General features: G+C 61.2%; 52 protein-coding genes (2 of these 52 running past the window's edge). 34 read left to right on the forward strand and 18 right to left on the reverse strand.

The window, feature by feature from the left end; translation table 11 throughout:
• From B0G81_RS10290 to B0G81_RS10325, 8 genes are all read right to left on the reverse strand, one after another.
• Positions 1-949: the 5' portion of a fumarylacetoacetate hydrolase family protein gene (locus B0G81_RS10290; RefSeq protein ID WP_134134994.1), read on the reverse strand. Its footprint begins 224 nt before the window's first position; 949 of the gene's 1,173 nt are visible here — the first part of the coding sequence; the start codon lies at positions 947-949; its stop codon lies off the left edge, out of view.
• Positions 950-995: 46 nt separating this feature from the next.
• A complete protein-coding gene (locus tag B0G81_RS10295) occupies positions 996-2,219 on the reverse strand; it encodes a glycoside hydrolase family 88 protein (RefSeq protein ID WP_134134996.1) in 1,224 nt (407 codons plus the stop codon).
• A gap of 145 nt (positions 2,220-2,364) precedes the next feature.
• Entirely contained in the window at positions 2,365-3,258 is an 894-nt protein-coding gene (locus B0G81_RS10300) for a helix-turn-helix domain-containing protein (protein WP_116144779.1), read from the reverse strand.
• A 199-nt stretch (positions 3,259-3,457) separates the two neighbouring features.
• Complete coding sequence (locus tag B0G81_RS10305; RefSeq protein WP_134134998.1) at positions 3,458-3,901, reverse strand: MaoC family dehydratase; 444 nt, start codon at positions 3,899-3,901, stop codon at positions 3,458-3,460.
• Positions 3,898-5,091, reverse strand: a complete 1,194-nt coding sequence (locus B0G81_RS10310) for a CaiB/BaiF CoA-transferase family protein (protein ID WP_134135000.1) — start codon at positions 5,089-5,091, stop codon at positions 3,898-3,900. The genes B0G81_RS10305 and B0G81_RS10310 overlap by 4 nt, the downstream gene beginning before the upstream one ends.
• A gap of 44 nt (positions 5,092-5,135) precedes the next feature.
• On the reverse strand, positions 5,136-6,281 hold the full coding sequence (locus tag B0G81_RS10315) for an acyl-CoA dehydrogenase family protein (protein WP_134135002.1): 1,146 nt from the start codon (positions 6,279-6,281) through the stop codon (positions 5,136-5,138).
• 48 nt (positions 6,282-6,329) lie between these two features.
• Positions 6,330-6,830, reverse strand: coding sequence for a MaoC family dehydratase (locus tag B0G81_RS10320; RefSeq protein ID WP_243856408.1), 501 nt, complete (start codon positions 6,828-6,830; stop codon positions 6,330-6,332).
• Positions 6,831-6,856: 26 nt separating this feature from the next.
• Positions 6,857-7,186 carry a hypothetical protein gene (locus B0G81_RS10325; RefSeq protein WP_134135004.1) on the reverse strand — a complete coding sequence of 110 codons (330 nt, stop codon included), beginning with the start codon at positions 7,184-7,186 and terminating at the stop codon, positions 6,857-6,859.
• Here B0G81_RS10325 and B0G81_RS10330 point away from each other — a divergent pair.
• From B0G81_RS10330 to B0G81_RS10360, 7 genes are all read left to right on the forward strand, one after another.
• Positions 7,177-8,208 (forward strand): TRAP transporter substrate-binding protein, encoded by a 1,032-nt coding sequence (locus B0G81_RS10330; RefSeq protein ID WP_134135006.1) that lies wholly within the window; start codon positions 7,177-7,179, stop codon positions 8,206-8,208. The two genes, B0G81_RS10325 and B0G81_RS10330, sit on opposite strands and share 10 nt — an antisense overlap.
• A 12-nt stretch (positions 8,209-8,220) precedes the next feature.
• On the forward strand, positions 8,221-8,754 hold the full coding sequence (locus B0G81_RS10335; protein ID WP_087648004.1) for a TRAP transporter small permease: 534 nt from the start codon (positions 8,221-8,223) through the stop codon (positions 8,752-8,754).
• A gap of 11 nt (positions 8,755-8,765) precedes the next feature.
• Positions 8,766-10,037: a TRAP transporter large permease gene (locus B0G81_RS10340; protein ID WP_116121629.1), complete on the forward strand. Its 1,272-nt coding sequence runs from the start codon at positions 8,766-8,768 to the stop codon at positions 10,035-10,037.
• A 108-nt stretch (positions 10,038-10,145) separates the two neighbouring features.
• Entirely contained in the window at positions 10,146-10,979 is an 834-nt protein-coding gene (locus B0G81_RS10345; protein WP_134135008.1) for an enoyl-CoA hydratase-related protein, read from the forward strand.
• Positions 10,980-11,138: 159 nt separating this feature from the next.
• On the forward strand, positions 11,139-11,921 hold the full coding sequence (locus tag B0G81_RS10350; RefSeq protein ID WP_134135010.1) for an ABC transporter substrate-binding protein: 783 nt from the start codon (positions 11,139-11,141) through the stop codon (positions 11,919-11,921).
• 242 nt (positions 11,922-12,163) lie between these two features.
• Positions 12,164-12,823, forward strand: a complete 660-nt coding sequence (locus B0G81_RS10355; protein WP_134135012.1) for a cupin domain-containing protein — start codon at positions 12,164-12,166, stop codon at positions 12,821-12,823.
• 105 nt (positions 12,824-12,928) lie between these two features.
• Positions 12,929-14,695, forward strand: a complete 1,767-nt coding sequence (locus B0G81_RS10360; RefSeq protein ID WP_134135014.1) for an MOSC and FAD-binding oxidoreductase domain-containing protein — start codon at positions 12,929-12,931, stop codon at positions 14,693-14,695.
• Between the two features lie 88 nt (positions 14,696-14,783).
• Here B0G81_RS10360 and B0G81_RS10365 read toward each other — a convergent pair whose 3' ends face one another.
• The 4 genes from B0G81_RS10365 to B0G81_RS10380 form a co-directional block, all read right to left on the reverse strand.
• A complete protein-coding gene (locus B0G81_RS10365) occupies positions 14,784-14,969 on the reverse strand; it encodes a hypothetical protein (protein ID WP_134135016.1) in 186 nt (61 codons plus the stop codon).
• 414 nt (positions 14,970-15,383) lie between these two features.
• Positions 15,384-15,767, reverse strand: a complete 384-nt coding sequence (locus tag B0G81_RS10370; protein WP_134143052.1) for a hypothetical protein — start codon at positions 15,765-15,767, stop codon at positions 15,384-15,386.
• 143 nt (positions 15,768-15,910) lie between these two features.
• On the reverse strand, positions 15,911-16,381 hold the full coding sequence (locus B0G81_RS10375; RefSeq protein WP_243856409.1) for a BON domain-containing protein: 471 nt from the start codon (positions 16,379-16,381) through the stop codon (positions 15,911-15,913).
• Between the two features lie 30 nt (positions 16,382-16,411).
• Complete coding sequence (locus B0G81_RS10380) at positions 16,412-17,365, reverse strand: hemerythrin domain-containing protein (protein ID WP_134135018.1); 954 nt, start codon at positions 17,363-17,365, stop codon at positions 16,412-16,414.
• A 224-nt stretch (positions 17,366-17,589) separates the two neighbouring features.
• On the opposite strand from B0G81_RS10380, the gene B0G81_RS10385 reads away from it, so the two are divergent.
• Both B0G81_RS10385 and B0G81_RS10390 read left to right on the forward strand, forming a co-directional pair.
• Positions 17,590-20,289 (forward strand): LuxR C-terminal-related transcriptional regulator, encoded by a 2,700-nt coding sequence (locus tag B0G81_RS10385; protein ID WP_134135020.1) that lies wholly within the window; start codon positions 17,590-17,592, stop codon positions 20,287-20,289.
• Positions 20,290-20,491: 202 nt separating this feature from the next.
• Positions 20,492-21,616 carry a porin gene (locus B0G81_RS10390; protein WP_134135022.1) on the forward strand — a complete coding sequence of 375 codons (1,125 nt, stop codon included), beginning with the start codon at positions 20,492-20,494 and terminating at the stop codon, positions 21,614-21,616.
• 77 nt (positions 21,617-21,693) lie between these two features.
• Here the strand turns inward: B0G81_RS10390 and B0G81_RS10395 are convergent, their stop codons facing one another.
• Positions 21,694-22,695 carry an AraC family transcriptional regulator gene (locus tag B0G81_RS10395; RefSeq protein ID WP_106277903.1) on the reverse strand — a complete coding sequence of 334 codons (1,002 nt, stop codon included), beginning with the start codon at positions 22,693-22,695 and terminating at the stop codon, positions 21,694-21,696.
• A 206-nt stretch (positions 22,696-22,901) separates the two neighbouring features.
• Between B0G81_RS10395 and B0G81_RS10400 the strand changes: the two genes are divergently transcribed.
• The 7 genes from B0G81_RS10400 to B0G81_RS10430 all read left to right on the forward strand — a co-directional run bounded on the left by B0G81_RS10400 (position 22,902) and on the right by B0G81_RS10430 (position 30,073).
• Positions 22,902-23,957, forward strand: a complete 1,056-nt coding sequence (locus B0G81_RS10400) for a 3-keto-5-aminohexanoate cleavage protein (protein ID WP_116123771.1) — start codon at positions 22,902-22,904, stop codon at positions 23,955-23,957.
• 153 nt (positions 23,958-24,110) lie between these two features.
• A complete protein-coding gene (locus B0G81_RS10405) occupies positions 24,111-25,430 on the forward strand; it encodes an MFS transporter (protein WP_134135024.1) in 1,320 nt (439 codons plus the stop codon).
• Positions 25,431-25,610: 180 nt separating this feature from the next.
• On the forward strand, positions 25,611-26,591 hold the full coding sequence (locus B0G81_RS10410; protein ID WP_134135026.1) for a quinone oxidoreductase: 981 nt from the start codon (positions 25,611-25,613) through the stop codon (positions 26,589-26,591).
• Between the two features lie 10 nt (positions 26,592-26,601).
• Positions 26,602-27,450, forward strand: coding sequence for a TauD/TfdA family dioxygenase (locus tag B0G81_RS10415; protein WP_134135028.1), 849 nt, complete (start codon positions 26,602-26,604; stop codon positions 27,448-27,450).
• An 18-nt stretch (positions 27,451-27,468) separates the two neighbouring features.
• Positions 27,469-28,029 carry an alpha/beta hydrolase gene (locus B0G81_RS10420; RefSeq protein ID WP_134135033.1) on the forward strand — a complete coding sequence of 187 codons (561 nt, stop codon included), beginning with the start codon at positions 27,469-27,471 and terminating at the stop codon, positions 28,027-28,029.
• Positions 28,030-28,074: 45 nt separating this feature from the next.
• Positions 28,075-28,419 (forward strand): Rieske 2Fe-2S domain-containing protein, encoded by a 345-nt coding sequence (locus B0G81_RS10425; protein WP_134143054.1) that lies wholly within the window; start codon positions 28,075-28,077, stop codon positions 28,417-28,419.
• A 25-nt stretch (positions 28,420-28,444) separates the two neighbouring features.
• Positions 28,445-30,073 (forward strand): 3-(methylthio)propionyl-CoA ligase, encoded by a 1,629-nt coding sequence (locus B0G81_RS10430; RefSeq protein ID WP_134135038.1) that lies wholly within the window; start codon positions 28,445-28,447, stop codon positions 30,071-30,073.
• A gap of 84 nt (positions 30,074-30,157) precedes the next feature.
• Here the strand turns inward: B0G81_RS10430 and ppk2 are convergent, their stop codons facing one another.
• Entirely contained in the window at positions 30,158-30,973 is an 816-nt protein-coding gene (gene ppk2, locus B0G81_RS10435; protein ID WP_134143055.1) for a polyphosphate kinase 2, read from the reverse strand.
• Positions 30,974-31,357: 384 nt separating this feature from the next.
• Between ppk2 and B0G81_RS10440 the strand changes: the two genes are divergently transcribed.
• From B0G81_RS10440 to B0G81_RS10500, 13 genes are all read left to right on the forward strand, one after another.
• A complete protein-coding gene (locus tag B0G81_RS10440) occupies positions 31,358-32,038 on the forward strand; it encodes a hypothetical protein (protein ID WP_134143056.1) in 681 nt (226 codons plus the stop codon).
• Between the two features lie 404 nt (positions 32,039-32,442).
• On the forward strand, positions 32,443-33,030 hold the full coding sequence (locus tag B0G81_RS10445; protein WP_134135043.1) for a YSC84-related protein: 588 nt from the start codon (positions 32,443-32,445) through the stop codon (positions 33,028-33,030).
• A 692-nt stretch (positions 33,031-33,722) separates the two neighbouring features.
• On the forward strand, positions 33,723-35,180 hold the full coding sequence (locus B0G81_RS10450) for a PAS domain-containing sensor histidine kinase (protein WP_134135046.1): 1,458 nt from the start codon (positions 33,723-33,725) through the stop codon (positions 35,178-35,180).
• Between the two features lie 26 nt (positions 35,181-35,206).
• Positions 35,207-35,800 carry a response regulator gene (locus B0G81_RS10455; RefSeq protein ID WP_279590465.1) on the forward strand — a complete coding sequence of 198 codons (594 nt, stop codon included), beginning with the start codon at positions 35,207-35,209 and terminating at the stop codon, positions 35,798-35,800.
• 166 nt (positions 35,801-35,966) lie between these two features.
• The gene (locus B0G81_RS10460; protein WP_116121609.1) at positions 35,967-36,353 is read left to right on the forward strand and encodes a response regulator; all 387 of its coding nucleotides are present in this window, start codon (positions 35,967-35,969) and stop codon (positions 36,351-36,353) included.
• A 161-nt stretch (positions 36,354-36,514) separates the two neighbouring features.
• The gene (locus tag B0G81_RS10465) at positions 36,515-36,919 is read left to right on the forward strand and encodes a hypothetical protein (protein ID WP_243856410.1); all 405 of its coding nucleotides are present in this window, start codon (positions 36,515-36,517) and stop codon (positions 36,917-36,919) included.
• Between the two features lie 117 nt (positions 36,920-37,036).
• Entirely contained in the window at positions 37,037-38,254 is a 1,218-nt protein-coding gene (locus B0G81_RS10470; protein WP_243856754.1) for an efflux RND transporter periplasmic adaptor subunit, read from the forward strand.
• Between the two features lie 13 nt (positions 38,255-38,267).
• Positions 38,268-41,486 (forward strand): multidrug efflux RND transporter permease subunit, encoded by a 3,219-nt coding sequence (locus B0G81_RS10475; RefSeq protein ID WP_134135057.1) that lies wholly within the window; start codon positions 38,268-38,270, stop codon positions 41,484-41,486.
• Position 41,487: 1 nt separating this feature from the next.
• A complete protein-coding gene (locus B0G81_RS10480) occupies positions 41,488-43,023 on the forward strand; it encodes an efflux transporter outer membrane subunit (protein ID WP_134135063.1) in 1,536 nt (511 codons plus the stop codon).
• Positions 43,020-44,303: a paraquat-inducible protein A gene (locus B0G81_RS10485; RefSeq protein ID WP_134135068.1), complete on the forward strand. Its 1,284-nt coding sequence runs from the start codon at positions 43,020-43,022 to the stop codon at positions 44,301-44,303. The genes B0G81_RS10480 and B0G81_RS10485 overlap by 4 nt, the downstream gene beginning before the upstream one ends.
• A complete protein-coding gene (locus tag B0G81_RS10490; RefSeq protein ID WP_106277872.1) occupies positions 44,287-45,906 on the forward strand; it encodes an MlaD family protein in 1,620 nt (539 codons plus the stop codon). Before B0G81_RS10485 ends, B0G81_RS10490 begins: the two co-directional genes overlap by 17 nt.
• Positions 45,903-46,490 (forward strand): PqiC family protein, encoded by a 588-nt coding sequence (locus tag B0G81_RS10495; RefSeq protein ID WP_134135071.1) that lies wholly within the window; start codon positions 45,903-45,905, stop codon positions 46,488-46,490. The genes B0G81_RS10490 and B0G81_RS10495 overlap by 4 nt, the downstream gene beginning before the upstream one ends.
• A gap of 73 nt (positions 46,491-46,563) precedes the next feature.
• Positions 46,564-46,821 carry an RNA-binding protein gene (locus B0G81_RS10500; RefSeq protein ID WP_106277869.1) on the forward strand — a complete coding sequence of 86 codons (258 nt, stop codon included), beginning with the start codon at positions 46,564-46,566 and terminating at the stop codon, positions 46,819-46,821.
• Positions 46,822-47,096: 275 nt separating this feature from the next.
• On the opposite strand, the gene ydiK is transcribed toward B0G81_RS10500, so the two are convergent.
• The 3 genes from ydiK to B0G81_RS10515 form a co-directional block, all read right to left on the reverse strand.
• The gene (ydiK, locus tag B0G81_RS10505) at positions 47,097-48,245 is read right to left on the reverse strand and encodes an AI-2E family transporter YdiK (protein WP_134135073.1); all 1,149 of its coding nucleotides are present in this window, start codon (positions 48,243-48,245) and stop codon (positions 47,097-47,099) included.
• A 44-nt stretch (positions 48,246-48,289) separates the two neighbouring features.
• Positions 48,290-48,874 (reverse strand): hypothetical protein, encoded by a 585-nt coding sequence (locus tag B0G81_RS10510; protein ID WP_134135078.1) that lies wholly within the window; start codon positions 48,872-48,874, stop codon positions 48,290-48,292.
• A gap of 97 nt (positions 48,875-48,971) precedes the next feature.
• Positions 48,972-49,397: a glycine zipper family protein gene (locus tag B0G81_RS10515; RefSeq protein ID WP_106278373.1), complete on the reverse strand. Its 426-nt coding sequence runs from the start codon at positions 49,395-49,397 to the stop codon at positions 48,972-48,974.
• Positions 49,398-49,786: 389 nt separating this feature from the next.
• Here B0G81_RS10515 and B0G81_RS10520 point away from each other — a divergent pair, with 389 nt between their 5' ends.
• From B0G81_RS10520 to B0G81_RS10535, 4 genes are all read left to right on the forward strand, one after another.
• Positions 49,787-51,163, forward strand: a complete 1,377-nt coding sequence (locus B0G81_RS10520; RefSeq protein ID WP_243856411.1) for a DUF3300 domain-containing protein — start codon at positions 49,787-49,789, stop codon at positions 51,161-51,163.
• Positions 51,164-51,166: 3 nt separating this feature from the next.
• Positions 51,167-52,132, forward strand: a complete 966-nt coding sequence (locus tag B0G81_RS10525) for a DUF2950 domain-containing protein (RefSeq protein WP_243856412.1) — start codon at positions 51,167-51,169, stop codon at positions 52,130-52,132.
• Positions 52,133-52,408: 276 nt separating this feature from the next.
• Positions 52,409-54,133: a SulP family inorganic anion transporter gene (locus B0G81_RS10530; protein WP_134143058.1), complete on the forward strand. Its 1,725-nt coding sequence runs from the start codon at positions 52,409-52,411 to the stop codon at positions 54,131-54,133.
• 32 nt (positions 54,134-54,165) lie between these two features.
• Complete coding sequence (locus B0G81_RS10535) at positions 54,166-54,564, forward strand: RT0821/Lpp0805 family surface protein (RefSeq protein ID WP_116144712.1); 399 nt, start codon at positions 54,166-54,168, stop codon at positions 54,562-54,564.
• 236 nt (positions 54,565-54,800) lie between these two features.
• Here B0G81_RS10535 and B0G81_RS10540 read toward each other — a convergent pair whose 3' ends face one another.
• Positions 54,801-55,013: a DUF2964 family protein gene (locus tag B0G81_RS10540; protein WP_116121599.1), complete on the reverse strand. Its 213-nt coding sequence runs from the start codon at positions 55,011-55,013 to the stop codon at positions 54,801-54,803.
• 242 nt (positions 55,014-55,255) lie between these two features.
• On the opposite strand from B0G81_RS10540, the gene B0G81_RS10545 reads away from it, so the two are divergent.
• On the forward strand, positions 55,256-57,239 hold the 5' portion of the coding sequence (locus B0G81_RS10545; RefSeq protein WP_134143059.1) for a DUF3141 domain-containing protein. Its footprint extends 359 nt past the window's final position; 1,984 of the gene's 2,343 nt are visible here — the first part of the coding sequence; its start codon is at positions 55,256-55,258; its stop codon lies beyond the right edge, outside the window.

Genomic DNA, 57,239 nt, shown 5'->3' on the forward strand with positions numbered 1-57,239 from the left:
TGCCGAGGAACAGCATGAAGCCGTCTGGATACTGGTGATGCGGCCCGGCAGTCTGGGCGACAAGTTCCTCTGGGTCACGGCTGATCTCGCGCATGTGGCTCACGCCTTCGAGAATAAATCCGTCGTCCGCGCCTTCTATCCTGAGCGACACGCTGGCCGCCCGCACCGAGTCCATCGTGAAGCGTTCATCGAACAACCGAATGAAAGGACCGATCGCGCATGAGCCGTTGTTGTCTTTCGCCTTACCGAGCAGCAGCGCACTGCGGCCTTCGATGTCGCGGAGATTGACATCGTTGCCGAGGGTTGCACCGACGATCGTTCCGCGGCTGTTGACCGCCAGCACAATTTCGGGCTCGGGATTGTTCCAGTGGGAGGCCGGGTGTAGCCCAACGTCCGCGCCGTAACCGACCGCCGACATGGGTTGGGATTTGGTGAACACCTCTGCGTCAGGCCCAATGCCGACTTCCATATATTGCGACCATGCGCCGCGCCGTTCCAGTTCCCGCTTCAGACTGTCGGCGGCCGGCGTGCCGGGGCGAATCCTGGAGAGATCGGTGCCGATCAGTTGCGCGATCGTCGCGCGCACCGTGTCGGCTTGCGTCGCGTCGCCCGCAGCCTGTTCTTCAATGACCCGTTCGAGCAGGCTCACGGCAAAGGTCACGCCGCATGCCTTGATGGCCTGAAGATCGCATGGCGCGAGTAATGCCTGGCCGATGTTCTCGACGGGGCCGAGCGCCTCGCCCTCGACGTGACGCGCAAACTCCAACAGGTCCACGCGCTCGAACAGATCGGAGGTCGTCGGCGCCGACGCCGTGATGTCGAAGACCTGACCGGCACGAACAACGACGACCGACGGCCCGTCGATCGGCGCGTTTCGCCAGATGCGTCCGACCAGCAGGGCGTCGGCCAGGTCAGTAGGTACGAAATGCGGAAGATCGTTCGATATCATGGTGGCGTTGCCTGGCGAGAGTTGGGAACCGGAAGGGAGGCGCGCTTCAGGCGAGCGATACGCGTTGCGTATCGGCTGGCCGAAGCTTGCCGGGCAGCATCACGCGACTCAGTGCTTCAGCGAAGAAGAAATCGCCGAACATCGTCGCACCATCGACGCCTTCATTGTGCGGCTTCGAATAACAGGAATTCTTCAGGAGTCCGCGCTGTGCGGGTTCGTAGGCAAACTCGTCACGACATAGCGCTTCGAGCGTCGCGACTCCGTGTTCGCGCCAGCGAGCCGCATCAGCAGGGTCGGGATGCAGACGACCCATCTCGATCAGCGCTGACGCCATCACCGCTGCTGCGGCGGTGTCCCTGATTTGCGTGTCGGCGCCAGCGGCGTCGAAATCCCACGGCGGCACCGGACGGCCATCGAGCCGGCGCAGATAGTACGCCGCCAGACGCCCTGCAAGATCCAGCCAGTGACGCTTGCCGGTTTCACGCGCGGTGTTCACGTAGCCATAGACGGCCCACGCCTGGCCCCGGCTCCACGCCGATTCGTCGAATGCGCCTTGAAACGTGTAGCCGCGCTGGCGCACACCCGTTGTCACGTCGTATTCGACCGCGTGATAGGTCGAATCATCGGGGCGGATAAACGCCTTGGCGGTCATGAGGGAGTGTGCTTCGGCGGCGAGGCGATAACTGCCGTCGCCGGAATGGTTCGCCGCCCAATACAGCAACGACAGGTTAGCCATTGTGTCGATAGCCGAGGCGCTGCGTCCGCGTGGATCGTCGAGCGGACCCCAGGAAGCGAGATAGGCGCCACTGTGCGTGGTGACAAGACGGGCGCGTAGTTTGTCGGCGGCTTCCATTGCTATTTGCGCGTACCACGGGTCGCGGGTGATTTCATAACCGGGGACGGCACTGCTGTCGAAGATAAAGCCGATGTCGTGCGTGTTGGGGTCCTGCGCGCGCTGCGCGACGAGACGCATGCGCTCGCGGGCCCACGAGAGGTATTTGTCCTTGCCGGTGTGCAAATACGACGTCAGCAAAAGTCCGACCCAGAACCCGCAAAACCAGTTCCCGTGGCTCCACGCCGAACCGCTGTAGCCTGCGGACAGCGACGCCGGAAGCAGTACCCACTTTCCATCGGGCGCCGTGATCTGAGGGAATTCGACACCGAGCGTCGGCTCGTCCTCTGCAACTTTGGCCGCCATGCGATCGAGGATAGTGGTGAAGAGGGCGGACCGCTCAGAGGACAACTCTTGATCCTGGTACGAAGCATTCACGCGTTTGTCTCCTGATTACTTTCACGTTTCCCGAGTGACGGGGACACGCAAATTCTAGGAGCGAGGCGGTTCTGGCAGTTAGGACGAAGTGCGGCTTATATTGGACTTTCCTGCACGCACCCCGGACGCCTGTCGTGCCACTGCTTCAAATGCTCAGTTTCTCCAGGCTGCGGCGGAAATCGATTGGCGAGCGGCCCGTGTGCTTGCGAAAACATCGGCTGAAGTAGGCCGGGTCGTCGAAGGCGAGCTGTGTTGCGATCTCCGCCACATTGACCTCCGAATGCAGCAACAGACGCTTCGCCTCCAGCATCACGCGTTCGCGAATCAGCTTGGCCGCCGTACTGCCGAGCGCCTGACGCGTTGCATCGTTCAGCGCGCGTTCTGTGACGTTCAGCAGGCAGGCGTAGTGAGCGACGTCGTGGACCGTGGCGAAATTTTTTTCCAGCAGGCTTTTGAAGCGTCGCGACAACAGCACGCTACGCGACGAATTGACGTCGGCGACGGCGTCGCCGCCCAGGCGCGCGGACTTGATTAGCAGAACGCGCAGGTATGACCAGATCACGTCCTCGTAACCTGCCTCTTCGCCCTGATATTCCGCATTGATTCCATCCAGCACACGATGAAGGTCCTGAGCTTGTGTGTCGCTCATATACACCGTGTTCGGAATTCGCTCGAAATCGTAGACGGGAATCTCGGTCTGCGAATGGCGGTTCTGCACCTTGAACGCGAAAAATTCGGACGAGAAACTGATCGCGTGCCCGACGGCGTCGTCGGACAAGGCGAAATCATGGATCTGGCCGGGGGCCATGAAAAACAGCGTATTGGGCCGCACCTCGTAGCGAATCGAGTCGATGATGTGGTGACCGCTGCCCGCCACGACCCAGACGATGTGATAAAACTCGTGTCGATGCGGATACGGCAACGTCGATTTCATATCTTCGAGGGGCGCGAGATGAAAATCGATCGACTTGATTCGCGACCCGTACTCATAGTGCGCGATCTTGAAGACCGGCAACTGGCAACCACAACCGCTAAGCATTTGATTTGTCTCCTGCATCCAGCTCACTTATCTGGCTCGCCTAGCCAGTTCACTCCCTGGCTAAATCAAGCGTGCTGTTTCTCCTTCGCCGGTTCGGCATCGAACGTAGTGTACTTGTAATTGGCAAAGCGGCGCGACGGCTGTCGTCGAAAACCCGCACCGGTCGACCTCGCGCGCGGATTGTCAGCTCATCTGTCACTCATTCGAAACGCAATTCCTTTAGCGCCGACAGCCCGCTCAGCACGGGTTTGCCGTCCTGATTGCGGACCATTGTGTCCATCACGAGGATGCGCTTGGCGGGCTTCTTCTCGACTACCGTCACATGGATTCTGATCGTATCGTCGATGAAGACGGGTCCGAGAAAGCGCAACTCCTGCCCGACGTAGACGAAGCCGGGACCGGTCAAACCGGTATGTGTCGTCGACACCAATGCGGCGGTTAGCAGGCCATGCGCCACGCGCTGGCCGAATGGTGAGCGTGCCGCGAAGGCCTGATCCATATGCAAGGGATTCAGGTCCCCCGACAGATGGCCGAAAGCGTTCACGTCACTTTCCGCGATGGTGTGCACGAGTGTCTGACAGCGGCCAATCTGGATGTCGTCAAAGCGCAGCATCTCGTGGCGCTGAGTCGGGAGAATGTTCATACGGTTCTCCGCCCGGTTAGCGCCGCGCCGGCTTGGACCAGCGTATCGATTTCTTCCGGCGCGTAGCCCAGTTCGGCGAGCACCTCGCGGGTGTGTTCGCCTTGCCGGGGCGGCTGACGGATGAGCGGCGGTGCCGCGCCGTCGTACCGGACCGGATGCGCGAGCAAACGGATCGGCCCGGCCTGCGGATGGTCGACCTCCATGATGATGCGGTTGTGCGCCACTTGCGGGTCGGCCTCGACCTGATCGTAGTCGTTCACGGGCGCGTACCAGATGCCGTGCTCGTCGAAGGTCGTCATCCAGTCGGCCGTCGTACGCGTTGTCAGCGCGTCGTACACGATGCGGTTCAATTCGTCGCGGCGGCGCACATTGTCCTTCGGGTGTGAAAACCCGGCGAGCATGGGTTCAGACAAGGCCGCCGCGAGCTTCTCAGTGGGCGTCAGCGAAATCGCGATCCAGCCGTCGAGAGTCCGGTAAATCCCATAGGGTGCGGGATGGAACCGGCTGCCGGTCGGCGGGTTTGTGCGCGGCCAGAGTGGCCCCTTGTTCAGGTAGTAGGTGAACGGCTCGATCTGAAGATCGAGCGCCGCGTTGAGCAGATTGCTTTCGACCAGCGTGCCTTTGCCGGTGCGTTCCCGCGCCTGCAGGGCCGCGACCACGCCGAAGGCCGCCAACGCCGCCGCATGCTGGTCGACGATCGCGGATCCGACTGGCGTGGGCGGGGAATCGGCTTCGCCGGAGAGCATCGTCATGCCGCTTATGGCCTGCAACAGCAGGTCCTGCCCCGGCCGCTTGAGATATGGCCCCGATGGCCCGTAGCCGGTGCACGAACAGTACACGAGCCGCGGATTGATCTCGCGTACATCGTCGTAACCGAAGCCCATGCGCTGCAGGACGCCTGGGCGGTAGTTTTCGATCAGAACATCGGCTTCCTTGATCAGCCGCCAGACGATCTCTCTCGCGCGCTCGTCGCGCAGATCCAGCGAAATGCTGCGCTGATTGCGATTGCCGAGCAGGAAGAACATGCTCACCCCTTCGACATACGCATCGAAGCCGGTCCAACTGCGCTCGAACGCGCCGTCCGGCGGTTCGATCTTGATCACGTCCGCGCCGACGTCGGCCAACATCTGCACGGCAGCGGGGCCCTGCAAGAAGTGAGTAAAACTTAGCACCTTGATGCCTTCCAGCATGACTTGTCTCCTGAGCGCGTGTCCGTATCTGTTTGACTGAGGGCTCAGGCAAGCAGGTTTCGCGAAATGATCATTCTTTGAATCTCCGAGGTCCCCTCGACGATCTCCAATACCTTGGCGTCGCCGAATGCGCGCGACACCGGGTACTCGCTCATCACGCCGTACCCGCCATGTATCTGTAGCGCCTGATGAGCCGCCTCCATCGCGCGCTCGGTGGCGAAGAGCTTAGCCATCGACGCCTGCTGATCGAAGCGAACGCCCGCATCTTTCAGCGCGGCGGCATCGTAGAGCATCAGCCGCGCGGCGTGCGCGTGGGCCGCCATGTCAGCGATCTTGAACTGCAGCGCCTGGAACTCGGCGATCGGCTTGCCGAATGCGCGCCGCTCCTTCATGTACGCGATCGACCGATCCAATGAACCCTGCAGGATGCCTAGCGCGAGCGCGCCGATCAGAATTCGGCCCGTGCTGATCTGGGCCAGCGTCTGTCGCAAGCCCGCGCCGCGTTCGCCGAGCAGGTTGGCGGCCGGGATCGCACAGCGCTCGAAGTACAACTCGTAGGTGCTCGATGCACGCCAGCCGATCTTGCGCAGCTTGCGCCCGTAGCCGAAACCGGGGGTGCCGTTGGGCACGATGAAGTTGGAAATTTCCTTGCGGCCGTCAGGGCGCGTGCCCGTTACCGCGGCGATGACGACCGGTCCGGTCACTTCCGTGCCAGAGTTGCTGATGAAGGTCTTTGATCCATCGATGATCCATCGGTCGCCTTCCAGCGTCGCACGCGTCGCGATGTTGGCCGCGTCGGAGCCCGCGTTGGGCTCCGATAATCCGATCGCGCCGACCTTGCGGCCGTCGAGAATAGGGCGTAAATAGCGGTCCTTTTGCTCATCGGTGCCATAGTTGGATAGCAGGCTCGCGACCGTCGAATTGGCCATGAGCGAGTTGGCAATTGCGCAATCTACCCGTGCGAGTTCTTCCAGCACGATCACATAGGAAAGCCATTCGCCACCGCCGCCACCCCAACTCTCCGGATAGGGCAGGCCTGCGAAGCCGAGCTTGCCAGCACGCGTCCAGATTTCGTAGGGAAAGGCTTCCGCCTCCCAAAGCTCTTCCGAGACAGGAGCGATTTCGTTTTCCGCGAAACGGCGCACGGCGTCACGTATCGCGGTGTGTTGTTCGTTTAACCAATGCGGCATGTTCGACTCTTTGAAAAGCGGGGAGAGGAGTTAAAGGCAGGCGCTGTGTTACAGCACCTTTAGATAGGTATCGCCAGATGCGACCACCGTGCCGTCCTGGCGCGTGACCTCTGCGTTGAACATGCACAGGTTGCGATCGTCGTTCTTCTCGCGCAGCGTGAGCCGGGCAGTGACCGTGTCACCGATGAATACCGGCGCGTTGAACGTGATGTCGTAGCGGTAAGAAACCGCACCGGGGTTCGGCGCCTTTTGCGCCATATAGCCCATCACAGTCGATAGGAAGCCGACCGAGAGACATCCTTGCGCGATGCGCTTCTCGAAGCGCGTGGTTTTGGCGAATTCCTCGTTTAAATGCACGGCATAGAAATCGCCGACGATTCCGGCGAAGCCGTAGATGTCGAATTCAGTTACGGTCTTGGCGAAATCGGCAGTGTCGCCGACCGCGTAACAATCCATGTGCGGGCGTTTGGCCATGGTGGTTCTGAAAGTGAGAGTCAGTTGAGGAGCCGGCCTGTTCCGTGTCGATGGGCGCCGGCGGGCGTGACTCAAATTTAATCAGTGCGAGTTGCCGACCGTTAGGACGGTTTGGGCGAATGCTTGGACTTTTTCGACTGCACGTACGCAGTGATTTCAGTCTTCGCCGATCCGCAAGGAGCCCGCGGATAGCCGCCGGTCTGCCACGCATCAATATCGCCAAGGGTTTTCACCGTGTGCGCCGGATAAATCGCCAGACGGTGCGGGAGAGGCTTGTCATCGAACAGGCCGTAAAAAAGTACAAGAAATCGGGCGACCGGTCCTAACGCCCGTTGCGTGCACTCGCGAATACTTGAAGCGCCTGCAGACGGATCGACCGGATGCAGCGCGGAAATTACATTCCAGTATGGAAGGAGACGAAATGAAATCATTCTTTAGCGCGCGCCGCGCAGGACGCGCCGTGATGGTGGGTACGCTGCTCGCAGCAGGCGTCGTTGCCGCAAGCGTTGCCCGTGCCGGCGAGCCGATCGTCATGAAGCTGGGCCACACCCTCGCTCCGGACAACCACTATCAGCTGACTGCCCAGGTGTTCGCGAAGGAGGTCGCGCAGCGAACCCACGGCAAGGTCAAGATCGAGATCTTTCCGCAGTCACAGCTCGGCGGCGAAGTGCAGATGGCGCAGGCGCTGCGCACCGGCACCCAGGAGCTCATGATTTCCGCACAGGCGCCGATCGGAAACACGATCAAGCAGTGGCAGATTTTCGACACGCCTTACCTCTTTAGCAGCATCGACGACGCCAACCGCGTTCTGCAAGGACCGGTCGGCCGCAAGTTCCTCGACATGATGCCGGCGGTCAACATGATCGGCCTGACGTGGCTGTCGGTGGGCGAACGCAATCTGTTCACCGCGAAAAAGCCGGTCGGCTCGCTTGGAGACATGAAGGATATGAAAGTGCGAGTGATGCAGAGTCGCGGCTATATCGCGGGCTATAAAGCACTGGGTGCAAACCCGACACCGCTGCCTTATAACCAGGTATTTCTGGCGCTTTCGCAAGGCCTGGTCGACGGCGGCGATACCTCCCCGGAGCAGTTCATCCAGGACAAATTTTCCGATGTCGCCAAGCATTACTATCTGACCCACGTGAACTACCTGCCCGTGGTGCTGACAATGAGCAAGAGCGCCTGGACGCGTCTTTCGCCTGACGAACAGAAGGCGTTTCAGGCCGCTGCCGCCGTCGCCGCGGATTATGACGTGAAGGAATACAAGCACGAGTACGACGACGCGCTCGCCACGATGAAGAAGAACGGCACCCAGGTGAGCGGGATCGACACGGCGCCGTGGGCCGCCGCGACCGAAAGGGCACGCCAGAGCCTGCTCAGCGACATCCCCGATGGCCAGGCGCTTTATCAGGAAATCAAGGCGGTCGACAAGTCTGCTGTCGCTTCGAAATGAAGGGAGAGTGCGATGGAAAAGCTTGCCCGTAATCTCCTCTTTATCGACGACCTGGTCCTGAAGATCACGCTATTCCTCTGCGGTGGACTACTTCTCATGATGGTCCTCGTCGCTGGCCTTGGGGTGGTCTTTCGCTTCATCCTGCACAACTCGCTGTCGTGGTCCGACGAGCTCGCGGCTTATCTGTTCGTGTGGCTCACGTGCCTCGGTGCGGCGGCGGGGGCCAAGCTGCGGGTTCATCCGGAAGTGCGGGTGCTGGCCGACCGTTGTCCGCCCGCTTTCGCGCAGACACTGGCGGACTTGACCGACTGTGTCGTCCTCGGGCTCGGCGTGGTGTTCGTTATGTACGGTGGCGACATGCTGGATCTGATGGGCACCGAAACCGCGACCTCTCTGCCGATCTCGATGGTGTACCCGTACCTTTCGATTCCCGTCTGCGGCGCGTTGCTGGTCTTTCATTCCGCGGTGCGAATCGCGGTTTCCCATCTCGCGCCCGGCGCGCAAACGAGGCCGTCTCTGTTGCAGGGCGTCTCCGAACATATCTGAGGTGAATCAACATGTGGGCACTCGCTCTGGGCGCCGGGTTTCTCGGCTTGGGTGTACCGGTGGCCATTTGCATCGGCATTGCGGCGACGATTGCATTGACGCTGAACGGAACCCCGCTGCTGGTGATTCCGCAGCAGCTGTTTTCGAACCTGAATAACGTCGGACTGCTGGCCATCCCGTTCTTCATGTTGACAGGCGCAATCATGGATGCGGGCGGCGTCTCGCGCCGGATCATCGACTTTTCGCAGGCGCTCGTCGGGTTTATGCGCGGCGGCATCGGGCAGGTGACGATTGTTGCGAGCATGTTCTTCGCCGACCTCTCCGGTTCGGCGACGGCGGATACCGCAGCGATCGGCTCGGTCATGATCCCCGGGATGGTGAAGCAGGGGTATTCACGCGCGTTCGCGGTCGCGCTGCAGTCGGCAGCGGGCTCACTCGGACTGCTGTCGCCCGTGTCGATGAGCATGCTCGTGTACGCTTACACCGCCAACGTTTCGGTCGGGACGATGTTCGTCGCGGGGATAGTGCCGATGCTGCTGGTGGTCGTTTCCTTCATGCTCGTGAACTACGTGACTGCCGTGCGCCAGAACTATACGGCGGTCGAGGCGTTCTCCGCGAGGCGGCTGTGGACCACCTTCAGACAGGCGATCTGGGCATTGCTGACGCCCGTGATCATTCTGGGCGGCATCCTCGGCGGCGTCTTCACACCGGTTGAAGCAGGTGTCGTCGCGGCGCTCTATGTGACGCTGGTGAGCGCCTTCATCTTCAGGTCGCTCAAGCTGTCGCACTTCAGGGAAATACTCACGCGCACGGCTATCAATACCACGCGGGTATCGTTTCTTCTCGGACTCGCGTTCGTGCTCGGCCGCTATCTGATTGAGGCGCAAATTCCGTTGCACGTCGCCAACAACTTCCTGGCCGTGACGACCAGCGCGTTCGTGTTGCTGATCCTGATCAATCTCTTCCTTCTGGCAGCCCATACGGTACTGGAAACGATTTCGAGTATCGCCGTGGTGATTCCTGTGTTTCTACCGCTCGTCGTGCAGATGCATATCGACCCGGTCGTGTTCGGCGTCATCGTACTGGTCAATTCGGCCATCGGCATCAACCTGCCACCGATCGGTTTTTGCCTCTTTACGGCCGCGTCGATCGGCGGTGTGTCCGTCGAAAAAGCGACTCGGGCGATCCTGCCATTCATCTTCGCGCTGGCGGTCGACCTGCTGCTGATCATTGTCTTCCCGCATATCCCGCGCTTTTTGCCGAACCTGCTGGCAATCAAATAACACGAGGCCGATGGGCCGCTGGCTGCACGCCATTGGCCCGGGCTCCACGACCCCGTAAGCGGCGACTGTTCGCGCGCGCATAGCGATCGAATTACCGAGAGGCTTATCATGAACACGGCTCACATCGAGCGAAGCGGCGCGGCGCCGGTCCTGCTGGCCGCATGCGAGGACCTGCAGTACCTGAAACTGGAACAACCAGTTGAGTTCGTCTGGCTGATCACGTTGAATCATCACGAGAAGCGCAATGCGCTGTGTGTGCCGCTGCTGCAGGAGCTGGCGCGCGTGCTCGCGGCAGCCGAGGTCAGCGACGACGTCCGGGCCGTCGTGCTTACCGGCGGCGAGCGTTTCTTCAGCGCGGGGGCGGATATTGCCGACATGGCGGCGCGCGGGGTCGCAGCGTATGCGGACCCCGCGCGCCTCGCGAGCTGGAAGGCGATTGAAACCTTTCCGAAGCCGCTGATCGCCGCGGTCAACGGCTTCGCGATAGGTGGTGGCCACGAGTTGGTGATGCTGGCCGATATCGTCGTCGCGGCGGACGACGCGACCTTCTCGCAGCGAGAGATCGTTATTGGCGCCCTCCCGGGCGATGGCGCAACCCAGCGCTTGCCGCGGGTGCTAGGCAAGACACTGGCGATGAAACTCGTGCTTACCGGCGAGCCGCTGACGGCAGCCGAGGCCGAGCGCCACGGACTGGTGACCGAGGTCGTACCGCCGGTACGCAGCATCGCGCGCGCGGTTGAGATCGCGTCGCTGATCGCCGGCCGCGCGCCGCTCGCCATCCGGCTGGCCAAACGCGCCGTGCTCGATTCGTTCGAGACCAACCTTCAACAAGGCTTGCAGTGCGAGCATCTGGCGAATCTCGAAGTGTTCAAGACCGAGGATCGCGCCGAAGGCCACCGTGCATTCGTCGAGAAGCGGCCACCGCGTTTCAAGGGGCGCTGACCACTGGCGCGTCGCGCATGCGCGTCTCGACGGATTCTGCCGGTATTGTGGCCTGCACTAAACGATTGGTTGAGACATACTCCGCAGAGTTTGCCGTTCCTTGCCGACTCATGGGATTCAACATCGCCGGTACCAGCGCTGCGATCACGAGGGGACACCATGAACAAGTTCAGCAATATGGTGATCGCGACGGTCGTCTCGTTGGGCGCAATCGGTTGCTCTGTGCCATCGTGGGCGCAGCAACCACTCAAGGTCGCAGGTCAGGACGTGCAGCCCTGGGTCTTCCACGACAAGAACTCGGACTCGCTCTCCGGGGTCTTCGTCGATCTGATAAACGCCATCGCCAAAGATGCAGGCCTGCCGGTCCAGTATCAGCTCATGATATTCGGCGACCTGATCCCTGCGCTGGCCAGTGGCAAGATCGACGTGATCGCCACCAATATGGCGATTACGCCCGCACGCGCTCAGCAAGTCGATTTCAGCGACCCTGTTTACAACGCGCCAACGGAAGTCGTTGTCGTCCCGGCGAACGACATGACGGCCTATCAAGGTCTGGCAGACCTCAAAAATTTCCCGGTCGGCGCACAGAAGGGCAGCATTCAACTAGCGCTCCTGCAACGGATTGGCGGTTTCTCCGAAATCAAGATCTATGACACGCTGGAAGACGCGTGGTCGGCCGTCGTTTCAGGCCAGATCAAGGCAGCGGTGACTTCCGGCCCTGACACGATATACGCCTCTAAACACGGCCGACTTACGAATCTGCGAATTGTGAGCTCCTACCAGTCGCAGTCGCCAAAACCTCGGATCGGCATTGCGGTGCGAAAGGGAAATAGTGAACTGCTTGAAAGAATAAATCGCTCGTTGGCGAAGCTCGAAGCGGACGGCACGGTCAAAGCGATCTTCGTCAAAAATGGCGTCGATGATTGGGTGCCGCCGAAATAGGCCCGTCGCAGAGGATCGGGCTGAACGGGATCGCCGGTTAGGCTTCACTACACGCGTCAGATAAGCCGGTTAAGTATCAGACCGTGTGCGGCGAGTACTGACCACGAAGTGTCATTCGCTCCGGTGTTCGCGATACGAAAAATCGCCGTCGGCGTCACCCCTTGATCGCGGCGATATGGAAACGGTCGTCCACCAGCGAGACTCGCGGAGATGGACACACCCACTCAAAAGGAGGCGATGACATGACATGCGCTGGCGGTGTGGTGAAGAAGCCCGATTTCGGCGATGAAAAGAACGCGACGAAGGATCGCTATGCCGAGGAGCCCGCCTGGACGACACGGTTTTCAAGTCGAAAGCGGCTGCGGCGGGCCATCTGCTTGCCGCTGTGGTTTGCCGTATGGATGGTCGCAGCCCTCTCACACATGGAATCTGGCCAAGCGACCCCGGCCAGCGGATTCACTGGCGCGACCCTGGCCCAAGGAACTTTCGCCGAATTTCAAGTCATGAACCGCCTCACACAGGACCAGCTTCAGCGGTTTGCTCCTGGGTTTCCTGGAGATACGTGGTCTTCATTCGAAAAGACCGAGGGGCCGTCAGACGTGTACATACAGACCAACACCTGGGCGCCGGGTGGAACCACTGGCTGGCATCGGCACCCCGGGCATAGCCTGATAGTCATCACGTCGGGACAGTTAACCGAGTACCACGCAAACTGTACGCCGCAAGTGTACGGGCCGGGTACAGCCAATGGCACGACACTAGTGGACGGCGGCAATGACGAACACCTCATTCGGAACGAAGGCCCCATTGCGGCGACAGGCCTTGCGGTCCAGATTGTCGCCAAAGGTGCTCAGCGTCGGATCGACGAACCGTCACCGAAGGCCTGCTCATCGATCTTCTGATACCGTGTCCAGTACGCCGCCAGACGAATCACGGGAGAAGGCTCGAAAGAGCCATCGAACGTTACCGGTAATGCGATAAGGCGGTCCCAAAGATCGGAGCAAGACATGGCTCGGCTACTGTCAGTGAATGTTGGCCTTCCACGTGATATCGAATGGAAGGGCCGTACGGTTCATACGAGCATATGGAAGGAGCCGCTCACGAGCCGTTGCTGGGCGGCTCGTTTGAATCTGGTCGGAGACGGGCAGGGCGATCTCGCCGGGCACGGAGGTGAGCATCGAGCCGTATTCGTCTACCAGACCGAATCGGCACGTTTCTGGAAGGAGCAGTTGAAGTGGCCTGATGTTGTCTATGGCCAGTTCTGTGAGAACTTCACGGTTGAAGGCATGCCCGATAGCGATGTATGCATCGGCGACCGGTATCGAATTGGTAGTGCACTGTTTGAGGTGACGCAACCTCGGGTGACCTGCTACCGCGTGGGTATTCGCGTTAATGAGCCACGTATGGCAGCGTTGCTTACATCGAGCGGGCGGCCGGGATTCTACTTTCGCGTTTTGAAGGAAGGCGAGGTTGGGGCAGACGACGAAATAGTGAAGGTGGACGAAGCCGGCGAGCGCATGACGGTCACGGAGATCAATGCGCTTCTGTATTCCCCGCATCATCCTCGCGACCGCCTTGAGCGAGCGCTGCGGATCGACGCGCTTTCATCGGGGTGGAAGCGGTCGTTCGAGGCATTGTTGAGCAGCTCCGTTACCGGCAAGACGGGAGGCAACGCCGGGCTCGCGCCTGCCTCGGCCGCTTATCCCGCCACACAGGGATTCCGTTCACTCACAGTCGTGTCGGTTGTGGTCGAGTCCGCCGACGTCGTTTCGTATTCCCTGCGGCGAGCGGACCGCCAGCCGTTACCGATGGCAAAGCCAGGCCAGTATGTTGTGTTGCGTCTTCCGCAGGACGGTGGGAGACCGCCGCTCTATCGCAGCTATTCGCTCTCCAATGGTCCGTCAACGCTGGAATACCGGATCAGTGTGAAATTCGAAGAGGGGGGAGCAGCCGCCACTTATCTCCGTGATCGCGTGCGCGTCGGGGACGTAATCGATGTCAGCGCTCCTCGTGGTAGTTTCGTGCTATTGCAGAGCCCGAGTCCCGTGGTCCTTCTAAGCGCGGGTATCGGCGCGACCCCCGTTCTCGCTATGCTGAATACGCTGTCGTCGCAACGCTCGACGCGGCAGGTTTGGTGGTTGCACGCGGCTCGTGATGGACAGCATCATCCCTTCGATGCTGAAGCGGGGCGTCTCGCGGACGCGCTTGCGCATTGCCGTCGGTATATCTGCTTCAGCCAGCCCGACGCCACGCGTGACCGGCAAGGAGTCGAGTACACGGAGACGGGTCATTTTTCCGAAGCCAGGTTAGCGGGCGCAGGTATTCCGACGCAGGCCGATGTTTATCTTTGCGGACCGTCCCGCTTCATGGTCGATATGAAGGCGGCGCTGACGAACCTCGGGTTTGCAAAGAGGCAAATACACACCGAAATCTTCAATGGCCTGGAGTCGATGACTCCGGGGATCGTCGGCGATGCCATTCGTGCGCCCCATCTGCCTGAAAACCATGGCGCCACCGGTCCGATCGTGTCCTTTGCACGCAGCGGGATCGATGTGCACTGGGACGGTGTGGCCTACCAGAACATCCTGGAGCTGGCCGAGGCGTGCGATGTTCCCGTTCGTTGGGCGTGCCGGACGGGTGTCTGCCACAATTGCGAAAGCGGATTGGTCTCGGGCTCCATAGCGTACAGCCCTGAGCCGATCGACAAGCCCGCAGATGGCAACTTGCTCATCTGCTGCTCGCAACCCGTTGGTGATACGGTCATCGACCTTTGAGCGGACTCTCAGTAGATAAAGTAACCGACGCGAGTTCAAAGAGGCCCCTCGTTGGCGGGGCCTTGAGCCGCGAATCACCATGTTTCTGTTAGTACTGGACAGTAATCCCACTGCCAGTAAAGCTGTGCTGGGTAGGAGCGTCATTTGCAAAGTCGGAAACCGCCTGGATAATGTTCACGACCTGCTGCGGCAACCTGCCGCCGCTGACGGCGGTCATTGCAGTACGATCCATCTCAACGGCTGCGGGGAGGTCTTTGATCAGCAGCGTGTTCATGTCGATTCTCCAAAAATAAATGGGTCAGTCAGGAATGTCGGAACTTGTGTTGAGGGTGTCGTCACTCCTCGATAAGCATTAAGGCAAAGTCCATGCCAAACGGTGACGCCGCCGCAAGCGATCACTCAACTAGTTGAAAATATTGGATTTTTAAGGGCGGTCAGTGCGAATTGATAAACAGACATGCGCGCTGCGGCCGGTGGGTCGAATCCAACTGTCCGGCTCGCGCTGTGGGTTGGATTGCGACACATGCGGTCCGCCTACGTACCCTGTGTTTGTACGATCTCATGGTCGCCATGCTGCGGTGGCCTGCGATGGCGAATCCGCGCTCGTTTTTTTTCGTGCACGCCCTTTTGATGTCACTTTGCTAAATGGGCGCTGACTCGCCATCGTCGACGCCGTTTTATTTCTCGCCTAGTTGGTCCGCATGGACGCAGGACAGCCGGCGCCAGCGGAACCGGTATTCTTCAGCGTAAGCACAAGCCTGCTTCCTTTGGTTGCCGTGATGATCTGTCCATAGCTGACGGTCGGGATGAACTGAATGTCCGGCGCAACTGCCACCGGAGGATTCTTTGTTCCGTCCACGGTCAGATCGAGTTCCACTGTGATCGAGTCGATAGCGAAGCCAAAGTCCTGCTTCCGTGCCGCCATATCCTTCCTGGCACTGCAAAGGCCTTCCAGAACCTGATGCAAAGCGGTCGGAATATCGACTGACTTACCGGGCGGAATCGGCGGCGTGTTACAGCCGACGAGCAGAAATGGCAAGAGAGACAGGGGAAGATAGAACTGGGCGCGCATCAAGATCCTCTCGTGGGCCGCATCAATCGCCACTATTCACCTGTCTTGCGCCCGGTACTGTTCGCTGCCGTACGGACGCGGGTCGTCGCGGCGGGACGCCGACAACCACGACGTCGTATTGCATCGACTCGCGCGGCAGGCGCTTACTGACCGAACGTCTTCGCAACCACGATCTGATTCTTGACCGATGTCACACCAGGGACCGCTTTCGCCACGGTGGCCGCTGTGGCGATCTGAGGCGCTGCCGGCACGGTTCCGTAAAGTGTTACTGCGCCGCTTTTCGCTTTCACGCTGATGTTTGCGGCGTCGATGCTCTTCTCCCTGGCAATCGCCGTACGAACTTGTTTGGCCAGTTCGCGATTCGCTCGTTTTGCGGCTTTGGCATCGACTCCAGCCGATGCCGCTTTTGCAGATCCGGTTGAAGCAGCGGCTGTCTGGCCGGGCTGAGCCCACGTGGTGATAGACGTCAGCGCGATCATTCCGCTAACGGCCAAATTGAGTGCTGTTGCTTTTCTCATCGATTTATCTCCAGGTTTATTGGTTAAGTGTGACAGTTCGTTTTTCTGCAATATCGGATCGACTGGAGCATGAAATGAGGTTTCCTTATCTTGCATGTGCGCTGTCAGGCCTGCAGTTCATACAAGTCAAGTTTGCCCTGTGGCGGAGTTAGCAGCCGTTGCGTCGAATGCCATTGCGATATCGTCCCAGTCCTCGTCTCGCAAATAGCGCCGCGCGATGGGTAGTACCACGCCTTCTTCCCGTCCCAGATACTCCCAGGTGAATTGCGCGTAAGCGCCTAGAGCCTGTTCGAGCCGCCCGGCCAGGATGCGCGGCGCCGAGTCGCGCCCGACGAGTTCGGAGAGTTCGGCCAATTCGTCGAGCAGTTGTTTGTCGCGCTGATGCCGGCATTCGAGTTCATCCAGCTCCGCATCCGCAACGCAAGTGCGCTCGCGCAGCCGCGGGAATAACCCGGCATCTTCCTTAAGACTATGCCGGCGTATCTGAAGATCACGCAGGCTTTTGACCGTTTCACGCATCGATATCGGCTCGGGCTGCTGACCGGCCGCGCGTGCTGTGCGGACCATGTCCAGCAGCGCGTGGACGGTGTCGGCGATGGCGCGGTGTTCGTCGAGGAGCCTGCCGATCGCGCGCGAGGTTGCCGGGCGACTGTCTGCGGCGAATATCAGGACTGCCACGTTGACCGTGCCAGAGTCATCGGACGGTGCAGGCGCGACGTCGCCCGCTTCAGTCAGCCGTTGGCCAGGGGCGATGCAAATCAGGTCGCATCCGCACTTGATTGCCGCCGCGACGATGCTGTCGAACGACGTTTCTTCGCTGGCAGCGATGGACGAATACGGCACGCCTTGCGCGCGCGCTGCGGCCTCGGCCCGAGCCAGCAGTTCCAATGTGCGCTCCGTGAGGTCGCCTGCGCGCGAGGCCGGGCGGTGCAGTGTGGCAACATGTCGGTACAAAATGGGCAGGAAGGTCACGCGCGCACCCATCGACTGCGCAAACGCGACTGCGTGACCGGTTGCTTCAATGCATGAACCCATATCTCCCACAGGGACGAGAAAGTGTCGGTACATGGTATTCCTCATGCTGCATTCAACGTTTGCAGTTCCTGCTGTCCAGTTTCGAATTCGCCGGCTGGTTTTGCATCCGAGGTCTGTTGGAACTTATCTTAGTCCGCGGTCGGTTTGCTCACCCCTCCCACGAAGGGAGGGGGCTTGGAGCGTGCGGGTGGTACGCTTGAGCCTTCCCCTCATTTCGCTCCCCGCGGCAGCCGGAGATGGCCGTCAGGAGCCTCGACAGGCTCTGCAAGATGGCATCGACATCGACAAGCGCCGGTAGTGTAGCCACCGAACTGGTCCTGAAGACCATCGCGCCGCGCGCGCCGGCCCATTTGCTGATGCGTGAGCGGCTGGCCGCGCACGCGTTGCACTTCGGCGATCAATCCATCGCTCTTGTGCAAGCGCCGGCTGGGTATGGCAAGACTTCTCTGCTTGCGCAATGGCGCCGGGAAACCCTGGCGCGTGGTGCCGCGGTCGCCTTCCTTTCAGTGGATGAGCGGGACGATCCTCAGCGGCTCCTGCAAGGGCTCGTCCATGCCATGCGGGCGGGCTGCGCCCGCCCCGCGTTCGGACGATTGCTGCTTGACGGCGCCGTGGGGTCGGTCGGCGAACTGGACGCCGTGACCGCCTGGCTCGCCGAAGTCGCCCAATTTTCGGGCGATGTTCTGTTGATCGTCGACGAGGCCGACCGTCTACCCGAAGCCGGCCTCACTGCGTTGATCTATGTCCTGCACAATGCCCCGCCAAATCTTCACGTGGCCGTTGCCGCGCGCCGCAGAATCGATACGGCCGTTGCCGATCTGATCGCTTACGGGCAATGCATCCTGGTCGATCCCGAGATGCTGTGTTTTCGACTTGAAGAGACGATTGCACTGATCGCCAACCGGTTCGGTTCGCGTTTCGACGCCGACGCGTGCGCGAGGCTGTTCGAGTTGACGGATGGCTGGCCGCTTGGGTTGCAGCTCGCAATGGCGGCCATGGCGCGAGCCCGGGATCCCCGGCAGGTGGTGGAGACCATGGCGGCCAATCAGGGCGGACTGCGTGAGCACCTTGTCGGGACGCTGATTGCGGAGCTTTCGTCGGAAGATACCGATTTCCTCACGCGCACCAGCCTGGTGGATTCGCTGCACCCGGAACTCTGTCAGGCGTTGACCGGAGATCCGCAGGCACCGGAGCGGCTCGCGCGCCTCGTGCGTGAGACGCCCGTGTTCGTCACCTCCGAAGACGGCGCATGGTGCTGGCTTCACGCACTTGTGCGCGACGTCCTGCAAGGCCGCCTCGCTCATGTGCCCGCCGCCGAACGGGCTGCGTTGCACGGTCGTGCCGCAGCCTGGCTGACCCGGCACGGCATGATCGAGCAGGCAGCAAGGCATGCTCATGCCGCGGGCCAGCACCAGACTGCCTACGAACTGGCGGAGCGTTGCCTGCATGACGCAGTCAAGGAGGGACGCCTGACGGCGGTTCTCGAATGGCTTGATCTGCTCCCTGCGGACGAACTCGAGCGGCGCCCGCGTTTGTTGTTGGCAGCGGCCTGGGCGTTGGCGCTGGGTGAGCGGCACAAGGAGGCGGAACTTCAGGTGGAGCGCGTCCTCGCCAGCCCTGGCGCCGACGCTCAACTGCGTTACGAATGCGCGCTCATCCTATGCGCGGCCGCCTATTACGCCGATGAGATCGACCGGTTCGTCGAGCTGTTCGCGCCTTGGGCCGAGTTCGCTCCCGCCGCCGATTCCTGGCTCGCCCAGGTACATGCAAACCGCCTCGCAGTACGTGCGATTCTGCTCGGTCAGCCCGCGCAGGCGCGTCGGTTCCAGCTGGCGGCAAAGCGGGCCGAAGTCGGCAAAGGGATCGGTTACGTGGTGCGCTGGGCCGATTACATCGTGAGCTTCAGCTACGTATGGGAAGGCCAGCTTGTGCTTGCCGAGGAGGTACTCCGTCCGGCACTGGCAAGCGCGGAAGCGGACCTTGGCCGCCGTCATCCGCTCTCGTGCATGTTTGCCGCGACCTGCGCTGCGCTGAGCTATGAAGCCGATCGGGTCGACGAGGCCGCCGCGCTGCTGGCCAATCGGCTTGACATCCTGGAGCGAGGCGGCACGCCAGACACCGTGTCCCTCGCGTACCGCACCGCGGCGCGTATCGCAGCGGTCAAAGGCGACGAACACCGGGCGTTCGATCTCCTCGAGGCAATGTACGCGATGGGCGTGAGCCGGCGCCTGCCGCGTCTGTGTATTGCCAGCATGGCAGAACAGGTGCGTATTCACGCCGGCCGCTATCGCGCGCAAATGTGCGACGCGCTGGTGCGCCGTATCGACGCTATGGTGACCGAGGAGGAACCGAGAAGGGGGCCGCTGTGGAGGCAGTCGGTCGGGCTGCTAGTCGGGTTGGCGCATGCCGGTGCAGCCATCGCGGCGCGTCGCTGGCAGCAGGCGCTCGACGAGCTCGCGCAGGCCGGCGAGGCCGCTTTAGCGATGAAGCTTGGTCGATATCAGATTGAAGTCATGGCCATGCGCGCCTTCGCGCTGGAGCAGTCCGGCGCGAACGGGCTCGCATTGCTTCGCGAGGCGATGAATCTCGCGCAGACTTTCCATTTGACCCGCACGCTGGCCGACGCGCATCCTGCCCTCGCCGACTGGGCGCGGCGCGTCAGCGAAGAGCAGCCTGAATCCGGCGAAGTCGCTCACGCGATTGCGGCAGCGCGCGTAGCCGTGCCGCCACTGGGTCGCCAGGCCACCGTGCCGCGAGCTGTGCCGAGCGTTGTGCTAACGCCCAAAGAGCGCGAGATCCTCGAGCTGCTGGCGCGAAACATGTCGAACAAGGAGATTGCGGCTGCGGCCGCAGTGGGAGAGGGCACGGTGAAGTGGCACCTCAAGAATCTCTTTGGAAAGCTCGACGCCAGCTCGCGAAAGCATGCGGTTCGAAGAGCGTTGGTGCTGGGTTTGCTCGAAGGCGCATAAGTTCGCGCTGCGCGGCGCGCTGTTCACCGAGATGTTCTGCCCCTCCCGCTTTGGGAGGGGCCTGTACGAGCTCCTTTACGTATTCTTCCCTGCACGACGCGCCACAATGCGGCGAATTCCGTCACACCTACGCGACTTGAGTTCATTGCGGGGAAGGGCTGGCTGGCCGCAGTCGAGACAAAACTATCAGGAAGGAGACAAAATGAAGATGAAACTGATCGGCGCGGCAGCGCTCGCCACATTCGCCTGCGCCGCTCAAGCGCAATCTTCGGTGACGCTTTACGGCATCCTCGATTCGGGCTTCCTGTATCAGAGTACTGCCGCAGCGTCGTTTAACCCGAAGGCGCCGAATACGGGATCGGTGTACCGGCTCAAGGACGGCGGCATTTATTCGAGCCTGTGGGGAATCAAGGGTAGCGAAGATATCGGCGGCGGCTACCGTGTCAATTTCAGACTCCAGGGTTCGTTCGACAGCAGCACCGGCAAATTCGGCCTTAGCGATACACCCGGTGTCGCGGCTGCGTTCAACCAGTTTGCGACCATCGGCGTATCGGGACCGTTCGGCACGTTCAACGCGGGCCGGCAGATCATCCCGATGATCTATGCCATGGCCGAGACGGATGTACGGTCCTCCCAATACTTCGGCAGTATCCTGACCGCGTGGCTGGGTATGAACCAGTCAGCCGGTTGGCCTGGCACCAGCACCAATGCGCCAATCGGCGCACTGTATGACAGCAACGCGCTGGTTTACCAGTCGCCCTCTTTCGGCGGCGCTTCGATCGGATTGGAGTACGCACCCGGCGGCGTGGCAGGGCAGTTTCAGGGGGGAACGCGCGAGTCCGCCGTGCTCAAATACGCGAACTACGGTCTGAGCCTGTCCGCTGTGTATTACAACGGACACGATACGAATCCGGCTCCCGGTGCGCCGTTGACGGGCCTCGACAACAACCAGTTCGTGTATCTCGGCGCGCTTTACACGCTGCACGGATTCTCGGTATCGGCGTCGTACAGCAACGGCAGGAATCCTGCGCATTCCAATCAGGTCAATATCGATCTGTTTTCCGCAGGCCTGGGTTATCGCTTCAACCCGACGCTTCAGGTGACTTCGGGTCTCTACTACCTGAAAGACAAGAATAATTCGGCAAATCGTTCGACGGAAATTGCGCTCGGAGCCGAATACAAGCTCTCCGTCAGAACCATGGTTTACGGTCAGGTCGGTCACGTCGTGAACAAGGGGACCATGAACCAGACGATCGTCTACGGTCAGCCGGTGGCTCCAGGCCTGACAACGACGGCGGCCATGATCGGCTTGCGCCATAGCTTCTGAACCAATGGCGCATGTGGCGTTGTGCCATTTCGCATGGGCCACCGCGGCATCCGGCTGCACCACGACACCATACGTTTTCACTTGCGGTGGCGACTGCGCCAGTCACGGGGCGTCAGACCAAAACGCTTCTGGAACCAGACCGTGAACGCTCCCTGGTTTGTGTAGCCCAACAGGGCTGCGACCCGGCCGATCGGATAACGCGGGTTGAGCAGGTAGCGCACGGCAAGATCGCGCCGAACTTCTTCAACGATGCCCGAGAAACGGGAGCCGGCTGAATCAAGCTGGCGCTGCAGGGTGCGCACGGTCAGATTCAGTTGTCGCGCCACCAGTTCGATTGACGCCTGACTGAGGGGCAGTAGCAGGTAAATCGTCTTGCGCACATCCAGCGCAATAGAATCTGCCGCCGTATCGTTGAGCGGATTGGCGAGGCTTTCCGCATAACGGACCAGCACGGGGTCTGCATTCGGATTCGGATAATCGAGGTCCGCTGCCGCACAAACGAATCCGTTGAAGTCGCTTTCAAATGTGATCGGACAGCCGAAGAACCGGCGATGGAAGGTCAGGTCAGGCGGCGCCGCATGAGTGAAATGCACACTGTGCGGTTTCCAGTGGGCACCGAGGAGCGCGCTGGAATGGCGGGCCAGCACGCCGACGGCCAGTTCGATCGCCTGGACTGTCCGGGTGCCCGGTTCGGCCACAATCTCTTCGCGGATCGTCACCGTGTCGCCAGTCGTTTCGACGTAAACACCCAGCGCTTCGTTGAGCAGATAGCGGTACTGCGCCGCCGCCAATAGCACCTCGCGGAGCGTGCGCTTGTGGGCGAGCAGAACGTTGACGACGCCACTGCCGAACTGCTGGCGGGTTTGTGCGATCCGCAGCCCCAGTGTCAAACACGACGCTTTCTCCGCAGTCGCTTCGAGCAACCGGCAGGCACCGTCAGCCGGAATCCGTTCCTCGGGGTTCGCCAGCGCCACGGCGTCGAGACCGACCGCCTGCACAAGCTCGTAGGGGTTCAGACCCAAGCCTCTCACCACGTCGAAATACCCGTGCAGTGTCGACGACCTCACCATGCTTTGCACTCGACCTCCTTCCATTCCTCACGCGTGAAGTCCATTGGCGCGGGATTGGTGTTAACGCGCGGTGTCGTCAAATCATAAAACAATGTCGTCGGAAACGAAATCCGTATCGCCGGATTGCCGTATCTTCGCCTTACTGATTTATTTCCTGACGCGTCGACATGCACCCGGCGCCGAAGAAAAACATCCAACTATTTCTGGAGGAAACGATGCAATTTCTCGACGACTCGCTGCACCCGGAGAATCAGCACAAGGTAGTCATTACGACGGCTCCGTACGGACCGGAATGGGCGCCAGAGGATTTTCCCGAAGACATTCCGGTGACGATGGAAGAGCAGATCCAGAAGGCCGTCGACTGCTACAACGCGGGCGCGACCGTGCTGCACCTGCACGTGCGCGAGCTGGATGGCAAAGGCTCGAAGCGCCTGTCGAAGTTCAACGAACTGATCGCGGGCGTGCGCGCCGCCGTGCCGGACATGATCATCCAGGTGGGCGGCTCGATCTCGTTTGCACCGGAAGACGACGGCCAGGCCGCGAAGTGGCTGTCCGACGACACGCGTCACATGCTGGCCGATCTCGACCCGAAGCCCGATCAGGTGACGGTCGCGATCAACACCACGCAGATGAACATCATGGAATTGCTCTATCCGGAGTACCTGGAAGGTACGTCGCTGGCCAATCCTGCGCTCATGGCCGCCTATAGTGAAATGACGGTGCCAGCGGGACCGGCCTGGGTTGAGGAACATCTGCGCCGCCTGCAGGCATCGGGTATCCAGCCGCACTTCCAGCTCACCGGCATTCATGCGCTCGAAACGCTCGATCGCCTTGTACGCAAGGGCGCCTACAAGGGGCCGCTGAACCTGACGTGGATCGGCATCGGCGGCGGCTTTGACGGTCCGAACCCGTTCAACTTCTTCAACTTCGTCCACCGCGCGCCGGACGGCGGCACGGTCACGGCCGAGTCGCTGTTGAAGAACGTGTTGCCGTTCAACATGATGGCGATGGCCATGGGCCTGCACCCGCGCTGCGGAATCGAGGACACGATCATCGACCAGCACGGCAATCGAATGAGCTCGGTGCAGCAGATCGAGCAGTGCGTGCGTGTGGCACGCGAACTGGGCCGTGAAATCGCGAGCGGCAAGGAAGCGCGCGAGATCTACAAGATCGGCGTGCAATACAAAACGGTGGACGAGACCCTCGCGGCCAACGGCATGGCACCGAGCCGCAAGGCAGGTGTGAAAAACCTGCCCCTGCGCGCCGCGTAACAGGGTGGGACTCGCCAACGGCACGATATTGCGCGTCGATGGTGATTGAAGAAGGAGGCTCCCCGGCTCGCATCGGGGGGCGACACAAATATCGGCCCCTTTTGTCCATCATGGGAAAAGGGCGCCGGACGCGCGAGACGCGGAGGAGACGAAATGCTTTTACAGCATGCTGAGCCCACGACGGGCGATCTTTCAACAACACAATCCGGGATACCGGCCTACGCATGGGTGGTATGCGCGCTCACGATCGGCCTGCTGCTTTCCGACTATATGTCGCGCCAGGTTCTCAACGCGGTCTTTCCGTTTATCAAGTCCGCGTGGAATCTCTCTGACACGAAGCTCGGCTCGCTGAGCAGCGTGGTGGCACTCATGGTTGGCGTGCTGACCTTTCCGCTTTCGGTTCTCGCGGATCGCTGGGGCCGCGTCAAAAGCATTGTACTGATGGCGGCGCTGTGGAGTCTCGCGACGCTCGGATGTGCCATCTCGACGACTTACGGCGAGATGTTGCTCGCACGCGCGTGTGTCGGTATTGGCGAGGCGGCCTACGGAAGTGTGGGCATCGCGCTAGTCCTGAGCATTTTCCCGCCGCGTCTGCGCGCCACCCTCACCGCCACTTTCATGGCAGGTGGCGCATTTGGCTCCGTGATGGGCATGGCGCTGGGCGGCGCTGTCGCGACCCACCTTGGATGGCGCTGGTCGTTCGGCGCAATGGCTTGCGTCGGTATCGCGCTGGTTGTCATTTACCGTTGCGTTGTCACGGAGAAAAGGCTGGCGACACTGCAGCCGGCGACCGCCGGGCACAAGGGTAACCTTGGCGTGCGGATGAGCTTCCGCGCGCTGATGAAGGGGCTGTTTTCCACGAAGGCCGTTGTTTGTGCCTACGTGGGCAGCGGTATGCATCTGCTCGTGCCGGCGGCCGTGTGGTCATGGATGCCGAGCTTCCTGAATCGCTATTACGGCATGGCGCCGGATAAGGCAGCCGTGCATGGTGCGGTGTTCGTACTCGTGACCGGCCTTGGCATGATCGTGTGCGGCTGGCTCTCCGACCGGCTCAACAGGAAGGTTGTACAAAGAAAGTGGCTGACCGCGATCGTGTACTGCTTGTTGTGCTGCGTCCTGCTCGGCGTCGCTTTCCAACTGCCGGCCGGCCGGTTGCAACTCGTCCTGATCGGTTGCGGCATGTTCTTCTGTGCCGGCGCGACGGGGCCCTCGGGCGCCATGGTGGCGAACCTTACCCCGCCGTCGATCCACGCTTCAGCATTTGCCACCCTGACACTGGCCAACAACCTGCTGGGGCTGGCGCCCGCGGCTATTCTCACGGGCATCGTCGCAGACCGGATCGGCTTGCTCGGCGCCTTGCAACTGGTCCCGCTGGCGCCGCTGTTCGCAGCGATCGCGTTCGCCATTGGCCGTCGCAGCTACAGGCGCGACCTTGACCTCGTGAATACGTTACGTGAGAAGGCCTCGCTCTGAGCGGCTCCCTCGCGCTTGCCGCGTCGTCCGCCTGATGATGCGGCTGCGCGGTCGGTTAAATCCGGTCAACAAAGCAGTACCTGGACACTTTGCGGTAATCGACGCCTTCGCCGGGACGTAACGTTCTCCGGCAGGCGCATTCCCCTTCTGTAAATCGAGCAATAAACTGGAGAACGAATCATGGCGAAAGCAGTCCGCTTTCATGAAACCGGCGGCCCTGAGGTCTTGCGTTACGAGGACGTTGAAGTCGGTGATCCGGGCCCGGGCCAGGTTCGCCTGCGCCATGAGGCAGTGGGCCTGAATTTCGCGGACACCTATTTCCGCTCCGGACTGTATCCGGTTCCGCTGCCTGCCGGCATGGGTGTGGAAGCAGCCGGCGTGGTCGAAGCAGTGGGCGAGGGCGTGACGAACGTCGCGGCAGGTGATCGTGTCACCTACACGGGCTTTATCAACACGCTTGGCGCCTACAGCACGGAGCGCCTGTGTCCGGCGGCACCGCTGATCAAGCTGCCTGATGGCATTACCTGCGAGACGGCGGCAGCCATGACGATGCGCGGTTTGACCTCGTCGTATCTGATGCGACGCATCTATGACTTCAAACCCGGCAATACGATTCTGCTTCATGCGGCCGCGGGCGGCGTCGGGCTGATCGTATCGCAGTGGGCCAAACTGCTGGGGCTCACGGTGATCGGCACGGTTTCGAACGAAGCCAAGGCGGAAGTCGCCCGCGCGCATGGCTGCGAACACACCATCAACTACAGCCATGAAGACGTCGCCGCGCGCGTACGCGAGCTGACCGATGGCGTCGGGGTCAATGTGGTGTTCGACAGTGTCGGCAAGGATACCTTTGAAGCGACTCTGAATTCGGTCAAGCGCCGCGGCCTGATTGTTTGCGTCGGCACGGCATCGGGGCCGATTCCGGCATTCAATCCGCAGATCCTGGCAATGAAAGGATCGCCGTACCTGACCCGTCCGGCGCTCGCCGACTACATCGCCGACCCCGCCGAAAAGTCGGACCTGGCCGGGGAAATCTTCGGCCACGTTGCGGCTGGCCGTATCAAGATCGAGATCAACCAGCGCTATGCGCTCGAGGATGCCGCGCAAGCGCACCGTGATGTCGAAGCGCGCAAGACAACGGGTTCATCGGTCTTCGTCATCTAAGGAGGGCACCATGCTTGTCGAACAACTCACTAACGCCATTGGCGCCGAACTGGTGGGTGTCAAGCTCGCCGACGCGATCCACGACGACGGCCTCTTTGCCGAGATCCGGGCGAACCTGCTCAGGCACCGTGTCCTGTTCCTGCGCGATCAGGACATCAGCCGTGCTGAGCATGTTGCTTTCGCGCGCCGCTTCGGCGAGCTGGAGGACCACCCGGTCGCGGGCAGCGATCCGGAACATCCGGGCCTCGTGCGAATCTACAAGTCGCCGGATCAGCCCAACGACCGCTACGAAAACGCGTGGCATTCCGACGCCACGTGGCGCGAAGCCCCGCAGTTCGGCGCCGTGCTGCGCTGCGTGGAATGCCCGCCCGTTGGCGGCGACACGATGTGGGCGAACATGGTGCTCGCGTATGAGAACCTGCCCTCGCACGTGAAGGAGCAGATCGCCGACCTGCGCGCACGTCACAGCATTGAAGCGAGCTTCGGCGCCGTGATGCCGATCGAGAAGCGGCATGCCTTGAAAGCCCAGTATCCCGACGCCGAGCATCCGGTCGTGCGCACGCACCCCGAGACGAGCGAGAAAGTGCTGTATGTCAATGCGTTCACCACGCACTTGACGAACTACCACACGCCGGCGCGCGTGCGCTTTGGCCAGGACGCCAATCCGGGCGCGTCCGATCTGCTGCGTTATCTGATCAGCCAGGCGTACATCCCGGAGTACCAGGTGCGCTGGCGCTGGAAGCCGAACAGCATCGCCATATGGGACAACCGCTCCACGCAGCACTACGCCGTGATGGATTACGCGCCGTGCCATCGAAAGATGGAGCGAGCCGGAATTATTGGCGACAAGCCGTACTAACCTGAAGGACTCCGCGTCGTGACGCTCAATACCGCACCTACCGTACTCGTCGTGCCCGGTCTGCGTGACCATGTCGCCGAACACTGGCAGACACTGCTGCAGGCTCGTCTTCCCAAAACGGCTTCGGTGTCGCCGCTCGAGCAGGACAAGCTCAGCTGCGCGGCGCGCGTCGCGGCGCTGGACGAGGCCATCGCGAAGATCGATGGCCCGATCGTACTGGTCGCTCACAGCGCCGGCGTCATGATTACCGTGCACTGGGCGCGGCACCACAACCGCCCGATCCAGGGCGCGCTGCTGGCCGCGCCGGCGGACCTGGAAGTTGCCATGCCCGCCGGTTATCCGACGCTGGACGTGCTCGAAGAACACGGGTGGCTGCCGTTTCCGCGTAGACCGCTGCCGTTCCCGAGTATTCTCGGCGCCAGCCGCAACGATCCGCTTGCAGGGTTTGATCGCGCTGCCCGTATGGCGGCAGACTGGGGCAGCCGTCTCGTTGACCTTGGCGAAGTCGGGCACCTGAACCCCGCGGCCGGCTATGGCGACTGGCCGCAGGCGGACACCCTGATCCGCGAGCTGATCTGACATGGAAGCCACGTTGCGTGCGGCCAGTGATCGGGAGAACAGATGATGTCACGTCAGATACCGGTCGGATCAGCCGATGAACTCGCCCCAGGACAACGCAAGCTGGTCTTCGTTGAGGGTCGCAGTGTCGTGCTCTTGAACGTCGACGGTGAACTCTGCGCCGTCGACAACGCCTGTCCGCACAACGGCGCATCGCTTGCAGGCGGGCAGATCGAAGGGCGCCTGCTTCGCTGCCCCGCCCACGGCCTTCGTTTTGACGTCGCGACCGGTTGCATGCCGGGCAAAGGCGGTTTGAGTCTTGTGACCTTTCCCATCCGGAACGTCGCCGGCAGGCTCGAGCTCACCGTCGACGATACCCCGGCAGATGCGTGTCACGCGCAATCCAGCTGAATCTGGACAAATGAGGAAGATAGTCATGTATGGTTTGATGATGCAGCAACCGCTGCTGGTCGCATCGCTGCTCACCCATGCCGAACGGCATCACGCCGGGCAGGAAATCGTGTCGCGACGGGTCGAAGGCGACATTCACCGCTATCGTTATCTGGATCTTGCGCAACGCGCCAGAAAGCTGGCCAACGCCCTTGCCGGGCTCGGCATTGCTCAGGGTGAGCGCGTCGGTACGCTGGCATGGAACGGCTACCGCCACATGGAGTTGTACTTTGCGGTGTCGGGTTCCGGCGCCGTACTCCACACGCTCAATCCCAGGCTGCACGTCGATCAGATCGCCTACATCATCGATCATGCCGACGATCGCGTCATCTTTTTCGACCTGACCTTCCTCCCGCTGATCGAGTCTGTCGCATCGCGCATCAAGAGCCCAAAGGTATTCGTCGCGATGACCGACCGCGCAAACATGCCGGCAATGCACGACCTGCCGGTCATGTTGCTGTGCTACGAAGATCTCCTCGACGGTCACAACGACGACTTCGCCTGGCCGCTCCTCGACGAGAACCATGCATCTTCCCTGTGCTACACGTCAGGGACCACCGGCAATCCGAAAGGGGTGCTCTACAGTCATCGTTCAACGCTTCTGCACACCTACGCAGCGGCGTTGCCCGATTCACTGAACTGTTCAGCGCGCGACGTGATCCTCCCGGTCGTCCCCATGTTTCATGTGAACGCGTGGGGTCTGCCTTATATCGCATGCATGGTCGGCGCAAAACTCGTGTTCCCGGGTCCCGCTCTCGACGGAAAATCGCTCTATGAGCTGATCGAGGCAGAACAGGTCACGCTTTCCGCCGGTGTCCCGACTGTCTGGCAGGGACTGCTTCGACATGCGGCCGAGCGTGGCACGACGTTTACCTCCATGCGCCGCACGATCGTGGGAGGCGCGCCGTGCCCGACGGCCATGACCGCGGAATTCCAGGAGCGCTACCAGGTCGACGTCCTGCATGCGTGGGGGATGACGGAACTGAGCCCGGTCGGCACGGTTTGCAGCTTCAAAGGGCACCACCTGTCGTTGCCGGCGCAGCAGCGCTACGCTATCCAGGCGAGGCAAGGCCGCGCCGTGTTCGGCATCGACATGCGAATCGTGGGCCCGGACGGCAAGGAGTTGCCATGGGACTCTCAGGCAACGGGCGACCTGCAGGTGCGCGGGCCGTGGGTGACGTCCGGTTACTTCGGCGGCGAAGATGCGTCGCCGCTATGCGATGGGTGGTTTCCGACCGGTGACGTGGCGAAGATCGATCCCGACGGCTTCATGCAGATCACCGACCGCAGCAAGGACGTCATCAAATCCGGCGGGGAATGGATCAGCTCGATCGACATCGAGAACGTGGCCTGCCTGCACCCGGGAGTGGCGAGCGCCGTGTGCATCGCCGCGAGGCATCCGAAATGGGACGAGCGCCCGTTGCTGCTGATCGTAAAAAAGCCGGAGAGCGCGCTTGGATCTGACGAGTTGCTCGAATTTTTTGACGGCCGGGTCGCGAAGTGGTGGAAGCCCGATGCGGTCGTGTTTGTAGAAGCCCTTCCTCTCGGTGCAACCGGCAAGGTGCTCAAGAACCAGTTGAGGGATCAGTTCCGGGACTACTACCTGACGGCTTGACGCGGCGCGCAACACGAGGGACATCCGGAAGTCCGGCGTCGGACTCCAGCATTTGCCATCGCCGAGTCGCGTGAGGCTCCCGGGTCAGAAGCGCTCGGCTATGTACTTGAACGGATAGTCCGGATCTTTATAGCCATCGGGTTTTTGTCTCTTCGGCAGCGTAATTTTCTTGCGCGGCGTTTCCTGATAAGGAATTCTTCCGAGCACGTCGCTGATGATGTTGAGCCGCACGCGCCGCTTGTCGTTCGAATTAGCTACATACCACGAAGCGATATCGGTGTCCGACGCTTCGAACATCGCGTCGCGTGCACGGGAGTAGTCATACCATCGGCTATAGGATTTCAGATCCATTTCCGTCAACTTCCAGACCTTGCGTCCGTCGTGGATGCGAGCTTCGAGGCGGCGCGTCTGTTCTTCGGGGCTGACCTCCAGCCAGTATTTAAGCAGGATCACCCCAGAATGGACGATCGCACGCTCGACAAGCGGCACCGCCTTGAAAAACGTCGCGACGTCCTCGTCGGAACAGAAACCCATCACTCGCTCGACCCCCGCGCGGTTGTACCAGCTGCGATCGAAGATCACAACTTCTCCCGCCGCCGGCAGGTACGGCACGTAACGTTGCAAGTACATCTGGCTCTTCTCGCGTTCACTTGGCGCAGACAACGCAACCACGCGAAATACCCGCGGACTCACCCGTTCGGTAATCGCCTTGATCGTGCCGCCCTTACCGGCGCCGTCGCGTCCTTCGAACACGATGCAGATCTTGCTTCCCGTTTGCACGACCCATTGCTGAAGCTTGACCAGTTCAACGTGCAGATCCAACAACGCCTTCCGGTATTCCTTGTAAGAGAGAGCGTTGCCTTCCGCGGAAGGCACTTCTTTCCCCCGAGTCTTCGCCATTCCCATATCTCCGCGCGGACGTGACCTGCATAATTTTCCCGTGATCCTTTAGCAAGGTAGGACGCCGGACACCGGAAGGCCATACGACTTTGGTCCAATATCGTCGCTGAAACGTGCGCAGTATCTTGCTGGAGTCCGCCATTGGATCGTCGATCCGACGGGCGTCGCCATGCTATGTCCACGTGCTGATTCGAACAGCGCCATCGCCACCAACAAAGCGGCACTTGTCGTCGCCGCAACAGCATTGGGACTGCTGCCGCGTTCGTGATCGGCGCGACGAAAATCCACCCCGCGGCGGCATTCGCCCGCCGCCGCGTGTCGACATGCCATGAGCGCGTTCGGCCGGGTGACGATAAACACATGCCAACCGCGGCGAGAGACCTCATGTACGCTATCGGCCTGATGGATCAGGGAAACATCGACACCCGCGAGCCGGTTCTGGACACCGTCGATCGGGTGTCCGAATTGTGTTTTGGCCTGTTTATGGCGCTAACGTTTGTCGGCGCCGTGTCGGCCGTCACAGCCGGCGAAGGTGCCGGGCGGAAAATGTTTTATACGGCGCTTGGCTGCAACCTCGCGTGGGGCCTCGCCGATGCGGTCATGTTTCTGGTACGAACGCTGACGAATCGCGGCCGGCGGCTGAGGCTTGCGCTGACCGTGAGACATGAGCCGGATGCGGCGGCGGGAGTTCGCGCGCTTCGTGCCGCATTGCCCAGGTGGGTCGCGCCGCTGATCGCTGATACGGAACTGGAACTCATCCGGGCGCGCATTGCCGCCATCCCGGATTTACCGCAACGGCCGCGCTTTTTGCGGGCTGACATGGTCGCAGCGGTGGCCATCTTTCTGATCGTGGTCTCCTCGACGTTCCCGGTTGCCTTGCCGTTCGTCGTGTTCAGCCACGTCCCGACTGCCTTGATCGTCTCGCGTGCATTGACGATCGTCATCCTGTTTGGCAGCGGAATAGCGCTGGGCCGTCATTCCGGGTTCGGTGAATGGAAAGCGGGATTGGCCATGGCAGCGCTCGGCGTACTGCTGACCATGGCGATCATTGCATTGGGAGGATAAAGCGGGCGCGGCTCGCCGGACCGCGTACCGGGCCGGCTACAACCTCACGTGCTCGGCTCCCCGCGCCGCGACCGCCGATCAGGTCGCCCGGCGTAAGACCAAGGTCTGATTTTCCGATTGTCGCATCGTGACATTATGTAATCGGAGACGTCGCCACCGACGCGCCCGTTCACCGAAGACGCGACAGTTTGCATGTTCGCGGGAGACTGCTCGTCTGTGCCATGAGGACAGGAGCGGCAGCCGCGTGAGGACTTCACGGGTGATTGTGCACCGCTGCGTTGCTCGCCGCATGAGCCAGTAAGGCGAGCAGGATTGCGGGCAACCATTGGATCGCGATTGGGCAGGGAAAAAGCGGCCAGAAATCGAGCTGGCAGTCCGCACTGTAACCACAATGGAGGTCGATAATGAACAGACGGAATTTTATGCAAAAGATCGCGATTTCAAGCGCCGCCGCGAGTTTGACTTTGACGGGGTGCACCGCGACATCCGGCAGCGGCAAGAGTCCTGAAACTGACGCGGCAAAGCGGCAAGAGATCAATTCAGCCGTGGACGGAACGTTGTCACGATTGGCCACGACAGTAAAAGGTTCGAGTGAACTGGTCTCGAAGGCTCAAGGGGTGCTGGTTTTCCCATCGGTGAAAAAGGCGGCCTTCATTGTCGGCGCCGAGCACGGCGAGGGTGCGTTGCGAGTGGGTGGCGCGACAGTCGGCTACTACAACACGACCTCCGCTTCATTCGGACTCCAGGCGGGCGTCCAGTCGACCGCGGTCATATTTCTCTTCATGACGCAATCCGCGCTGGACGGTTTCCGCAATTCGGCGGGGTGGTCGGCTGGAGCCGACACAGGAGTCTCGGTCGCGAAAATGGGTGCCAACGGCGCGATAGATACAACATCAGCGACCTCGCAAGTGGTTGCGCTCGTCTTGACCAACGTCGGTCTGATGGCGGATCTGTCGCTCGCCGGAACGAAGGTGACCAAACTTGATCTGTAAGCGTGCGCTACGCGCTCTGGCATACAAAGTTAATCAGCATGCTTAAGGAATGCCATATTGATTCGAATCTCTGCATAGCGGACGGCGCGGTACGATGCGCTCAACATTCGTGAGCTGACCAGGTCAGCACGTCTTTATTATCATTTGGCGCGCGCAATGATTCGTTATTGACGGCGTGGTGGGGGCGATTCTATCAGGCGACTCATAATCTGATTCACGCAATGCACACAGATCTTTCCGGATAAAAAGCTTGTTGTACATCCGCTGGTGGCAATAGGACGACGCACGGGATATATCTAAATAGTCCTTTAGACGTTCCGGCCCGTTGCCGCCTGGATATTGTCCGCTGATCGCTATATGACGCGAATTCACGGTGCCCGGTAAGGGCATACTTGCATGTATGCAGGGCCGTCCTCGATTCACACCAGGAGATGCACCGCTACTTGTATTTAGCAAGGCTTTTCAACGTTCAGATAAGTGCTAGCGAGTGTTCTTACAGTGCGCATCGGGCAAGGATTGCAACTTTCAAAAAAGTCTTTCATAAACCTTCACATCCTTGCCTGAGGCTCTATACTGTTTTCAAGTTACCGATGTTCCAGGTTCAACGCTAAGAATCAGTATAGTTGACCGAATCCGCACGTGGCGAGACGGCGACTTTGGACATGCACTCAACATTGGTGACGGAGAGACCAGTGATCAATCTGATCGTGCGTGGCAAAGACCTGGTGCAAGGCATGGTCGGTATCGCCATGGCCTGCTGCTATGTGGCCCGGCTGCGCCCGCCTCGAGATGTCCACCGCCAGTCGCGTGCCTCACCCATCAGCGCCCGTTCGCCTCGGGAACGAGCATATTGGCGGCTGAGAACACCAGGCGCGAAATCATTGGCGTTTTTCGGCGACGTTGCGGATCAGCCCGAAAAATGGATTGCTGCCAATGAGCGCGAGCTTGCCAATGCAAAGCCAGGACGGCACGCACATGCAGGCGCAAGCGCGGCCGGTCTGCAAGCAGAACGCTGCGGCAGGCGCGGGATTCTGGACGAAAGAATTCATTTGCGGGACGCGCTTGAAATGTTGCCGCTCGCGATGCTTATGCTCGATCGGAAAAATCAGATAGTCTTTGCGAACGCCAGAGCGATAGAACTGTTCGGCTACACCAGCGAAGAATTGACCGGCGCACCGATCGAGATGCTGTTTCCGGTCCATGCCTGGCAGGGTGGCGATTCCATGGCCGAAGACCGCGGCACCCGTCACAGGAGCGCCGATCGGGCAACGACACAGGTGCTGGTCGCGCGCCGGCGCGACGGTGAAGGCTTTCACGTGGAAGCCGATACCAGCAGATACAGCGCGTCTGATCAGGGTTTGCAGATCATTGCCATAGCAGGGCTCGTGGCCTGCCGCGAAGTCGATCAAAACCGCAAGGAAATGGCTCATCTGGTGCGGGTTTCATCTTTGGGAGAACTAGCGAGTTCTCTCGCACACGAGCTGAATCAGCCGCTTACCGCTATCTTGAGCAACGCGCAAGCGGCGCAGAAATTGATTGAGTCGGAGAAGGTCAATACGGCGGAACTCCGTGAGACATTGGGCGATATCATTCTGGATAATCGGCGCGCGAGTGAAGTTATCCAGAAGATCCGGACGATGGTACGAAAAGGTGACCTGGAGCTGCAGCCGGTAGATATCGGCGATGTGGTCCGGGACATCGCCCTGCTCGTGCATAGCGACGCAGTAGCGCGGGAAGTTCGCACGGAATTCGACATTGCCGACAATCTGCAGACGTTGTTCGGCGATAGGGTTCAACTGCAGCAGGTGTTGCTCAATCTGCTGCTGAACGCCTTCGACGCGGTGAAGGATTGCGATCCGGCTGAACGCGTCGTCGAAACAACGGTGCGAGAAGGGGTCGGGGGAGGAGTACGCATTACGGTGAAGGATCGAGGTCAAGGGTTGACCGTCGACAAGATGAATAAAATATTCAGGCCATTCTTTTCGACGAAGCCCCAGGGACTCGGTCTTGGTCTTTCCATCAGCCGCACGATCGTCACAGCGCACGGAGGCTGGTTATGGGCGGAGAACAACGAGTGCAAGGGAGCGTCGTTTCACATAATGCTGCCTCAGAAAGCGGCTGTACAAAGGGATCCCCGCGGGTCGTCATAGATCCGGACACCGCGCGTGTTTTCATCGTGGACGACGACGAGCAGGTGCGATGCGCGCTCTCCCGACTGCTTCGCGTATCCGGTTATCTGGTTGAAACTTTCGACAGTCCCGAAGCTTTTCTGGATAGAGCCGACCTCGCCAGCGTACCTGCATGCCTCATTCTCGATTTGCAGATGCCGGGCATGTCGGGGCTTGAAGTGCAGCGCAATCTCAATCAGCTCTTGCCTATCGTTTTTCTGACCGGGCACGGCGATGTCGGGTCGAGCGTTGAAGCAATGAAGGGTGGTGCGCTCGATTTTCTGCCCAAGCCGGTATGCCAGTCTCTCCTGCTTGCCGCGGTGGACCGCGCGCTAAAGGTCGCTTGCATGGAGTGGGCGAAGAGGAGCGAAAAGGCTGAGCTGCAGGAACGGCTCGATTGTCTCACGCACCGCGAGCGTGAAGTCATGGCGCTCTTATTGACAGGGCGTCTGAACAAACAGGTCGCCAGCGATCTTGGCGCGGCTGAAAAGACCATCAAGATTCATCGCGCCCGGGTGATGAAGAAGATGAAGGCGCGATCGATTGCCCAACTGGTTCGGCTCGCGGAAAAGGTCGGCATGGACGCAGCCGACGACCTATAAGTTTGCATTGCCCCGATCGGGATTGCGCGGGAGGGAGGCCGGCGCAATTCCATCCTGTTGAAGCCGCTAGTGGACCAAGGTCCTATATCTCGCTTTAAAATCTCACGTTACGCTGGAACTCCGAACGGGTTTTCTCGTGGAGCGACCGCGCTTTCGCATATTCAAAATGGTCAACCCCAATCAGATCGTTGCCATAGTCGACGATGATGAATCGGTATGCCGAGCCATCAAGCGGCTGCTGCGCGCCTCAGGTATTGAGGCGGAGACGTTCTCCAGCGGCGACGAGTTCTTGAATACACTCTCGGCGATTCCGTCGTACCGGCCTGCGTGCGTTATTCTCGACATCCAGATGCCTGGCACAGGCGGACTGGAAGTTCAGCGTCAACTTGCGCCGATGGGCCTGCCGGTCATCATGATCACCGCGCACGACGAGTTCTCCGTCAGACAGACCGCGCTCGCGTCAGGCGCTGCCGCATATCTGCGAAAACCGTTCAATGCCGCCATCCTGATCAAGGCTGTGGAAATGGCGATGAATGGTCCGCTGCGCCCTTGAAGTATCTGTGCCCGGCCGGGCGATATGAGACCAAGGTCTGATTGCCTCTCTGTATTTCAGCTACCAAACTGACCTACATCAGCGCGCGGCTCAAATCGCCAGCCGTCGTCGCGCGCGGGTTACTGCGCGCGCAGCGCTCAAAGAAAAAGCCGGAGTACGTGATGAAACCAGGGCCCACCTTACTCGCTTCTGCAATTGCGATTCTGTTCAGCGCCATTGCATTCGACACGTCGGCCGCCGACTTCGATGGCAGCAAACGACTCATCTGCGCGACGATCGACGCGCATTCATGCGATCCCGGACTAACCTGCAGCCGCTCTTTACCGGCGGATATCGGAGCGCCCCGGTTTCTCTCGCTCGACTTCGACAAGAAGGTGATCATCGGACCCGCGCGAACGACGCCCATGCGTATCGCCAGCAAAGATGCCAATCAGATCATCATGGACGGGACAGAGATGGGATTTGGGTGGACCTTGGTGCTCGATTCGACCGACGGGTCAATGACATTGACGATCGTCAATAGCGACGATGCGCTGGTGCTCTTCGGCAACTGTACGGTCTTGTGATCAGGCGGGCGCGCAATGAAAACTGTCGCCATCCATCATTCCGCGCCGGGGCCGCACTGTCTCAGTGTTGCGGACACACCGGTTGTGTTTCGTCGTTCGTGGCGCGCGCTGCTGCTGATGGCAGCGGCGATGACCTTGCTCGCCGCCTGCAAAAAGCAACCTGCCGCGCCCGCCGCCGCCGCGCCGGAGGTGACCGTTACGACCGTCGTACAGAAGGACACGCCTGTCGATTTCGAATTTACCGCTCAGACCCAGAGTTCCCGCGAGGTCGAGATTCGTGCTCGCGTGGACGGTTTTCTCGACAAACGCCTGTACGTTGAGGGGCAACTCGTCAAGGCCGGGCAGACGATGTTCCAGATGGACCGCAAGCCGTTCGAGGCTGCGCTGCAAACCGCGAAAGGACAACTCGCGCAGCAGCAGGCGCGTTATCAGGTTGCCAAGGCGAACCTGGCGCGGGTCGAGCCGCTCGCTGCTCAAAACGCGTTGAGCAAGAAAGATCTCGACGACGCGATAGGCAACGAAAAGCAGTCCGCCGCCGCGGTGATCGCGGCAAAAGGGGAAGTCGATACGGCACAGCTCAATCTCGGCTATACGACGATCAAGTCCCCCCTCGCGGGTCTATCGAGCTTCGCACGTCAGCAGGACGGCAGCTATGTCACGGCGACTTCCAACGGCTTGCTGACCTACGTTTATCAACTGGACCCGATGTGGGTGAACTTCAGCATCTCCGAAAACGAGATGTTGAAGTACCGGGACCAGATTGCAGCAGGTCTTCTGAAATTCCCGGAGCACGACAGTTTTGTCGTCAAGCTGATTCTGGCCGACGGGTCGGTGTTCTCGCAGGTCGGCCGTATTGACTTTGCGAATCCTGCTTTCAGCACTGAAACGGGGACCTTTCTGGTGCGGGCGGTATTCGATAATCCGAAGGGAGCATTGCGGCCCGGTCAATTCGTGAAAGCACGCGTTTCCGGGGCCATCAGACCCAACTCGATTCTCGTGCCGCAGAGGTCCGTATTGCAAGGCTCGAAGAGTCACTTTGTCTGGGTCGTCGACGACCAGTCGAAAGCGCACCAGCGGGTTGTCGAAGTGGGCGATTGGCAAGGCGACGACTGGTTCGTCTCGGAGGGACTCAAGCCGGGCGAGCGCATCGTGGTGGATGGCGCACTGCGTGTCGCAGCGGGAGCGCAACTCAAGATCGTTAAAGGCCCATCCGCGGAGAAGAACGCAGCGCCGCCCGGACCTGCCGGGTCTGAAAGTGCGGCGCAGGCGCCTGCACCTTCCACGCAGGCCAAGGAGTCTGAGGCGCAAGGAACCGGCAGCGGTGCGACCCAATGAAAGGCCGACCGATATGAGCATCTCGCACTACTGCATCGATCGGCCGATCTTCGCGTCGGTCATTTCGATTGTCATTACGCTAGGTGGGGCGTTGGCGATGCTCGCCCTGCCGGTCGCACAGTATCCCGACATCACTCCGCCGCAGATCACCATTTCCGCCACGTATCCGGGCGCGAACGCGGAGGTTGTGGCGAACAATGTCGCCGCGCCGATCGAGCAGCAGGTCAATGGCGCGGACAACATGATCTATATGAATTCGTCGAGTTCGTCCACTGGCAACCTGACGATCAATGCGTACTTCCAGATCGGCACGAACCCGGAACTGGCTCAAGTCGACGTTCAGAACCGCGTGAATCTCGCCTTGCCGCAACTGCCCCAATCGGTCCAGGCGCAGGGCATTCAGGTGCAGAAGAAGTCGTCCGCCTTCATGATGGTGATTGCAATTTATTCACCTTCCGACCGCTACGACTCGGTCTACATCGCGAATTTCGCCAACGTCTACGTGCTCGACGCGATCAAGCGGGTGCCGGGCGCGAATCAGTCCAGTATCTTCGGCAATCCGGATTACGCGATGCGTATCTGGCTGAAGCCCGATCGGATGGCGCAATTGGGCGTGACAGCCGCGGACGTTCAGCGCGTGGTGGCGAACCAGAATCAGCAGTTCGCCGTGGGCAGTATCGGGCAGTCGCCTACGGGAAAATCGGTTGAGCAGTCCTTTGCCGTGACGACGACTGGCCGTCTGACCGAGCCGTCCGAGTTCGAAAATATCATCGTGCGCGCTGCGAATGGCGGGGCGGCAATCGTGCGCCTCAAGGACATCGGGCGTGCCGAACTGGGGCAAAAAGATTACTCCATCCGCAGCCGGTTCCAAGGCAAGCCCGCGACCGTCCTCGCTGTTTATCAGCAGCCGGGCGCGAATGCCCTCGATGTCTCGAAGAGCGTTCGCGCAACGCTAGCGGAACTGAAAAAATCGTTTCCGGAAGGCATGACTTATGAAATCGCCATGGATACGACCGAGTTCACCCGGTCCTCCATTTCCGATGTCATTCACACCTTCTTTGAAGCGCTGGTGCTCGTCGTTATCGTCGTTTTCGTGTTTCTGCAGAGCCTTCGCGCGACGCTGATTCCGATCGTGGCGGTCCCGGTCTCGATTGTCGGCACATGCATGTTCATGCTTCCGCTGGGATTCTCGATCAACATGCTGACCCTGTTCGGGATGGTGCTCGCCATCGGGATCGTGGTCGACGACGCAATCGTCGTGATCGAGAACGTCGAACGAAACATCACGGTGCTCAAGCTCAATCCCAAAGATGCCTCCAAAAAGGCCATGGACGAGGTGGCGGGACCGGTCGTCGCGATCGTGCTGGTGCTGTGCGCGGTGTTTGTACCGGTGGCGTTTCTCGGCGGCATCACAGGTCAGATGTACAAGCAGTTCGCCATTACGATTGCGATTTCGGTCGTGCTGTCGGGCATCGTCGCGCTGACCTTGTCGCCGGCGCTCGCCGCGTTGCTGCTGAAGAGTTCCCACCACGAGAAGAAGGGCTTCTTCCGCTGGTTCGATAAACAGTTCGCGCGCATGACATCGGGCTATTCGCGAGCGGTCAGGCTGGTAATAAAGCGGTCGATTTTCGCGCTGGTGTTTTTCGTAGCCATGATCGTACTCGCCGTGCTCATGGTGCGGTCGATTCCCTCCGCGTTCCTGCCACCGGAGGACCAGGGCTATCTGCTCGGCGCGGTCGTCATGCCCGACGCGGCGAGCCTCGACCGTACCGGAGAAGTGTCCCAACAGGTCACCGACTACTTCATCAAACAGCCGGCAGTCGGCAGCATCACAGTGGTCGACGGATATAGCCTGCTTGATAACCAGAACAAAAACAACGCAAGTACTTTCTTTGTCGGTTTCAAGAGCTTCGATGAACGCTATTCTTCGGACAACATCCGCACGCAGAACGCGCGAACCGTCTTGCAAGATGCGTACCGCCATTTCGGGAACGTGAAAGAGGGCGTGGTGATTCCCGTCAACCCGCCATCGATTCCTGGTCTCGGCACGACCGGCGGCACGGAAGTGTGGATTCAGAGCAAGGGCGACTCGAGCATCGCGCAACTCGCGGAGGTTGCGCAAGACTTCGTTCAGAGGGCCAAGCAGCGTCCGGAACTCGCGGGCGTGACTTCGACGTTCAATGCCTCGTCGCGGCAACTGCTGGTGCAGGTGGACCGCGACAAGTCCGAGACGCTCGGCGTGCCCGTTGAAGACGCGTACAGCTCGATGCAGACGATGTTCGGCTCGCTCTACGTCTCGCAGTTCAACCGCTCGAGCCGGCTCTGGCAAGTGATTTTGCAGGCTGAGCCGTCGTACCGGTTAAAGCCGGGCGACCTCGATCAGATTTTCGTGCGCAGCAAGACTGGCACGATGCTGCCGATGACGTCGGTGGCCACTTACCAGTTTGTCGTGGGCCCCGATCTGGTCACGCGCTTCAACAATTTTCCCGCGATCAAAATCACGGCGAACGCCGCTCCCGGATTCAGCTCCGGTCAGGTCATCTCCACCCTGGAGGAACTGGCGACGCAAATGCCGGCCGGCTATGACGTCGCCTGGAGCGGAGAGGCTTACGAGGAACGGCAGTCGGGCGGCACGTCGGGGCTCGTCTTCGTGTTCGGCCTGGTGATGGTGTTCCTCATCCTCGCCGCGCAGTACGAGAAGTGGAGCTTGCCGTTCGGCGTGCTGATGGCGGTCCCGTTCGCGCTGTTTGGCGCACTGCTCGCCATCCTGCTACGCGGCCTGAGTAACGACGTCTACTTCCAGATCGGCTTGACGATGCTGGTTGCGCTCGCGGCCAAGAACGCGATCCTGATCTTCGAATTCGCGGTGCTGAACCGCGAGACCGGCGCGTCGGTGTTCGACGCCACCATGACGGCGGCCGAAGAGCGCTTGCGTCCGATCGTGATGACGTCGCTGGCCTTCATTCTCGGCTGTGTGCCGCTCGCCATTGCGACGGGCGCGTCGGCCAACAGCCGCCATTCGATCGGCACGGGGGTGATTGGCGGCATGATCGGCGCGACGGCCATCGCCGTATTCTTTATTCCGATGTTCTATTACCTGCTTGAGTCGATGTCCTCGCGCTCCAGCGGCGGCAAGCAGAAGTCCGACCCCGGCGCAGCCGGAACGACGCGGGAGTCGGGCGCCGCGGAGCCCGGCCTGCCGCCGCACGCGCCGTCGCAAGAGAGCCCTTGACATGAACGCGACCGCTTTGGCGCGCCTGCTCGCTTCGGCCACGCTGCTTGCGCTGGGCGGGTGCCTGCTCGGCCCCAATTACGTGCGGCCCACGGTGGAGGTGCCGGCAACGTATCGCTTTGCGCAGGGCGAGGCGGCTGAGATTGCCAACACGACGTGGTGGGAGCAGTTTCAGGATCCGGTACTCGACCAACTGATCGCAACCGCGTTGCTGGAGAACCGCGATGTCAAGATCGCGGCCGCGCGGGTCGACGAGTTTCAGGCGCAGTTCGTGACGACGCGTTCCGCGCTGTTTCCCCAGGTGGTCGCGGGCGCGGATGCATCTCGCCAACGCGCGTCTCAGGCGAGCGGAATACCGATACCGAACGGCGTCAGCCCGATCTACAACCAGTTCGACGCGACCGTGTCGGTGGCATGGGAAATCGATCTTTTCGGCAAGGTTCGCCGCCAGACCGAGGCTGCCCGCGCCAACCTCTTGGCTAGCGAGGAAGGCCGCCGGGCCACGATTCTGACGCTGGTTAGCTCCGTTTCATCTGCCTACATTAACTTGCGCAGTCTTGATCGGCAGCTTGAGATCGCGAAGTCGACCGTGGAAAGCCGCGACGAATCGGTCCGGGTTTTCACGTTGCGCTTCAGGGGCGGCGAGGTGTCGCAAATGGAGCTGGCGCAAAGCCAGTCGGAATACGAGGCAGCAAAGGCCACCATCCCGCAGCTCGAAGCGCAGATCGGCCAGCAGGAAAATGCGTTGTCCGTGCTGATCGGCAAAAACCCGGGCGCCATTCTGCGCGGCCGCGAACTGTCGACGTTGGGCTCGCCGCAGATTCCGAACGAGCTGCCATCGGACTTGCTGGAACGCCGCCCGGATCTGCTGCAGGCCGAGCAGGCGCTGGTGTCGGAAAACGCGCTGATCGGCGCGGCCAAGGCGCTTTACTTTCCGTCCATCTCGCTGACTGGGCTGTTTGGTACGGTCAGCACGCAGTTTTCAAACCTTTTCACCGGCCCGGCGCGGGTATGGTCTTTTGCCGGCAGCGTGACGCAGCCTATCTTCACGGCGGGCAATATCTCCGGGCAGGTGCGGCAGGCTGAGGCGCGTCAGCAGGAAGCGCTGTTCGCATATGAGAAAGCGATTCAGGTGGCATTCCAGGAGGTCGAAGACGCGCTCATCTCCGTGCAGAAGACGCGCGAGCAGCTGGCCGTGCTGGCCAACCAGGTCGAGGCGCTGCACACCTACGCGCGGCTCGCGCGTCTGCGTTACGAAGGCGGTTACACGAGCTACATCGAAGTGCTCGACGCCGAGCGCAGCCTCTTCAACGCACAACTGAGCTATACGCAGACGCAGGGAGCCGAGCTGACGTCATTCGTCAACCTCTACAAGGCGATGGGCGGCGGCTGGGTTCTCGCCGCTGAGAAACTGTCTGTTCCACCGGCCGCACCGCCCGCACCGGGCACACCGTCGCCGGACACCACACCCGCCGCGCCCGTCGCGCGTGGCACGGCGCCGACGGGCGACCCAGCGGTCGCGCTGGAGGCGAGATGACACGCGGGGAAATCATTGCTTGCGAGGAGTGCGACATGCTCCAGCTTGCAGCGCCTCTGCCGCCCGGCGGCTCGTGGCGTTGCCGTCGTTGTCGCGCGGAGCTCGGCAGGGAGCGTACGAACGGGCCCGAACGGGCTCTCGCCTTTACCCTTGCGTCCGCCGTGCTGCTTGTCATCTCCAACGCCTTTCCTATCGTGGGTTTGTCGGTCAACGGCCATCTCGTCCAAACGACACTGGCCGGGTCGGTCCGCGTGCTCTACGCGCATGGCACCTGGCCGCTCGCGGCGCTGGTCTTCCTGACGACGATCCTGACGCCGGTGCTGCAGACCCTGGCCATGCTGTGGCTGCTCGTGCCGCTGCGTCTGGGACGTGTGCCGTGGCACGCGGTCGAGGGCTTCCGGCTGTTTCAACTGGCGCGGCCGTGGGGCATGACCGAGGTTCTGATCCTTGGTCTGCTGGTCGCGCTCGTCAAGCTGACGCACATCGCGAAGGTCGTGCCAGGCACAGCGTTGTGGTCGTTCATGGTGCTGATGTTATTGCTCGCCGCGGCGTCGGCGACGTTCGATCCGCGCGAGATATGGTCGCGCATCTGCGCCCTCAAAAATGCCGACGGCGCGTGGCGGCTGCCTCCCGTGGAGCAGCACCGCACGGCGGTGACGGCCTCCGCATGCGGGCTCGCGCTGTGCGAAGAGTGCGGGCTACTGGTACGCGATCCGGCGCGTTCGGGCGAGCAGGGCTGCCCGCGTTGCAGAGCGCGCTTGCATATGCGCAAGCCAGCGAGCATCTCGCGGACGTGGGCGTATCTGTCGGCGGCGATCGTGCTGTATATCCCCGCCAATGTGCTGCCCGTGATGAAAACGAGTTCGCTCTTCGGAGCGCAGAAAGACACGATCATGAGCGGCGTGGTCTATCTGTGGGTATCCGGTTCATGGCCGCTTGCCGTTCTCGTGTTCATCGCAAGCATCGTGGTGCCGATGCTCAAGATCCTTGGCCTTGCGTATCTGGCGGTCTCCACCCAGCTTCACTCGCAATGGCTTCCCGAGCAGCGCACCAGAATCTACCGCGCCATCGAACTGGTTGGGCGCTGGTCGATGCTCGATATCTATGTCATCACGATGCTCGTCGCGCTGGTGCAATTCCAGGCGCTGGCGACGATCGAGGCCGGTCCAGCATCGATAGCGTTCGGGGCGGTGGTCGTGTTGACACTGCTGGCGGCGATGGCTTTCGATCCGCGCCTCATCTGGGATGCAGCGGAGAGCGCTCATGTCAAGACCAAATGACGAGCCGGATCTTCCCGAACTCCCCCTGGCGGATTCCGTTCCACGCTCGCGCTGGCGTATGCAACTGGTGTGGCTCGTGCCGATCGTGGCGGTGCTGATCGGCGGATGGCTGGCTACGAAGGCGATCCTGGAACGCGGCGAGAATATCACCATCAGTTTCAAGACCGGCGAGGGCCTTGAAGCCGGAAAGACCAAGGTCAAGTTCAAGGACGTCGATATCGGTGTGGTCGAGGCCGTGAATCTCTCGCCGGATCATAAGAGCGTGGTGGCGAAGGCAGAGGTCGCTCGCGACGTGGCGAGTCTGCTGGTCGAGAACACCCGGTTCTGGGTCGTGCGCCCGCGCATTTCAGGCGGCACGGTCTCGGGGCTCGGCACGCTGCTCTCCGGGTCGTACATCGACGTCGATGTGGGCAATGCCGCGAAAGCGCGGCGTGATTTCGTCGGGCTCGAAGAGCCCCCGGTGTTTGCGAGCGACGTGCCAGGGCGGGAGTTCATTTTGAAGGGTGCGGGTCTCGGCTCGCTGGACGTGGGCACGCCCATCTATTTCCGCAGACTCCGGGTCGGCCAGATTGCTTCTTACAAACTGGACCCGGACGGCAAAGGCGTCACGGTGAAGGCGTTCGTCAATGCGCCTTACGACCAGTTCGTGAAGACCGATACGCGCTTCTGGCACGCAAGCGGGGTAGACATGGCGTTCGACACGAACGGTCTGCGGGTCGAAACCCAGTCGATCGTTTCCATCATCATCGGCGGCGTGGCGTTCGAGTCACCGCCGGAGTCGCAGGAAGTGACCAGCGCCGCCGCCAACACGGGATTCGAACTTTACGCAACGCGCGCCGACGCGATGAAACAGCACGATCGGATCGTCGATAAATACGTCGTCAATTTCATCGATTCGGTACGCGGCCTGACGGTTGGCGCGCCGGTCGATTTTCGCGGTGTAGTGATCGGCGAGGTGACGGCGATCTATACACGCTTCGAGCCGGCACAAAACCGTTTCAGCATTCCCGTCGAGATAGCGATCTATCCCGAGCGCTTTACGTCACGCTATCAGAACGGGCGCGACGGAGGGCGTCTAAGCGACAACCCACGTGGACTAGCCGACTATCTGATTGAACATGGATTCCGCTTCCAGCTCAAGAGCGGCAATCCGTTGACGGGTCAGCTTTACGTCGCGTTGGACTATTACCCGGATGCGCCCAAGGCGAAGATTGACTGGAGCAAGTCGCCGCCGGAATTGCCTGCCATACCGCGCACGCTTCAGTCGCTGCAAGACTCGGTTACACGCTTGCTGACCAAGCTCAACAATATTCCGTTCGAGGCGATCGGCAACGATGCGCGTACGACGCTACGCACGACCAACTCGATGATCTCCCAGCTCAATAACGAGGTCGTCCCGAAGGCGCGTGACACGTTCACGTCGGCGCAAACCGCGCTCGATTCCGCGAATACCGCGCTGCAACCGGATTCGTCGCTGCAGCAATCCACGGAACAGGCGATGCACGAAATGACCCGGACGGCAGCCACGCTGCGCACGCTGGCCGACTATCTGTCCCGGCATCCGGAAGCGCTCGTGCGCGGCAAGTCTGAGGACAAGCCATGAGGTACGCCACGACATGTCTGATTCTCGCGCTTGTCACCGGCTGGTTCGGCGGATGTAAATCGCCATCGGCCAGTTTTTACACGCTGAGCCCCGACCGCTCTCTCACCAACTCCGGCGCAACGCGCTCAATCGCTGCCGTGATCGGGCCCATAACGATACCGGACCTCGTGGATCGGCCGCAAATCGTGACCCGGGTCGGAGACAACGAGGTCGAGATCAACGAATTCGCCCGTTGGGCGCAACCGTTGAGCGGCGACATCGGCGGTGTGATTGCCGCCAACCTTGCCGTGCTGCTGAACTCACCGCAGATTTCGGTGTTCGATCTGACGCGCGAGCCGCCTGGCGTATGGCGTGTGCGTATCGACGTGATGCGCTTCGAGTCCACACCGGGACGGGACGTCACCGTCGACGTGCTATGGGCTGTGCGGCCGCCGGGTAATGGCCGTCCCGTCACGGGCCGCTCTGTTGCGCGCGAGGCGGTGTCCGGTCCGGGCTTCGATGCGCTCGTTGCCGCGCACGATCGCGCGCTGGCGTCGGTGAGCCGCGATATCGCGGCGGCGGTGCAGGGGAGTCCGGCTCAGTGACGCGGCGTGCGGATCGTGCATCGACATCGTGGTGCAACGCCGCGCGCAGGGTAACGATCGAGGAGCAAATATCATGGCTGAACTGATGCTGGGCAACGTGGAAGAAAGCGTCTCCGATGAGGAAATCGGGGCGTTCCTTATCCGGTATGGCTTCCCTCAATTCAGTACAATCCGCCGTATCCCGGGCGCGGGCTCGCGGCCCGCGGCGCTGGTGATTTTCGACGACGTGACGGCGGACGGGTTGCGCATGCTGCAGCCGCGCGTCCACAACCTGTTCTGGAAGGGCCGCACGATCACCGCGTTGCTTCTTCCGGAGCGCGATGAATCATAGAACGCCCGGAGCCGCGTATGGGTCTGCTGTCGTGGTGGTCGTCGAGACGCCGCGCGTTGGCAACAGGGGACGGGGGCCGGTCGCTGTTGGCGAGCGAGGCATCGTGCAGCTTCACGGAAGGGGCGCGACTGCAGGCGCAGCTCGATGAGAACGATCGGGCTTTGTCCAATCTGGGCCTGAAGACAGAGGCGCTGGAGCGCGGCTGCAGATGGTCTGCAAGGTACTCGCGTTGCCGGGTGCCCATGTTCGACGGAAGGCGGTCGGGTGGTCTCGCCTCAATCGGTCCGGCGGGGGACGAGGTGGCCCTGACCGTCCTGATTGCCTTGTGCTACCAACTTATCCGGCTGGTCTATCCACGCGCGCAGCAGATGGTAAGTGACGGCAAGGATAACCGGGCCGATGAACAGGCCGACTGCTCCTATTGCGATCAGACCGCCTAGTACGCCTGAGAGGATGAGCACCATCGGCAGCGCAACCGCGCGACGGATGAGTATCGGCCGCAAAATGTTGTCGAGCGCCGAGACGGCGATGGTCCAGACGAGCAGCACGCTGGCCGTCAACTGCGCGTCATGCATGAATAGCCAGATCACGCAACCAAGCATGGGCAGCAATGGACCCAATTGTATGAGGCACATGACAAGCATCAGTGCGCTGAGCACACCGGCGAATGGAATGCCCGCGAGCCAGACCCCGACAGCGCCGAGCGAAGCCTGCACGAGTGCCGTGACCACGACGCCGAGTGCGATCGCGCGGATCGACTGACCTGTGAGGTGGATAATGTTCGCGCCGTTCCCGGGCGCCACTCGCAAAGCCAAAGCGGTCACGAGGGCGACCGCAGCCTCGCCCTGGCCATAAAGCAAGCCGCACACGATAAGCATCAATATCAGATGCACGGCAAACGAGCCGACCAGACCCATCTGAAGCAGAAGCCATTTCGCGACGACGGCGGCGTAGGGTTCCACCTTCGCGAGGATGCCCCCCGGACCCGCGTCGGACAGTTTTTGCCACTCACCCGTTACACGATCCATTAGCGGGACGCTGCTGAGCCAATGAGGCGGCGACGGAAGTGCGTAGCCAGGCAGGCCCTCCACGAAGTCCATGATGTCGGCCGTATGGCCGGCAAGCGTCGACACCGCGGCGTAGGTGGGGATGCATATCACCACGATTTCCAGCAACAGCATGACGGTGACGGCGAGTCCGCGCCGTCCTCCGAGCCACGGCTGGATTCTGAGCATGAGCGGCCATGTCGTGACGACAATCGTGGTGCCCCAGATCAACGCGGGCACGAACGGATGCACGATATAGAGGCTGCCGCCAATGAGCAGCAGAAGCGTCCCGACAGCCAGCACGATTCGGGCTAGATCTACTTGGGGCCGAATTACCTGGCGTTGCGGCTCGGGAGAGGATTGGGCCAAATCATCCATTGTCTGTTCGGCTCCGGTTCAACTGTGCAATCAACCCTGCGTGGCTACTTGGCTTGAGGTTCGACGGAAATTGCCACGGCTTCGTTGTAGAGCACTTCCAACCGGTCCCCCTTTTTGATCAGCTTGAGCTGGTCGGGATCCTGTACGACAAGGTCCACCGAATTGCCTTGCGGGCCTTTCAACGTAATCGCGCCGGTCTGGTGGTTGACGGCGGTCACGCTGGCCATGACCGTTATCTCCCTGCTTGCCGAGCCGCCGGGTTTGGCGCCCATCGGCGCTCGCTCCAAGGTCTGGCTCTCGTTGACGGCAAGGGGTGCGCCGCCTTTTTTGAGCGTGACGGTAACGGCCTGCGAGTACTCCGCCGTGACGACGTCGCCGATCTTCAGCTGGTCGAAGTTGCGTGCTTCTTCACTCACCACGACTTGCACGACCTTGCCTTTGGCGTCCTTTAGCCACACCGTTCGGGTGGCCGGCTCGATACCCACCACAGTCGAACTCGTCTTCACTGTGCCCTTCATGGATACTTTGCCGGGCGCGCTGTTGACCGCCACTTGTGGCTCTGTCTGGGCGGAAGCCATAGTAGCGAAAGACACGAACGCCGCTGCGACGATGAGTCTGCTGTTTCTCATGCTGCTCTCCTTGAACGCCTGCGCGCACGTCGACTTAGGCCCGAATGGCCGCCGGTCTTTCATGACAGGGCGGATTACCCGGCTTACACGCTAAAGTTCATTTGATGGAGTAGCCACGACCTTCCATACACGCGGCATAGGCGCGATTGAATGTGTCCATCGAACCCTGTGTCTGGGACTGTGTCGATGCCGCGGCCGCGCGCCGGTTCTGCCGCGCACGCGATCCGCCGACCATCGTGCCGGTTGCGGCTCCGATCGCCGCCCCTTTGCCCGCATCGCCCGCTATGGCTCCGATGACCGCGCCTCCGGCAGCGCCACGTGCGGCGCCCTGAACGCGCTCGCCGCCGCCCACCGCCGGTCCGGAAGGCGGAGGCGGGGCGTTGGCCATTGCCGCCGGGTCCACACCGGTGTTGTTCTTGGCCCACGAATAACAGGCGCCGTCATCCTGCTGTTGCGTTTGCGCGCTTTGCCCTTTCGCGGGATAGGCAATTGGCTTCGATTGCGCCATACCATCGCATGACATCGAACCCGCTAAAGCGGCGAGAAGAATGTACTTTCTCAACGTGATCACGGCGACTCCTTGCGTAAGTCCACACCTATGCGGACCGCCGGCTGCCTTTTTGGACTAGCGTGAAATCGAAGCTGGCGTGGGTGTTGAGTCCTGTCAGGATCGAGCGCTCGGCGAGGTGTCGGCAGCGATGGCATCTTCGCTCTCATCATTGCGTCCCGGGCATGCAGTGCGCAATCGGACCAAGGTCGTATTTGCAACAGGGCACCCGTCGGGTCCAAACTGTTTGTAGGGCACGTGTGTCTCGTTTCCATTGCTTCGGATAACTGTCTTTTAAAGGTCGTTTAAAGGCCGCAAGCCTGCTTGAGTGTGAAGAGTGAGGGGAAGCAACAATGGACCGCGTTATGCGTGCTTTTGAACGGATCATCCCGTTTGAGTGGGCGCCCGACAGGTGGCCGCGAGCGATCGTCGTGCAGGAACTCAAGTTGCCCCGGATCTCGATCCATGCGGTTATCGTCGCAATGCTGGCGCTCTACGTCATGTCGTCCGCCACGGTCTCAATTGCGCAGGCCCCCGCGGCTGATGTCGGCGCGGCCGCCGTTCCCGCTGCGACGCTCGACAAACTTGTCGGACCCATTGCGTTATATCCGGACGACCTCGTCGCCATCATTCTTCCCGCCGCGACTTACCCGGTGGAGATCGTGCAGGCGGATCGCTTCCTCGATCAGCGCAAAAGTGACAAGTCGCTCAAAGTCAACGAGAGCTGGCACGATCCCGTGAAGGCCTTGCTGAATTACCCCGAGGTCGTCAAAAGAATGAGTACGGATCTCGACTGGACGATCAGCGTCGGCGAAGCCGTCGTCGCCGATCAGGGCGCGGTACTGGAGGCGGTGCAGCGCTTCCGGCGTCAAACGCAGGCGGCGGGTCAGCTCAAAACCGACGACAAGCAGGTCGTGGTGGTCGAGAAGGAGGTGATCAAGATCGTCCCGGCCGACCCGCAGGTAATTTACGTGCCGCAATACAACCCGACCACCGTCGTGGTAGCCGGCGCACCTCCGAGCTATGCCTACCTGCCTGCACCTTATCCGGCCTACTACTATCCGTACGCTCCGGGTGCGGCGCTCGCGACGGGCCTGATATGGGGAGCGGCGATTGGCGCGGCCTGGAACGGCGGACACTACGAGGCTCATTACGGAGGCGGCGGCAATAACAACATCAACATCAACCGGGAGAGGAACGTCGAGCGAGGCGATCGGGAAAGGAATGTCGAGCGAGGCAATATCAACACGGGCGATGTCAACCGCACGCGAGGCCAGGGAGGGCAATCGTCCGCATGGCGATCCGAGAAGAAGCCAGGCCAGGTGAGCGGCACGACAGGCCGCGCCGCCGGCATGCAACGGGTCGGCGACGCACCGGCCCGCGGCGCCGCGGGAGGTGGTAACGCGGCTTCAGGAGGACGGCAGCAAGCCGCTCAACGACCGGCTACGCCGGCCACGAGAGACCAGGGTGCTCAGCGCCCCGCTTCGGCGGGCACGCGGGACCAAGGCGCGGGGGCCTCGCAAAGGGGCGGGGGCGATGCGTTTAGCGGCTACGGATCGGCGCGCGACGCACAGGCGAATAGTTCAAGGGGCGCGGCGAGTCGTCAGTCGTTCTCAGACTCCCACAGCCGGGCTTCTGGCCATTCCGGCGGTGGATTTTCATCGGGAGGCGGGCGCGGCGGTGGCGGTGGCGGCGGGTTCCAACGTGGCGGTGGTGGCGGCCGCGGTGGTGGACGGCGATAGGGGATGACAATGATTGACCCGATCAGGACCGGGACGAACCGGCGCGCGGAATGGCGGCCCCGCCTGGCAATATGGTGCGGGTTATACGCGATGGTTCTCGCATTGCTGATTCCGCTTGGTGCCTTTGCTGCGGAGCAGCGCACGTTCGCGACGCCGGAGCAGGCGGTCACCGCTTTGTCCGAGGCGCTGAAGGCCCGCGATGAAGCGACGCTAGTCGCCATTTTCGGCGAGGCGCACAAGCGCCTGGTGGTGTCGCCGGATCAGGCGGAGAACGAAGCGAATTGGGCCAAGGCGAGCGCGGAACTGGATGCCTTCCATGTCCTCGGTGAAGCCGGACCGGATCGGCGGATTCTACTGGTCGGCGACGAGGCCTGGCCGATGCCGATTCCCATCGTGAAGGAGAAGGGTAGCTGGCGGTTTGCCACGGAACTCGGCGAGGAAGAAATCCTGAATCGGCGTATCGGCGCAAACGAACGTGAGGCAATCCACGTGCTGCGCGCCTATGTCGACGCACAGCGGGAATATGCGTCACGTGATCGAAACAATGACGGCCTGCTGGAATACGCGCAAAAGCTTGCCAGCACGCCCGGCAGGCGGGACGGCCTTTACTGGCGGACAGACGAGAGCAGCGGTGAGGAAGCCAGTCCATTCGGACCGCTGATCGCCGCCAGCTCAGCGTATCTGAAGGGCCACCAGGCGGGTGACGCTTATCGGGGATATCACTTCCGCATCTTGACGCGGCAAGGCAAGAACGCGGCGGGCGGCGCCTTCAGCTACATCATCAACGGGCACATGCTCGCCGGCTTTGCGATGGTCGCCTATCCGGCCGAATATGGCACGACCGGTGTGATGACTTTCGTGGTCAACAACAACGGGGTGATTTACCAGAAGGATCGTGGCGCGAACGCGCCGCCCGTCACGGTGTTCGATCCGGACCAAACATGGCAGCGCGTCAACGATCCCTATTGAGGCGGTCGCCGCGTTTTATGCCCGGCTCTCGTGGCTCGCCGGCGGCTGCGACGGTAGACAGTACGGCAGCGCGGCTACGCAGGCATCTAGGACCAAGGTCCGATGTGGACCGCGCAGACTACCGACTATGCTTGAGGAGCAGCACGGCCCGGCCCGGGGGCATCGCGCACCTGATCGTGGAACGGCGTGCGGCCGTGCTCCTGTCGAGTTTGCTTCCGTCTGCGAGGCGCTACGTTGACCAACGAATCCAGCGTCACCGAGCCGGTGACGGATCAGATGCCCGCGCGCGGGTGGCGCAACGTGTTTCCGCCCGCGCAATGGCTCGGAGCCTATCAGCCTCGATGGCTCGTCAAGGACGCGGTAGCCGGAGTCACGCTCGCGGCCTACGGGATCCCGGTTTCGCTCGCGTATGCGCTGCTGGCCGGCTTACCCGCGCAATACGGCATCTACGGTTATCTCGTCGGGGGACTCTTCTACGCACTGTTCGGCTCGTCGCGCCAACTCGCGATCGGTCCGACTTCGGCGATCTCGATGCTGGTGGGCGTGACCGTCGCGGCGATGGCCAATGGCGATCCGGCGCGCTGGGCTTCGATCGCGGCGCTCACGGCCTTGGTGATCGCCGGCATGTGTCTGGTGGCCTGGCTGCTACGCCTGAGTTCACTGGTCAATTTCATCAGCGAGACGATCCTGCTCGGCTTCAAGGCGGGCGCGGCGTTGACTATCGCGATGACCCAACTGCCTAAACTCTTCGGGGTCAAGGGCGGCGGAGAGTCGTTCTTCGAGCGGATTGCCGTGCTCGGCGGGCAGCTAGGGCAGACCAATCTCGTCGTGCTCGGATTTGGTCTGGTCTGCATTGCGTTGCTGCTGCTCGGCGAAAAATATCTGCCGGGGCGTCCGGTGGCTCTCTTCGTCGTGATCGCGTCGATTGTCGTGTTGTCCGTCACGCCGCTGGCCAGTTCCGGCTTCAAGCTGGTGGGCGCCCTGCCTCAAGGGTTGCCCGAATTCCGCCTGCCAGGGTTGCGGATACGCGATGTCGATGGCGTCATTCCACTCGCTTTTGCGTGCCTGTTGCTGGCGTACGTCGAAAGCGTTTCGGCCGCGCGCGCGCTCGCGCAGGCCCACGGTTACGAGATCGACGCGCGCCAGGAACTGCTCGCTCTGGGAGCCGCGAATCTGGCTGCCGGATTATTCCAGGCGTATCCGGTCGCAGGCGGACTTTCTCAATCGTCGGTGAATGACAAGGCGGGTGCGAAGACTCCGCTTGCGCTCGTATTCGCGTCGATTGCCATCGGGCTCTGTCTCATGTTCCTGACAGGTTTGCTCGCCAACTTGCCCAATGTCGTGTTGGCGGCCATTGTATTGGTGGCCGTGAAGGGGTTGGTCGATATCGGCGAGCTACGCCATCTCTGGCGCGTCAGCCATTTTGAATTCGCTATCTCCATGGTCGCGTTCGCGGCGGTGCTGGTGCTGGGAATTCTGAATGGCGTGATCGTCGCGGTCATTGTCTCCATGCTCCTGATCATCCGGCGTGCCGCGCATCCTCATGTGGCGGTGCTAGGGCGTATCCCTGGCACGCGCATTTTCTCGGACATCGAACGGCACGCCGAGAACGAGGCGATTGCGCATGTGCTGACCGTGCGCGTCGAGGCGTCGCTGCTTTACTTCAATGTCGAGCATGTGCGCGAGACTGTCTGGCGGAGAATCCGCGCAGCTTCCGAGCCAGTCGAACTGGTGATCTGCGACCTGTCCGCGTCGCCGGTTGTCGACCTCGCGGGCGCGCGGATGCTGAAGGCGTTGCACGACGCGCTGCTGGCCGCCGGCACGGCGATGAAAGTGGTTGCCGCACACGCAGAGGTGCGCGACATGCTTCGTGCCGAGGGACTCGAAGATCGTTTTGGCCACATCGGCCGGCGCGGCTCGGTGGCTGACCTCGTCGACGAGTTTCAGTCGCAGGGGAAAATTGCCGATGGCCCGGGTGTGGCACCACAGGCCGCTACGTGATGTGGCCGTACCGCTATCAACGGAGATGATCCATGCAAGCGCATTCCCCCATGACCGTCCATTTGTTCGCGCGCCGGCTCGCCGGCGCCGCGTTGCTGGCCGGCGCGACTTTTAGCCATGCCGCGAATCTGAATTTCCTGAAAGACACGCCGGTGAGCTACATGAAGGAAGCTGACCGTAAAGCGCTCAACGACGCAGCCCAGGTGGCGCTCGAAACCAAGAAAGATGGCGAATCGATGGAATGGAACAACTCGGGCACCGGCAACTCCGTTTCGATCAAGGGCACGGTGACTCCGCGCGATACCTCGAAGGAGGGCGACAGAACTTGCCGCACCACGACGCTTGTCGCGATTGCAAAAGGCCAGACGCAAAGCTGGACGCCGACTGTCTGCAAACAGGGCAGCGGCCCCTGGAAGATCCTCAGGCAATGAGCGGAGCGTCGCAACGGGCGACGCCGACCAGGGAACGTTCTTCCTGGAGAGTGCAAATGAGCAAACGGGAAAAGCAGGATACCGGGAAGGCGGCGGGGCTCGCCGCGCTCAGTCCGTTCGAATTCAAAGACGAAATTGATCAAGGCGGCGGGTGGGGGCGCGGTGGAGCGCGTGGCGAACCTGGCGATACTGCCAGCCATTCGCGGCGGGTTCGGCAGCAGCGATTGCGCCGACCATCAACGGGGTTCGCCTCGCTTTCTCGACCGGTGGTTTGCCATGGGGTTTAGCGCTATGACGAATGTCGCCACGCCAATGATGAGTGCCAGGACGCCATAGCGGAATTCTTGTGGCACTTCATAGAGCAGACCCCGGATCGTCGCATAGAGTCCCCCGATCCAGATAAAAACGCCAACCGCCGCACAGCCGATTCTGAATTCAGAGCGTTTCATTAACGTCCCCCGGCACTCGCGCGAAGTTGAATTTCAGTTTAGGACATCAGATGCCGTTGCGGGAGCGAGGAATTACCTTTTAGGTCTGGATTACCGGGGGTGGGTTCGTCGGACTAAGGTCGTATTGCCTGTTGTCGGGAGAAGGGCCATTGTGGTGAGCCGTATCAATCGGCAAACCACAGATTGGCGTTGCGATGGCATGACGCTACAACGTTGGCCATTGTGTGGAGGGTCATGCCATGATGGACGCAAAAAATCAGATCTCCCGGAGTCAGGAGATCACCGCGAAGGTTGCGCGTCTTTATCAGAAGCGCTCGCAAATCGCGCAGCAGGGTTTCAGCCAACGCGTACATGATGCCGCGACCCGTCTCGGAGCCGACCGCGGCGCCGGGTCGCCAGGCAGCGCGTGGGCTGCCGCGCTCGACCCTTGGGCTGGCTACCGCCATGCCGTCGACGTGATGCAGCGCACGGTACTCTTTTGGGACACGCTGCGCCAGCGCGGAAATAGTTTTGTCGATCAGACGTCTCGCGGATTGCAGCCGGTGCTGCATTTTGCTTACGAGACCGTGCTCGACGCCCGCCTGTTCGCGCGTCCTGTCAACTATGCGTTGCTGCGTATCCTGCCGCCCGAAGGCGTGTCGATCGACATGCGCAAACGCCCTTATGTGATCATCGATCCGCGCGCGGGTCATGGCCCGGGCATCGGCGGTTTCAAGGACGATTCACAGGCGGGGGTGGCGCTGAAGGCCGGGCATCCGGTGTATTTCGTCATCTTTTTCCGCGACCCGGAACCCGGCCAGACAATGCTCGATGTTTGCGCGGCGGAGCAACAGTTCGTCCGGAAAGTCTGCGAGTTGCATCCCGACAGCGCTAAGCCCGCGATCGTCGGCAATTGCCAGGGCGGCTGGGCCGCGATGATGGTGGCGAGTTCCGACCCGGACCATACGGGGCCGCTCGTCATCAACGGCGCGCCGATGTCTTACTGGAGCGGCGCGTGGAGCGAAGGGGAGGGCGACAACCCCATGCGTTATTCCGGCGGCATGCTGGGAGGCACCTGGCTCGCGTCACTCACCGCGGATCTCGGCAACGGCAAGTTCGACGGTGCCCATCTGGTTCAGAACTTCGAGAACCTTAATCCCGCCAATAGCTTGTGGGACAAGTATTACCACCTCTTTGATAACGTCGATACGGAGCCGCCGCGTTTCCTTGACTTCGAACGCTGGTGGGGTGGGTACTATTTAATGAACCGCGAAGAGATCCAGTGGATTACGCAAAATCTGTTCATCGGCAACAAACTGTGGTCCGGGGAAGTCAGAGGCGTAGGTGGCAGCGCATTCGATCTACGCGACATCAAGTCGCCAATCATTCTGTTCGCCTCGCTCGGCGATAACATCACGCCACCGCAACAGGCGTTCAACTGGGTCGCTGACATTTACGGCAGCACGGAGGAAATCAAGGCGCGCGGCCAGGTGATTGTCGGGCTCATGCACAAGAGCATCGGCCACCTCGGCATCTTCGTGTCAGGCAAGGTGGCGAAAAAAGAGCATACGCAGATCACGTCGGTGCTGGAGACGATTGAGACGTTTCCACCGGGACTGTATGGCATGGAGATCACCGAACGCGAAGGAGCGAACGGTGCGACTGAATACGACGTGGAACTGCGTGAACATCGGCTCGAAGAAGTCAGCGCGCGTTTCAACCGGTTCGAGCGAGTGGACGAGCAGCCATTCGAGGCCGTGAAGCGGGTCTCGGAGTTGAATCAGCGGGCGTACGAGTTCTTCGTTCAGCCCTTTGTGCAGGCCATGTCGAACGAGACGACGGCCACTTTGCTGCGGCAATTTCACCCGCTGCGCGCGCAGCGTTGGGCATTCTCGGACATGAACCCGTGGCTCGCCTGGCTTGGACCGGCCGCCGAAGCGGTCAGCGCGACACGCAAAACGGACGCACGGGCTGACATGCCGCTGCGGCAGTTCGAACGATATGGCGCCGACATGATCAGCGCATCACTCGACTACTATCGCGCGATGCGTGACGCCGCGACCGAAAGTGCATTCTTCTCGCTCTACGGCAACATGTTTTCCGCGTATGAGGGCAGCGAGCGGAACGATGCGCTTGAAAAATCCACTCGAGCCGAGGCGAATCCGCGAGACCTGCCGTTCGTTAAGGATGCGCTTTCGTCGATGACGGAGGGCGGCTACAGCGAAGCCGTTGCGCGGGTGGCCTGTC

The sequence above is a fragment of the Paraburkholderia sp. BL6665CI2N2 genome (assembly GCF_004366535.1).
In the GTDB taxonomy this organism is placed as follows: Bacteria; Pseudomonadota; Gammaproteobacteria; order Burkholderiales; family Burkholderiaceae; genus Paraburkholderia.

What these genes read in the sequence shown, in the direction of transcription:
- B0G81_RS10300 (WP_116144779.1), bottom strand. Translation starts at nt 3,258, where the DNA reads ATGCTTAGCGGTTGTGGTTGCCAGTTGCCGGTCTTCAAGATCGCGCAC.
- B0G81_RS10305 (WP_134134998.1), bottom strand. Translation starts at nt 3,901, where the DNA reads ATGAACATTCTCCCGACTCAGCGCCACGAGATGCTGCGCTTTGACGAC.
- B0G81_RS10310 (WP_134135000.1), bottom strand. Translation starts at nt 5,091, where the DNA reads ATGCTGGAAGGCATCAAGGTGCTAAGTTTTACTCACTTCTTGCAGGGC.
- B0G81_RS10315 (WP_134135002.1), bottom strand. Translation starts at nt 6,281, where the DNA reads ATGCCGCATTGGTTAAACGAACAACACACCGCGATACGTGACGCCGTG.
- B0G81_RS10330 (WP_134135006.1), top strand. Translation starts at nt 7,177, where the DNA reads ATGAAATCATTCTTTAGCGCGCGCCGCGCAGGACGCGCCGTGATGGTG.
- B0G81_RS10325 (WP_134135004.1), bottom strand. Translation starts at nt 7,186, where the DNA reads ATGATTTCATTTCGTCTCCTTCCATACTGGAATGTAATTTCCGCGCTG.
- B0G81_RS10335 (WP_087648004.1), top strand. Translation starts at nt 8,221, where the DNA reads ATGGAAAAGCTTGCCCGTAATCTCCTCTTTATCGACGACCTGGTCCTG.
- B0G81_RS10340 (WP_116121629.1), top strand. Translation starts at nt 8,766, where the DNA reads ATGTGGGCACTCGCTCTGGGCGCCGGGTTTCTCGGCTTGGGTGTACCG.
- B0G81_RS10345 (WP_134135008.1), top strand. Translation starts at nt 10,146, where the DNA reads ATGAACACGGCTCACATCGAGCGAAGCGGCGCGGCGCCGGTCCTGCTG.
- B0G81_RS10350 (WP_134135010.1), top strand. Translation starts at nt 11,139, where the DNA reads ATGAACAAGTTCAGCAATATGGTGATCGCGACGGTCGTCTCGTTGGGC.
- B0G81_RS10355 (WP_134135012.1), top strand. Translation starts at nt 12,164, where the DNA reads ATGACATGCGCTGGCGGTGTGGTGAAGAAGCCCGATTTCGGCGATGAA.
- B0G81_RS10360 (WP_134135014.1), top strand. Translation starts at nt 12,929, where the DNA reads ATGGCTCGGCTACTGTCAGTGAATGTTGGCCTTCCACGTGATATCGAA.
- B0G81_RS10365 (WP_134135016.1), bottom strand. Translation starts at nt 14,969, where the DNA reads ATGAACACGCTGCTGATCAAAGACCTCCCCGCAGCCGTTGAGATGGAT.
- B0G81_RS10370 (WP_134143052.1), bottom strand. Translation starts at nt 15,767, where the DNA reads ATGCGCGCCCAGTTCTATCTTCCCCTGTCTCTCTTGCCATTTCTGCTC.
- B0G81_RS10375 (WP_243856409.1), bottom strand. Translation starts at nt 16,381, where the DNA reads ATGCAAGATAAGGAAACCTCATTTCATGCTCCAGTCGATCCGATATTG.
- B0G81_RS10380 (WP_134135018.1), bottom strand. Translation starts at nt 17,365, where the DNA reads ATGAGGAATACCATGTACCGACACTTTCTCGTCCCTGTGGGAGATATG.
- B0G81_RS10385 (WP_134135020.1), top strand. Translation starts at nt 17,590, where the DNA reads ATGGCATCGACATCGACAAGCGCCGGTAGTGTAGCCACCGAACTGGTC.
- B0G81_RS10390 (WP_134135022.1), top strand. Translation starts at nt 20,492, where the DNA reads ATGAAGATGAAACTGATCGGCGCGGCAGCGCTCGCCACATTCGCCTGC.
- B0G81_RS10400 (WP_116123771.1), top strand. Translation starts at nt 22,902, where the DNA reads ATGCAATTTCTCGACGACTCGCTGCACCCGGAGAATCAGCACAAGGTA.
- B0G81_RS10405 (WP_134135024.1), top strand. Translation starts at nt 24,111, where the DNA reads ATGCTTTTACAGCATGCTGAGCCCACGACGGGCGATCTTTCAACAACA.
- B0G81_RS10410 (WP_134135026.1), top strand. Translation starts at nt 25,611, where the DNA reads ATGGCGAAAGCAGTCCGCTTTCATGAAACCGGCGGCCCTGAGGTCTTG.
- B0G81_RS10415 (WP_134135028.1), top strand. Translation starts at nt 26,602, where the DNA reads ATGCTTGTCGAACAACTCACTAACGCCATTGGCGCCGAACTGGTGGGT.
- B0G81_RS10425 (WP_134143054.1), top strand. Translation starts at nt 28,075, where the DNA reads ATGTCACGTCAGATACCGGTCGGATCAGCCGATGAACTCGCCCCAGGA.
- B0G81_RS10430 (WP_134135038.1), top strand. Translation starts at nt 28,445, where the DNA reads ATGTATGGTTTGATGATGCAGCAACCGCTGCTGGTCGCATCGCTGCTC.
- ppk2 (WP_134143055.1), bottom strand. Translation starts at nt 30,973, where the DNA reads ATGGCGAAGACTCGGGGGAAAGAAGTGCCTTCCGCGGAAGGCAACGCT.
- B0G81_RS10440 (WP_134143056.1), top strand. Translation starts at nt 31,358, where the DNA reads ATGTACGCTATCGGCCTGATGGATCAGGGAAACATCGACACCCGCGAG.
- B0G81_RS10445 (WP_134135043.1), top strand. Translation starts at nt 32,443, where the DNA reads ATGAACAGACGGAATTTTATGCAAAAGATCGCGATTTCAAGCGCCGCC.
- B0G81_RS10460 (WP_116121609.1), top strand. Translation starts at nt 35,967, where the DNA reads ATGGTCAACCCCAATCAGATCGTTGCCATAGTCGACGATGATGAATCG.
- B0G81_RS10465 (WP_243856410.1), top strand. Translation starts at nt 36,515, where the DNA reads ATGAAACCAGGGCCCACCTTACTCGCTTCTGCAATTGCGATTCTGTTC.
- B0G81_RS10470 (WP_243856754.1), top strand. Translation starts at nt 37,037, where the DNA reads ATGGCAGCGGCGATGACCTTGCTCGCCGCCTGCAAAAAGCAACCTGCC.
- B0G81_RS10475 (WP_134135057.1), top strand. Translation starts at nt 38,268, where the DNA reads ATGAGCATCTCGCACTACTGCATCGATCGGCCGATCTTCGCGTCGGTC.
- B0G81_RS10480 (WP_134135063.1), top strand. Translation starts at nt 41,488, where the DNA reads ATGAACGCGACCGCTTTGGCGCGCCTGCTCGCTTCGGCCACGCTGCTT.
- B0G81_RS10485 (WP_134135068.1), top strand. Translation starts at nt 43,020, where the DNA reads ATGACACGCGGGGAAATCATTGCTTGCGAGGAGTGCGACATGCTCCAG.
- B0G81_RS10490 (WP_106277872.1), top strand. Translation starts at nt 44,287, where the DNA reads ATGTCAAGACCAAATGACGAGCCGGATCTTCCCGAACTCCCCCTGGCG.
- B0G81_RS10495 (WP_134135071.1), top strand. Translation starts at nt 45,903, where the DNA reads ATGAGGTACGCCACGACATGTCTGATTCTCGCGCTTGTCACCGGCTGG.
- B0G81_RS10500 (WP_106277869.1), top strand. Translation starts at nt 46,564, where the DNA reads ATGGCTGAACTGATGCTGGGCAACGTGGAAGAAAGCGTCTCCGATGAG.
- ydiK (WP_134135073.1), bottom strand. Translation starts at nt 48,245, where the DNA reads ATGGATGATTTGGCCCAATCCTCTCCCGAGCCGCAACGCCAGGTAATT.
- B0G81_RS10510 (WP_134135078.1), bottom strand. Translation starts at nt 48,874, where the DNA reads ATGAGAAACAGCAGACTCATCGTCGCAGCGGCGTTCGTGTCTTTCGCT.
- B0G81_RS10515 (WP_106278373.1), bottom strand. Translation starts at nt 49,397, where the DNA reads ATGTCATGCGATGGTATGGCGCAATCGAAGCCAATTGCCTATCCCGCG.
- B0G81_RS10520 (WP_243856411.1), top strand. Translation starts at nt 49,787, where the DNA reads ATGCGTGCTTTTGAACGGATCATCCCGTTTGAGTGGGCGCCCGACAGG.
- B0G81_RS10525 (WP_243856412.1), top strand. Translation starts at nt 51,167, where the DNA reads ATGACAATGATTGACCCGATCAGGACCGGGACGAACCGGCGCGCGGAA.
- B0G81_RS10530 (WP_134143058.1), top strand. Translation starts at nt 52,409, where the DNA reads ATGCCCGCGCGCGGGTGGCGCAACGTGTTTCCGCCCGCGCAATGGCTC.
- B0G81_RS10535 (WP_116144712.1), top strand. Translation starts at nt 54,166, where the DNA reads ATGCAAGCGCATTCCCCCATGACCGTCCATTTGTTCGCGCGCCGGCTC.
- B0G81_RS10540 (WP_116121599.1), bottom strand. Translation starts at nt 55,013, where the DNA reads ATGAAACGCTCTGAATTCAGAATCGGCTGTGCGGCGGTTGGCGTTTTT.